This window comes from Streptomyces sp. NPDC020490, from assembly GCF_044335305.1.
Lineage (GTDB): Bacteria > Actinomycetota > Actinomycetes > Streptomycetales > Streptomycetaceae > Streptomyces.
In genome coordinates this window covers 22,073-78,367 of sequence record NZ_JBIRUY010000009.1, presented here as the reverse complement: position 1 = coordinate 78,367, position 56,295 = coordinate 22,073, and the positions used below count along the sequence as shown (strand labels likewise).

Annotated in this window: 50 protein-coding genes and 4 pseudogenes (1 of these 54 running past the window's edge); 21 read left to right on the top strand and 33 right to left on the bottom strand. The window is 72.6% G+C overall.

All coding sequences use genetic code 11. The features are described 5' to 3' along the window. The 6 genes from ACH4ZX_RS12215 to ACH4ZX_RS12190 all read left to right on the top strand — a co-directional run. Window positions 1-400: the 3' portion of a roadblock/LC7 domain-containing protein gene (locus tag ACH4ZX_RS12215; protein ID WP_360747059.1), read on the top strand. Its footprint begins 65 nt before the window's first position; only the last 400 of its 465 coding nucleotides appear in the window; its start codon lies off the left edge, out of view; its stop codon occupies window positions 398-400. 50 nt (window positions 401-450) lie between these two features. Continuing rightward, window positions 451-891, top strand: a complete 441-nt coding sequence (locus ACH4ZX_RS12210) for a DUF742 domain-containing protein (RefSeq protein WP_360746900.1) — start codon at window positions 451-453, stop codon at window positions 889-891. Further along, the gene (locus ACH4ZX_RS12205; protein WP_398271337.1) at window positions 839-1,453 is read left to right on the top strand and encodes a GTP-binding protein; all 615 of its coding nucleotides are present in this window, start codon (window positions 839-841) and stop codon (window positions 1,451-1,453) included. The genes ACH4ZX_RS12210 and ACH4ZX_RS12205 overlap by 53 nt, the downstream gene beginning before the upstream one ends. Window positions 1,454-1,876: 423 nt before the next feature. Next, complete coding sequence (locus tag ACH4ZX_RS12200) at window positions 1,877-2,293, top strand: globin domain-containing protein (RefSeq protein WP_398271335.1); 417 nt, start codon at window positions 1,877-1,879, stop codon at window positions 2,291-2,293. Between the two features lie 94 nt (window positions 2,294-2,387). Next, entirely contained in the window at window positions 2,388-3,497 is a 1,110-nt protein-coding gene (locus ACH4ZX_RS12195) for a globin domain-containing protein (protein ID WP_398271333.1), read from the top strand. A gap of 10 nt (window positions 3,498-3,507) precedes the next feature. Then, window positions 3,508-4,170: a DivIVA domain-containing protein gene (locus ACH4ZX_RS12190; protein ID WP_398271331.1), complete on the top strand. Its 663-nt coding sequence runs from the start codon at window positions 3,508-3,510 to the stop codon at window positions 4,168-4,170. Between the two features lie 43 nt (window positions 4,171-4,213). Here the strand turns inward: ACH4ZX_RS12190 and ACH4ZX_RS12185 are convergent. The 4 genes and pseudogenes from ACH4ZX_RS12185 to ACH4ZX_RS12170 form a co-directional block, all read right to left on the bottom strand. Next, window positions 4,214-4,622: pseudogene (locus ACH4ZX_RS12185) on the bottom strand (PIN domain nuclease); the annotation flags it as partial. Beyond that, window positions 4,619-4,876 (bottom strand): type II toxin-antitoxin system VapB family antitoxin, encoded by a 258-nt coding sequence (locus ACH4ZX_RS12180; RefSeq protein ID WP_398271329.1) that lies wholly within the window; start codon window positions 4,874-4,876, stop codon window positions 4,619-4,621. The gene ACH4ZX_RS12180 and the pseudogene ACH4ZX_RS12185, both read right to left, overlap by 4 nt. Before the next feature lie 141 nt (window positions 4,877-5,017). Continuing rightward, a complete protein-coding gene (locus ACH4ZX_RS12175) occupies window positions 5,018-5,449 on the bottom strand; it encodes an ester cyclase (protein WP_398271327.1) in 432 nt (143 codons plus the stop codon). Window positions 5,450-5,543: 94 nt separating this feature from the next. Further along, complete coding sequence (locus ACH4ZX_RS12170) at window positions 5,544-7,088, bottom strand: MFS transporter (RefSeq protein WP_398271325.1); 1,545 nt, start codon at window positions 7,086-7,088, stop codon at window positions 5,544-5,546. Between the two features lie 305 nt (window positions 7,089-7,393). Here ACH4ZX_RS12170 and ACH4ZX_RS12165 point away from each other — a divergent pair, with 305 nt between their 5' ends. Further along, on the top strand, window positions 7,394-7,663 hold the full coding sequence (locus ACH4ZX_RS12165; RefSeq protein ID WP_360746918.1) for a hypothetical protein: 270 nt from the start codon (window positions 7,394-7,396) through the stop codon (window positions 7,661-7,663). A gap of 274 nt (window positions 7,664-7,937) precedes the next feature. Here ACH4ZX_RS12165 and ACH4ZX_RS12160 read toward each other — a convergent pair whose 3' ends face one another. Then, on the bottom strand, window positions 7,938-8,975 hold the full coding sequence (locus ACH4ZX_RS12160; protein WP_398271323.1) for a rod shape-determining protein: 1,038 nt from the start codon (window positions 8,973-8,975) through the stop codon (window positions 7,938-7,940). A 251-nt stretch (window positions 8,976-9,226) separates the two neighbouring features. On the opposite strand from ACH4ZX_RS12160, the gene ACH4ZX_RS12155 reads away from it, so the two are divergent. Continuing rightward, window positions 9,227-13,069: a S8 family serine peptidase gene (locus tag ACH4ZX_RS12155; protein WP_398271321.1), complete on the top strand. Its 3,843-nt coding sequence runs from the start codon at window positions 9,227-9,229 to the stop codon at window positions 13,067-13,069. A gap of 39 nt (window positions 13,070-13,108) precedes the next feature. Here ACH4ZX_RS12155 and ACH4ZX_RS12150 read toward each other — a convergent pair whose 3' ends face one another. The 3 genes from ACH4ZX_RS12150 to ACH4ZX_RS12140 form a co-directional block, all read right to left on the bottom strand. After that, window positions 13,109-14,473 (bottom strand): carboxyl transferase domain-containing protein, encoded by a 1,365-nt coding sequence (locus ACH4ZX_RS12150; protein WP_398271319.1) that lies wholly within the window; start codon window positions 14,471-14,473, stop codon window positions 13,109-13,111. After that, window positions 14,466-15,920: an acyl-CoA synthetase gene (locus ACH4ZX_RS12145; protein WP_398271317.1), complete on the bottom strand. Its 1,455-nt coding sequence runs from the start codon at window positions 15,918-15,920 to the stop codon at window positions 14,466-14,468. The genes ACH4ZX_RS12150 and ACH4ZX_RS12145 overlap by 8 nt, the downstream gene beginning before the upstream one ends. 122 nt (window positions 15,921-16,042) lie before the next feature. Beyond that, complete coding sequence (locus ACH4ZX_RS12140; RefSeq protein WP_398271315.1) at window positions 16,043-17,191, bottom strand: MerR family transcriptional regulator; 1,149 nt, start codon at window positions 17,189-17,191, stop codon at window positions 16,043-16,045. A gap of 135 nt (window positions 17,192-17,326) precedes the next feature. Between ACH4ZX_RS12140 and ACH4ZX_RS12135 the strand changes: the two genes are divergently transcribed. After that, the gene (locus ACH4ZX_RS12135) at window positions 17,327-18,196 is read left to right on the top strand and encodes a RimK family alpha-L-glutamate ligase (protein ID WP_398271313.1); all 870 of its coding nucleotides are present in this window, start codon (window positions 17,327-17,329) and stop codon (window positions 18,194-18,196) included. A gap of 18 nt (window positions 18,197-18,214) precedes the next feature. Here the strand turns inward: ACH4ZX_RS12135 and ACH4ZX_RS12130 are convergent, their stop codons facing one another. Further along, the gene (locus tag ACH4ZX_RS12130) at window positions 18,215-18,823 is read right to left on the bottom strand and encodes a hypothetical protein (protein ID WP_398271601.1); all 609 of its coding nucleotides are present in this window, start codon (window positions 18,821-18,823) and stop codon (window positions 18,215-18,217) included. A 205-nt stretch (window positions 18,824-19,028) separates the two neighbouring features. Between ACH4ZX_RS12130 and ACH4ZX_RS12125 the strand changes: the two genes are divergently transcribed. Continuing rightward, entirely contained in the window at window positions 19,029-19,802 is a 774-nt protein-coding gene (locus ACH4ZX_RS12125; protein ID WP_398271311.1) for an IclR family transcriptional regulator, read from the top strand. Then, window positions 19,799-20,650, top strand: coding sequence for an SMP-30/gluconolactonase/LRE family protein (locus ACH4ZX_RS12120; RefSeq protein WP_398271309.1), 852 nt, complete (start codon window positions 19,799-19,801; stop codon window positions 20,648-20,650). The genes ACH4ZX_RS12125 and ACH4ZX_RS12120 overlap by 4 nt, the downstream gene beginning before the upstream one ends. Window positions 20,651-21,376: 726 nt before the next feature. Here ACH4ZX_RS12120 and ACH4ZX_RS12115 read toward each other — a convergent pair. From ACH4ZX_RS12115 to ACH4ZX_RS12090, 6 genes are all read right to left on the bottom strand, one after another. Beyond that, the gene (locus ACH4ZX_RS12115; protein WP_398271307.1) at window positions 21,377-22,864 is read right to left on the bottom strand and encodes a pyridine nucleotide-disulfide oxidoreductase; all 1,488 of its coding nucleotides are present in this window, start codon (window positions 22,862-22,864) and stop codon (window positions 21,377-21,379) included. Window positions 22,865-22,924: 60 nt separating this feature from the next. After that, window positions 22,925-24,112, bottom strand: coding sequence for an MAB_1171c family putative transporter (locus tag ACH4ZX_RS12110; protein WP_398271305.1), 1,188 nt, complete (start codon window positions 24,110-24,112; stop codon window positions 22,925-22,927). Continuing rightward, the gene (locus tag ACH4ZX_RS12105; protein ID WP_398271304.1) at window positions 24,109-25,278 is read right to left on the bottom strand and encodes an MAB_1171c family putative transporter; all 1,170 of its coding nucleotides are present in this window, start codon (window positions 25,276-25,278) and stop codon (window positions 24,109-24,111) included. Before ACH4ZX_RS12105 ends, ACH4ZX_RS12110 begins: the two co-directional genes overlap by 4 nt. Further along, entirely contained in the window at window positions 25,275-25,757 is a 483-nt protein-coding gene (locus ACH4ZX_RS12100) for a toxin (protein ID WP_398271302.1), read from the bottom strand. Before ACH4ZX_RS12100 ends, ACH4ZX_RS12105 begins: the two co-directional genes overlap by 4 nt. Before the next feature lie 55 nt (window positions 25,758-25,812). Further along, the gene (locus tag ACH4ZX_RS12095; protein ID WP_398271599.1) at window positions 25,813-27,051 is read right to left on the bottom strand and encodes an MAB_1171c family putative transporter; all 1,239 of its coding nucleotides are present in this window, start codon (window positions 27,049-27,051) and stop codon (window positions 25,813-25,815) included. Window positions 27,052-27,116: 65 nt separating this feature from the next. Then, complete coding sequence (locus tag ACH4ZX_RS12090) at window positions 27,117-27,764, bottom strand: toxin-antitoxin system, toxin component family protein (protein WP_398271301.1); 648 nt, start codon at window positions 27,762-27,764, stop codon at window positions 27,117-27,119. Between the two features lie 526 nt (window positions 27,765-28,290). Between ACH4ZX_RS12090 and ACH4ZX_RS12085 the strand changes: the two genes are divergently transcribed. From ACH4ZX_RS12085 to ACH4ZX_RS12075, 3 genes and pseudogenes are all read left to right on the top strand, one after another. Next, a complete protein-coding gene (locus ACH4ZX_RS12085; RefSeq protein WP_398271299.1) occupies window positions 28,291-29,811 on the top strand; it encodes an alpha-N-arabinofuranosidase in 1,521 nt (506 codons plus the stop codon). Window positions 29,812-29,897: 86 nt separating this feature from the next. Next, window positions 29,898-30,245, top strand: a pseudogene (locus tag ACH4ZX_RS12080) (RrF2 family transcriptional regulator); the annotation flags it as partial. Between the two features lie 123 nt (window positions 30,246-30,368). Then, window positions 30,369-31,280 (top strand): sulfite exporter TauE/SafE family protein, encoded by a 912-nt coding sequence (locus ACH4ZX_RS12075; protein ID WP_398271297.1) that lies wholly within the window; start codon window positions 30,369-30,371, stop codon window positions 31,278-31,280. A gap of 18 nt (window positions 31,281-31,298) precedes the next feature. On the opposite strand, the gene ACH4ZX_RS12070 is transcribed toward ACH4ZX_RS12075, so the two are convergent. From ACH4ZX_RS12070 to ACH4ZX_RS12060, 3 genes are all read right to left on the bottom strand, one after another. Beyond that, a complete protein-coding gene (locus tag ACH4ZX_RS12070; RefSeq protein ID WP_398271295.1) occupies window positions 31,299-32,063 on the bottom strand; it encodes an intradiol ring-cleavage dioxygenase in 765 nt (254 codons plus the stop codon). A gap of 189 nt (window positions 32,064-32,252) precedes the next feature. Next, the gene (locus tag ACH4ZX_RS12065) at window positions 32,253-33,425 is read right to left on the bottom strand and encodes a serine hydrolase domain-containing protein (protein ID WP_398271293.1); all 1,173 of its coding nucleotides are present in this window, start codon (window positions 33,423-33,425) and stop codon (window positions 32,253-32,255) included. A gap of 72 nt (window positions 33,426-33,497) precedes the next feature. After that, the gene (locus ACH4ZX_RS12060; protein ID WP_398271291.1) at window positions 33,498-34,841 is read right to left on the bottom strand and encodes a transcriptional regulator; all 1,344 of its coding nucleotides are present in this window, start codon (window positions 34,839-34,841) and stop codon (window positions 33,498-33,500) included. A gap of 346 nt (window positions 34,842-35,187) precedes the next feature. On the opposite strand from ACH4ZX_RS12060, the gene ACH4ZX_RS12055 reads away from it, so the two are divergent. The 4 genes from ACH4ZX_RS12055 to ACH4ZX_RS12040 all read left to right on the top strand — a co-directional run bounded on the left by ACH4ZX_RS12055 (window position 35,188) and on the right by ACH4ZX_RS12040 (window position 38,005). Further along, window positions 35,188-35,637, top strand: coding sequence for an ATP-binding protein (locus ACH4ZX_RS12055; RefSeq protein ID WP_398271286.1), 450 nt, complete (start codon window positions 35,188-35,190; stop codon window positions 35,635-35,637). 128 nt (window positions 35,638-35,765) lie between these two features. Beyond that, complete coding sequence (locus ACH4ZX_RS12050) at window positions 35,766-35,930, top strand: hypothetical protein (protein WP_398271284.1); 165 nt, start codon at window positions 35,766-35,768, stop codon at window positions 35,928-35,930. An 87-nt stretch (window positions 35,931-36,017) separates the two neighbouring features. Continuing rightward, the gene (locus ACH4ZX_RS12045) at window positions 36,018-37,214 is read left to right on the top strand and encodes a JmjC domain-containing protein (RefSeq protein ID WP_398271597.1); all 1,197 of its coding nucleotides are present in this window, start codon (window positions 36,018-36,020) and stop codon (window positions 37,212-37,214) included. After that, window positions 37,148-38,005, top strand: coding sequence for an aldo/keto reductase (locus ACH4ZX_RS12040; RefSeq protein ID WP_398271282.1), 858 nt, complete (start codon window positions 37,148-37,150; stop codon window positions 38,003-38,005). Before ACH4ZX_RS12045 ends, ACH4ZX_RS12040 begins: the two co-directional genes overlap by 67 nt. Here ACH4ZX_RS12040 and ACH4ZX_RS12035 read toward each other — a convergent pair. The 10 genes and pseudogenes from ACH4ZX_RS12035 to ACH4ZX_RS11990 all read right to left on the bottom strand — a co-directional run bounded on the left by ACH4ZX_RS12035 (window position 37,993) and on the right by ACH4ZX_RS11990 (window position 49,637). Next, a pseudogene (locus ACH4ZX_RS12035) lies at window positions 37,993-38,850 on the bottom strand (hypothetical protein). The gene ACH4ZX_RS12040 and the pseudogene ACH4ZX_RS12035 overlap by 13 nt on opposite strands. Before the next feature lie 134 nt (window positions 38,851-38,984). Next, window positions 38,985-39,092 (bottom strand): annotated as a pseudogene (locus ACH4ZX_RS12030) (PPOX class F420-dependent oxidoreductase); the annotation flags it as partial. Window positions 39,093-39,219: 127 nt separating this feature from the next. Further along, a complete protein-coding gene (locus ACH4ZX_RS12025) occupies window positions 39,220-40,947 on the bottom strand; it encodes an aminotransferase class I/II-fold pyridoxal phosphate-dependent enzyme (protein WP_398271280.1) in 1,728 nt (575 codons plus the stop codon). Window positions 40,948-41,101: 154 nt separating this feature from the next. Beyond that, on the bottom strand, window positions 41,102-42,253 hold the full coding sequence (locus ACH4ZX_RS12020; protein ID WP_398271278.1) for an aldose epimerase family protein: 1,152 nt from the start codon (window positions 42,251-42,253) through the stop codon (window positions 41,102-41,104). Window positions 42,254-42,306: 53 nt separating this feature from the next. Continuing rightward, window positions 42,307-43,554: a multiple monosaccharide ABC transporter permease gene (mmsB, locus tag ACH4ZX_RS12015; protein ID WP_398271276.1), complete on the bottom strand. Its 1,248-nt coding sequence runs from the start codon at window positions 43,552-43,554 to the stop codon at window positions 42,307-42,309. Further along, a complete protein-coding gene (gene mmsA / locus ACH4ZX_RS12010; RefSeq protein WP_398271274.1) occupies window positions 43,551-45,101 on the bottom strand; it encodes a multiple monosaccharide ABC transporter ATP-binding protein in 1,551 nt (516 codons plus the stop codon). Before mmsA ends, mmsB begins: the two co-directional genes overlap by 4 nt. Before the next feature lie 122 nt (window positions 45,102-45,223). Next, complete coding sequence (gene chvE, locus ACH4ZX_RS12005; RefSeq protein WP_398271272.1) at window positions 45,224-46,330, bottom strand: multiple monosaccharide ABC transporter substrate-binding protein; 1,107 nt, start codon at window positions 46,328-46,330, stop codon at window positions 45,224-45,226. Between the two features lie 37 nt (window positions 46,331-46,367). Continuing rightward, window positions 46,368-47,339 (bottom strand): hypothetical protein, encoded by a 972-nt coding sequence (locus ACH4ZX_RS12000; protein ID WP_398271270.1) that lies wholly within the window; start codon window positions 47,337-47,339, stop codon window positions 46,368-46,370. A 133-nt stretch (window positions 47,340-47,472) separates the two neighbouring features. Beyond that, window positions 47,473-48,477, bottom strand: coding sequence for a zinc-binding dehydrogenase (locus ACH4ZX_RS11995; protein ID WP_398271268.1), 1,005 nt, complete (start codon window positions 48,475-48,477; stop codon window positions 47,473-47,475). Beyond that, window positions 48,474-49,637, bottom strand: a complete 1,164-nt coding sequence (locus tag ACH4ZX_RS11990; protein WP_398271266.1) for a mandelate racemase/muconate lactonizing enzyme family protein — start codon at window positions 49,635-49,637, stop codon at window positions 48,474-48,476. The genes ACH4ZX_RS11995 and ACH4ZX_RS11990 overlap by 4 nt, the downstream gene beginning before the upstream one ends. Window positions 49,638-49,938: 301 nt before the next feature. On the opposite strand from ACH4ZX_RS11990, the gene ACH4ZX_RS11985 reads away from it, so the two are divergent. Then, window positions 49,939-50,910, top strand: a complete 972-nt coding sequence (locus ACH4ZX_RS11985; RefSeq protein WP_398271265.1) for a hypothetical protein — start codon at window positions 49,939-49,941, stop codon at window positions 50,908-50,910. A 52-nt stretch (window positions 50,911-50,962) separates the two neighbouring features. On the opposite strand, the gene ACH4ZX_RS11980 is transcribed toward ACH4ZX_RS11985, so the two are convergent. Next, window positions 50,963-51,406, bottom strand: coding sequence for a MarR family winged helix-turn-helix transcriptional regulator (locus ACH4ZX_RS11980; RefSeq protein ID WP_398271263.1), 444 nt, complete (start codon window positions 51,404-51,406; stop codon window positions 50,963-50,965). An 88-nt stretch (window positions 51,407-51,494) separates the two neighbouring features. Here ACH4ZX_RS11980 and ACH4ZX_RS11975 point away from each other — a divergent pair, with 88 nt between their 5' ends. Further along, complete coding sequence (locus ACH4ZX_RS11975) at window positions 51,495-52,493, top strand: NADP-dependent oxidoreductase (protein WP_398271261.1); 999 nt, start codon at window positions 51,495-51,497, stop codon at window positions 52,491-52,493. 123 nt (window positions 52,494-52,616) lie between these two features. Here the strand turns inward: ACH4ZX_RS11975 and ACH4ZX_RS11970 are convergent, their stop codons facing one another. Both ACH4ZX_RS11970 and ACH4ZX_RS11965 read right to left on the bottom strand, forming a co-directional pair. Continuing rightward, complete coding sequence (locus ACH4ZX_RS11970; RefSeq protein WP_398271259.1) at window positions 52,617-53,159, bottom strand: hypothetical protein; 543 nt, start codon at window positions 53,157-53,159, stop codon at window positions 52,617-52,619. Window positions 53,160-53,433: 274 nt separating this feature from the next. Further along, window positions 53,434-54,579, bottom strand: coding sequence for a serine hydrolase domain-containing protein (locus tag ACH4ZX_RS11965; RefSeq protein ID WP_398271257.1), 1,146 nt, complete (start codon window positions 54,577-54,579; stop codon window positions 53,434-53,436). Between the two features lie 117 nt (window positions 54,580-54,696). Here ACH4ZX_RS11965 and ACH4ZX_RS11960 point away from each other — a divergent pair, with 117 nt between their 5' ends. Then, window positions 54,697-55,494: an EI24 domain-containing protein gene (locus tag ACH4ZX_RS11960; protein WP_398271255.1), complete on the top strand. Its 798-nt coding sequence runs from the start codon at window positions 54,697-54,699 to the stop codon at window positions 55,492-55,494. A 33-nt stretch (window positions 55,495-55,527) separates the two neighbouring features. On the opposite strand, the gene ACH4ZX_RS11955 is transcribed toward ACH4ZX_RS11960, so the two are convergent. Further along, a complete protein-coding gene (locus tag ACH4ZX_RS11955; RefSeq protein ID WP_398271253.1) occupies window positions 55,528-55,800 on the bottom strand; it encodes a hypothetical protein in 273 nt (90 codons plus the stop codon). 47 nt (window positions 55,801-55,847) lie between these two features. Further along, window positions 55,848-56,162, bottom strand: coding sequence for a LysR substrate-binding domain-containing protein (locus ACH4ZX_RS11950; protein ID WP_398271595.1), 315 nt, complete (start codon window positions 56,160-56,162; stop codon window positions 55,848-55,850). Window positions 56,163-56,295: the final 133 nt, after the last annotated feature.

Here is a 56,295-nt window from a genome sequence, read left to right as displayed (position 1 = left end):
CTGGCTGCTCCAGCGGTTCGCCGCCGACACCGCCGGCGTGGTCGACGCCATCGCGGTGTCGTCCGACGGCCTGCTGATCGCCGTCTCCCGGCTGCGCGACCAGGCCGACTCCGAACGGCTGGCCGCGATCGTGGCCGGACTGACGAGTCTCGCCGCGGGCGCCTCCGGCAACTACGGTCTCGGCGCCCTCGACAAGGTCATCGTCGACCTGGAGCACGGCCACGTCCTGGTGTCGGCCATCGGCGCCGGAGCCGTGCTCGGCGTGGTGACCTCCGGGGACGCGAAGCTGGGCAACATCGCCTACGAGATGACCCTCTTCGCCAACCGGGCCGGGGCCGCGCTCACCCCCCAGCTGGTGCTGGAGCTGAAGAACAGCGTCGGCGCGGCGTCGGCCCGCTGACCGTGCCTGAGGCCAGGGCACGGGTACTGGCACATCGTGAAGGGACCGTGATGGCCGTCGTTGGACCACCGCACGAGGCAGCAGGGGAAGCCGAGGGCTCGCCGGAGCCGCCACGTCGCGCACCCGCGATCCGGCCGTTCCTGCTGACCACCGGCCGGGTGTCGGCAGACGGCAACGCGCTGCCGATGCCCGTGGAGACCCAGGTCGTGTCGACCTCGGCCGGGCTCCTGGCCCTTCACTCGCTCACTTTCGAACGCCACAACATCGTCGCGGCCTGCCGGCGGCCTCAGTCGGTGGCGGAACTGGCCGCCGAGCTGCGACTGCACCTCAACGTGGTGCGCGTGCTGGCCGAGGACCTGCGTACCGCCGGGCATCTGGCGGTCCACCGGCCGAATGCCGCCATCGCCCAGGATCTCTCCGTACTGCGAAGGGTTATCGATGGTCTCCGTGCCGTCCCCGACTCACGGGACACACTCCGTGACACCAGCTGAACATCCTCCGACGCCGGTCAAGGTGGTCATCGCCGGCGGCTTCGGCGTCGGCAAGACCACGACCGTGGCCTCGATATCAGAGATACGCCCGCTGACCACGGAGGCCGCGATCACCGAGGTCGCGGCGGGGGTGGACGACCTGACCCACACGCCGGGCAAGATCACCACCACCGTCGCCATGGACTTCGGCTGCGTCACCATCGACCCGACGCTGAAGCTGTACCTGTTCGGCACCCCGGGCCAGGACCGGTTCGGCTTCATGTGGGACGACCTGGTGGAGGGCGCCCTCGGCAGCCTGGTGATCGTGGACACCCGCCGGCTGGACGACTGCTACGCGGCGGTGGACTACTTCGAGCACCGGGACATCCCCTTCGCGGTCGGCGTCAACGCCTTCGACGGGGAGGTCGAGCACGACCTCGCGGAGGTGCGGTGGGCGCTGGACATCGCCGATCACGTACCGCTGGTCGTGTTCGACGCGAGGAAGACGGGCTCGGTCCGCGACGCGCTGCTCGCCGTGCTGGACGTCGCCGTGCGCCGCGCGGAAGCCGCCGCGGCGTCCTGACGGCACAGGGCCGGCCGGCACGGGCCGGCGCACCGGGCGCCCGCGGCCGACCGTCTCGGGCGGCTGCTTCGGGCGGCTGCTTCGGGCGGCGGCGCACCCGCGTCGTGGCCGGGCCGCCGGTGGCGCGGCCGGTCCCCGCAGCCGGCCCATGCCGATGAACGGCTACGGGCCGCCGGGCGGCAGCCGGCCCGGTCGGCGGTGACGGCCGGGACGGGAGTTTAGAGGAGGCGGACCCAACTCGGCGTATGGCGAAGGTCACAGGGCTCTGTTTTTCCCAACTCCCATACGCACCAATGCACTTGAAACGGTACTGCTCGCGCCCGAAGCCACCGGCCCGAGCCGTTCCCCCGGCGCGTCACCGCTCCGTGAGTAAATCGAACTCAGCTTGTTCGATCAGTGTGCGTCTGGCTACAGTCGGCCCGCATGACCACCCCGGACCCCTCACTCATCCGCAGTAGCTTTGCGGCAGTCCAGCCCCACGGGCCGCAGCTCACCGCGTACTTCTATGACCACCTCTTCACCCACAACCCGGACGTGCGCCCGCTGTTCGCCGCCCACCTCGACGAGCAGCGCGACCGTCTGTGGGCCGCGCTGGGCGCCCTGGTCGCCAACCTCGAGAACACCGAGACGCTGGTCGGCATGCTCCAGAACCTGGGGCGCCGGCACGCCGGCTACGGCGCGCTGGCGGAGCACTACCCCGCCGTGGGCAGCAGCCTGATCGCCGCCCTGCGTCACTACGCGGGCGACGCGTGGACGCCGGCCGTCGAGGAATCCTGGACGGCGGTCTACGGAGTGATCAGCGACACGATGGTCGCGGCCGGCGAGGCCGCCGCGCGCTGACCCCGGCGGCGACAGCCGCATCCTGACGAGCCGTCGGGCCGGCTCGCCATCGTTTTCGGAGGTCACACCTGATACCAGCCACCGGAGTGCGGACATGAGCGATTCCCAGGCACTGAGAGACTCCTTCGCCCTGGTGGGCAAGTCGGGAGACGAGGTACCGCGGTACTTCTACTCGTACTTGTTCCTCATCGCGCCGGAGGTCCGGCCGATGTTCCCCGTCGCGATGGGGGCGCAGCGCGACCGGCTCGTGGCCGCCCTGGGCCGGATCGTCGCCGAGGCGGACGACCCGGACCGGCTCCTGCCGTACTTGCGGCAACTCGGCCGTGACCACCGCAAGTTCCAGGTGGTGGCACAGCACTACGAGGCGGTGGGACAGGCGCTGCTGGCCACGCTCGCCTACTTCCTGGGCGAGGCGTGGACCCCGGAGCTGCAGCACGGCTGGACCGAGGCGTACACCCTGGTGGCCCGCACCATGGTGGAAGCCGCGGAGGACGACGCCAGGGCGAATCCGCCGTGGTGGAACGGCGAGGTGGTGCAGATCGAGCCGCGCGGCTTCGACCTCGCGGTCATCACGCTGCGCCTGGACCGTCCGATGGCGTACCGGGCCGGCCAGTCCGTCATGGTGGAGACCCCGACGCTGCCGAGCACCTGGCGGTCGTTCACCCCGGCCAACGCCACACGCGCCGACGGGATCATCGAGTTCCACGTGCGTGCCGTCGACGGAGGCCTGGTCAGCCCGGCCCTGGTCTACGGACTGCGCCGGGGGGACGTGCTGCGCCTGGGCGCCCCGGTCGGCGGCCGGCTCACCCTGCAGGCGTCCGGCGGCCGGGATCTGGTGCTGATCGCCGGGGGCACCGGCCTGGCCCCGATGCGCGCCCTGGTGGAGGAGATCGCCTGGCACGGGCCCGCGCGGGGGGTGGACCTGTTCGTCGGAGCACGGGACGCGCGGGGCCTGTACGACCAGCAGGCGCTGCGGCAGCTGTCCGAGGCCAACCCGTGGCTCCGGGTGACGCCGCTGGTCGGGGCGGACGCCGGCACCATCGACAACCGCAGCCTCGCCGGCCCGGTCCTGCGCGCCGCCCACTGGCACGGGCGCTCCTTCTACGTCTGCGGCTCGCCGTCCATGGTCTCCGCGACGGTACGCGATCTGGCGGGCGCGGGCGTCTCCCACGACTTGCTGCACTTCGAAGAAGACGCTCGGTGATCGGAGATACGTGAACAGGACACGAGGACACCATCCGGGGGACCGCCGGGTGAGCCCCGAGGCACTAAGGTCGATGACCTTCCCCCGCGCTCCCCTCACCCGCCGCGGCTACAGCGAGGAAGCGGTGCACGACGCCCTGCGCCGTTGCGCGGCCACCCTGATCGAGCTGACGCAGGAGAACGACCGCCTGCGCACGGACATGCAGCGCCACCGGGACTGGATCCGCGCGAACAACATCGGCGACGGCACCGGCCCGACCGGGGTGCCGACCGTGGACGCGGTGCTGCAGCAGGCACGCGCCCAGCAGGCCGCCGAGCAGACCGTCACGGTCGCCCGCGAGCAGGCGCGGAACATGGTGCGGGCCGCGCGGGCGCAGGCGGAGGCGATCCTGCAGCAGACCTGGGAGAAGACCACCCAGGCTGCGGCCGCGGACGGCCCGGAGGAGACCGAACGGCTCATCTCCTACCTGCGCCAGATCGCCGAGTCCCTGTCGGTCACCGCGGACGAGTACGCCGCCAAGCGCACCCAGATCGTCCCGGCGGCCGCCGCCGCGGCTCCCCGCCCGATCGCCGACCACCGCACCGCCGTACCGCCGGACCACGCGCCGGGCGCGGAGCGGGAACAGCCTCTCGGCATCGCGAACGCCGTCGGCCCGCCCGGCCGCGACCACTGAACACCCGGCACGGCCCGGCGCAGGCCCCCTCCCCGAGCTGGTGCCTGAGGTCGATCTGGCGCGTGGGCTGCCCTGTGGTGCGCGCGATGGTCTCGAAGTCCCGGTCGCAGTGCAGAAGGATGAGCCCGGCCTCCTCGGCGGTGGCTGCCACGAGGAGGTCGACGGGGCCGGCGCTGCGATGTTCACCCTTGGCCGTGAGCTGCTCCTGAACGACGCGGGAGCGGCGATAGACGCCGTCCGGCACCGGACACCAGGCACAGGTGGCATCCAGTGCCGCCTTCAGCCGCGTACGGTCGTTGATCGACCGGGCGGAGCAGAGGACTTCCAGCTCGGTGATGTCGCAGATGGCGCGAGGCCGCGGCACCGATCCTGTCGTTCCACTCGGCCGTGTTCTGACCCAGCAGGACCCGGGCGAGGGCGGAGGTGTCGATGAGGTAGTCGGCGACGGTCACTCATTCGCTTCCGTGTGACGTCCGTCGTCCGCCGGGCCCGTGGGCCGGTACCTGCTCTTGTCCAGCAGGAGATCGATGTCCAGAGCGCCCTCCGCCGCCAGCGCACGGCCTTCGTCCAGGGCGCGCAGTCGTCGGTACCGGGTCGTGACCTCACGCAGGGCGGTGTTCACAGTGTCGCGCTTGGTGGTCGTGCCCAGTTCCTTGGCGGCTGCTTCCAGTGCCTCGTCGTCGAGGTCGATGACGGTCCGACTCATGACACCCCCTCCTTGAGGTACAAGAGGGAGTGCATCAAGATACAAGATCAATTGTATCCGGCTGGCGGACCGGGCCACGAGGCCAGTGCCCCGTGGCCCGGGGTGGGGTGGGTCGTGACCTCTCGTGGGGGCTTGTTCGGGTCAGCGCTGGAACTGCTTGGTCAGGCCCAGCTGGCTCATGATGGCGCCGGTGTCCAGATAGGCGCGGCCTTCCTTGATCTTGCCGTCCTTGACCTCGTAGATGTCGCACCCGTGCACCGTGACGTGACGGCCGGTGGCGGGCAGGGTGCCGGCGTGCAGGACCAGGTCTCCGGTCTGGGTCCCGCTGCTCGTGTACTCGACCACCACCGTGTCCTCCTTGGCCGTGAGGTGGTCGACGGTGAACTTGCCGTCCGGCATCGCGTCGAACATGGCCTTCGCGAGCCGGGTGAAGCCTTCCGGGCCCCGCAGTGTCCTTCCGCTGCCCTCGTCGACGAGGGTGCAGTCCGGAGCCACGGACCCGGCGATGCGGTCGTAGTCCCGGTCGTTCCACGCCCGGAAGAGATCGCGGACGAAGGTTTCGTTGTCAGCCATGCGAACCTCCATGGGGAACGTCCCTTTCCTCCATGCTGACCCGCCGCGTCCGACCGTGCATTCCCTGCGGGCCGCGGCACGGCCGGGCGTCCGCTCATCTCCCTTGCGCGGCAACGCCGTCGGACCAGGGGCGGACGAGCAGATGGGCGGCCACGGCCAGGGCGAGCGGCAGGACGCTCACCACCAGCATGGTCAGCCGCAGGCCCTCGGTGAAGTCCAGCCCGAGAGCCAGTCCGGACTGCCGGAGCAGGTTCGGGTCGTATCCGGCGGTGCCGGGACTGTGCGCCAGCGCACTGCGTGCCGCGTCCACGGCCTGCTCGGCCTCCTCCACCGACACCCCGCGCGCCTCGGCGTCGTTGAGCCACCGCTGCTGGAAGAAGACGTCGAGCAGCAGGAGGTAGACGGCGGGTCCGAGCGCGTAGCCGGTCATTCCGAACGCCGGCTGCACGGAGGCCACGGTGCCGGACTTGCCGGGCGGTGCGTGGGACAGGATGGTCTCGGCCACCGCGGCGGAGGCCACCAGCGATCCGAGGTTGGTGAGCCAGGTGGCCAGCACCAGCACCCACAGCGCCATCGTGGGCGCGGCGGTCGCCGCCATCAGCAGTGTGCTCGCGGCCAGCACCAGCAGGCCGGTGACGAGGACCGGCCGGGGGGTGTACTTCCCGATCAGGCGCCCCGCCAGCACGACGGCGCCCGCGATCGCCGCCGTGCCGGGCAGGTACAGCAGGCCGATCGTGCGCGGGGACAGCGACAGGATCACGCTGCCGAACTGCCCCAGCGCGAAGCTGAACCCGGCGGCGAGGAAGTTCAGCGCCAGCGCGGCCAGCGCGGCCACGGTGAACGGGCCGCTGCGGAACAGCGACAGGTCCAGGACCGGTTCCGGAGTCCGGCGCTCCCGGAGCACGAACAGTACGAGGGCGGCCGCGCTGACCGACAGCGGCAGCCAGGCCCGGAGCTGGGAGAACCCGTTCTCCGCCCCGGCGATGCCGTAGACGAGGGTGAGCAGGGCGATGCCGGCCAGGCCGACGCCGACGACGTCGAGCCGGTGCCGCCGCAGGACGGGCGGCTCGGCGACGTACCGGGCCGTCAGCCCGAGGGAGATCAGTGACAGCAGCGGGCCGAGCAGGAACAGCCACCGCCAGCCGACGGCCTCCACCACCCAGCCCCCGGCCGCGGGGGTCACCCCGCACAGCGCCATCTCGATGGCCATGAAGACGCCGATGGCCGTCGGCCGCTTCTCCGCCGGCACCGACGCCTTGAGCAGGGCCAGCGACACGCCCAGCATCGCGGCCAGCGCCAGACCGTCGAGGAAGCGCATCACCAGCAGGAACTCGTAGCCGGGGGAGACCGCGGAGAGCAGGTTGACCACCATGACGCCGGCCAGCCCCAGCATCAGCAGCCGCTTGAGCCCGAACGCGTCCCCGAGACTGCCCACGGCGAGCACGGCGGCGGCCACGACCAGCGTCGACGCGCCCCCCAGGAATCCGACGGCGTCGGGCGGCACGTGGAGCGCCCGGCTGATCTGCGGCATGTTCAGGCTGAGGACCAGCGGGTCGACGGCCGTGATCGTGAAAGCGAGGGAGAGTCCCGTGATGACCGGGAGGAGCGTGACGGTGGAGGGCGGCTTTGCAGTCGACACAGCAGCACCTCCCGCACGTCGGCCGGCGCCGGCCGCCGACCGCACGCCGACCGTCCGACCGTAACCCGGTCGTGCTTCCGGCCCGCCCCTCACCGGCCGACGCACGTGACCCGACACCTGTTCGGACCATGTGGGGCGCCGGCGCCGGGCCGTGCACAGGGAGTCGGGGCTCGGGGCAGGCGTCGGTTCGGGCGGGGCGAGCGCGGCGGGCCGCCCGGCTCCGGGGCACTGCGCCTTCGGTGGCGGGCCGTCCGGCCGGAGGGGACGCTGTACGCAGGGGGCAGCGCGTGATTGAGAGGCATCCCATGGCTCAGACCGCCGGCACGCACCACAAGGCGCACACGCCGTTCTTCTCCCGCCCCGTCGTCCGCCGCGTCACACCGTTCGTGCTGACCACCGTGATCGCGATGATCTTCATCTTCGAGAACCGCGCGAGCACCGAGATCCGCCTTCTCGTCCCGGTGGTGACCATGCCGCTGTGGGGCGCCCTCCTGATCGCCTGGGGCCTCGGCGTCCTCGCCTGCACCTTCACCGTGCGCCGGCGCTCCCACCGGCATGCGAGGGGACCTGCGTGAACCTGGGCGTGGGCGCGCCGTGGGCGTTCAGGACAGGCAGTGGGCGGCCGCCGTGTGCGCGCCTGCCCGGCGACCGGCGCGCTACACCCGGCCGGGAGCGTGGTGCACGGCGGCGGTTCGGGCGCGCTGCGGGTGTGGGCCGTGGACGGGTACGTGCGTGCTGTGTGCGAGGGCGAGGTGCGGGACGAGCCGCTGGTCCGCCCGCTGACCCGCGGCTGCCCGGCCGGGAGGACGACCGGGGGACGGCCTCGCGTCCGGGGGAGGAGGAGAGGTCTCAGTCGGACATCGGGTCGAGCACCAGCGGTTCGATCTTGCCCTCCAGCATGTAGCCCAGCCCCTGCACGGCGCACACGTCCGGCCGCTCGGCGATGTGCACCGGGATCCCGGTGAACTGCCGCAGCATGTGGTCCAGCCCCGGCAGCAACGCGCTCCCTCCGACCATCATGATCCCGCGGTCGGCCAGGTCGGCGACCAGGTCGGGCGGGCAGTCGCGGAGCACCTTGCCGATGCCGTCGAGCACGGCCGTCAGCGGGGTCTGGATGGCGTCGCGGACGGCGGCGGTGTCGACCCGCACGGAGCGGGCCAGGCCGGTGGCGACGTCCCGCCCGTGGATCTCGGTGGAGGTCGGGCCGTGCGGGGTGAGCCCGTTGCCGGACAGGGCCAGTTGCAGCGGCCGTACGGACTGGCTGGGCAGCATCAGTTCGTGCTGGTGGCGCAGGTGCTGCACGATCGCGTGGTCGACGGCCTCGCCGCCGACGGGGATGCGCTCGGCCGTCACGATGGAGCCGAGGGAGAGCACGGCCACCTGGGTGGCCGCCGCCCCGCACACCATGACCATGGTGGCCTCCGGCTGCTCCACGGGCAGCCCGCAGCCCACGGCGGCGGCGATGAGGGTGTCGACGAGTTCCACGCGCCGGGCGCCGAGCCCGACGAGCGTCTCGATCGCCGCGCGCTGGGCGAGCGGGTCGGCGTCGTACGGGGTGCAGGCCGCCGCCCGCAGCCGTGGTTTGCGGCGCAGTGCGCGGCGGATCTTGTCGCCCAGCAGGTGCCGCAGCATGCGCTGCGCCATCTCGATGTCGACGACGGTGCCGCCGGAGACGGGGCGCACGACACGGATGTAGTGCGGGGTGCGGCCGGTCATCTTCTCGGCGAACTCGCCGACCGCGATCAGCGCGCCGGTGCGGGTGTTCACGGCGGCGACGGACGGCTGGTCGACGACGAGGCCGGCGCCCTTGACGTAGACGCGGGTCCGGGCCGCCCCCAGATCGACGGCGAAGTGGCAGCGGCGCAACCGCTCCAGACTGGCGGTCATGGCAGGGTCCTCCCGAGAGCGCAGGCCGTGTCCCGCCGGGTGGCGGGGCTCCTCCCTGGCATCGTGCGGCGGGCGGGGGAGCGGGCGCCTTTTGTAGGGGGCCGGGCGGGTCGCCGCTGAATGGGGGGTTGTCGCGGCGCGGGTGCTTGCGGGGCGGGTGTCTTTGGCGGGAACATGCCAGACGTTTTCCGTCGTCGCCGGTCAACTCCTCGGCGGCGCAAGCCACATGACGCGCGACGGAAGAGGCCTGGATGAGCAGAGGACCGGTCAGACGCGGGGCGACCCTCCTGTCCGCCGGGCTGGTGCTGGCCCTGTTGCCGACGGCACGGGCGGCCGGGGAGACCGGCACACCGCCCCCCGCGCACCCCGTCCACCACGCGGCCACCCGCACGGGCTCCCACCCGGTCACCCGCACGGGCTCCCGCCCGGTGACCCGCACGGGCTCCCGCCCGGTGACCCGCACGGGCTCCCGCCCGGTGACCCGCACGGGCTCCCGCCCGGTGACCCGTGCAGTGGCCCGGACCGTGACCCTGGTGACCGGCGACAAGGTGACCGTCACCGACCTCGGGAACGGCCGTCGGACGGTCGCCGTCGCGCGGCCCCGGGGCGCCGTCGGCGCCGTGCGGACGCGGGTCTCCGACGGGCGGATCACCGTCGTACCGGACGAGGCGCTGCCGTATCTGCGGGCCGGCACCCTCGACCCGCGGCTGTTCGACGTCGACGGGCTGTTGCGGCAGGGGCTCGCCGACGGCCGCACCGGCGAGCTGCCGCTGATCGTGACCTGGGACAAGGGCGCGCGGGCCGTGGTCCCGCACGGCGCCGAGCGGACGCGGACCCTGCGCAGCGTGCGCGGCATGGCCGTCGCGGCGGAGAAGGGGCGGACGTTCTGGCGGGCCGTCACCCGGCGGGACGGCGGCAAGGGCGTCAGCGGCCTCAAGGGAGCCGAAGGCGTCAGCGGCATCAAGGGAGCCGAAGAGGGCATCAAGCGCGTCTGGCTCGACGGGCGCGTGCGGGCCGACATGGCCGAGAGCAACGCGCAGATCGGGTCGCAGGCCGCCTGGGACGTCGGGCTGACCGGCAAGGGCGTCACCGTCGCCGTGCTGGACAGCGGGGTCGACGCCGGGCATCCCGACCTCGCCGGGCGGATCTCCGTCAGCAGGAGCTTCGTCGGCGGGGAGGACGTCGCCGACCGCTACGGGCACGGCACGCACGTCACGTCGGCCGTCGGCGGCAGCGGGGCGGCCTCCGACGGCAGGGAGCGGGGCGTCGCGCCCGGGGCCCGTCTCGCCGTCGGCAAGGTGCTCGGCGACCAGGGCTCGGGGAGCGAGTCGCAGATCATCGCCGGGATGGAGTGGGCCGCCCGTGACGTGCGCGCCCGGATCGTGTCGATGAGCCTGGGCTCGACCGAGCCGAGCGACGGCACCGACCCGATGTCCCAGGCCCTCGACACCCTGTCCCGGGAGACCGGGGCCCTCTTCGTCGTCGCCGCGGGCAACACCGGCGCGCCCTCCTCCATCGGCTCGCCCGGCGCCGCCGACGCCGCCCTCACCGTCGGGGCGGTCGACGCGGCCGACCGGCCGGCCTGGTTCACCAGTGCCGGACCGCGCGCCGGCGACAACGCCCTCAAACCCGACCTGTCCGCCCCCGGCGTCGGCATCCTCGCCGCCCGCTCCTCCCTCACCGGCGGCAGCGGCTGGTACACCTCCATGAGCGGTACGTCGATGGCGGTGCCGCACGTCGCCGGCGCGGCCGCGCTGCTCGCCGAGGAGCACCCCGGCTGGACCGGAGCCCAGCTCAAGGACGCGCTGATGTCGACCTCCCGGCGGCTCGACGCCGACGCCGACGCCGACACCGACGCCGACGCCTACCGGTCGGGCGCGGGCCGGGTGAGCGTGCCGGACGCGGTCACCGCGGACGTCACCGCCACCGCGAACGCCGACCTCGGCTTCCGGCGCTGGCCCTACGACGCCGGCCCGCCGGTCACCCGGACCCTCACCTACACCAACTCCTCCGACCACGACGTCGAGTTGAGCCTCGCCGCGCAGGGCGCCCCGGACGGCGTCGCCCGGCTCGCCGACACCGCCCTGACCGTGCCCGCCCACGGCACCGCCGCCACGACCGTGACCGGGGACGTCTCCAGGGCGCCGGTCGGCGAGACCAGCGGGCAGATCGTCGCCTCCGCCGGCGGGACCCCCGTCGCGCACACCGTGTTCGGGATGGTCAAGGAGGACGAGCGGTACACGCTCACCGTCCACGTGACGGACCGGGACGGCGCCGGTACCGCCGCCGACGTCACCGTGCAGCCGCTCGCGCCGGGCGCCGACGCCCAGCAGGCGCACGCCGACGGCACCGGCACCCTGCGCCTGCGGCTGAAGCCGGGCACGTACAGCCTGACGTCGTTCCTCGACGTGCGCGGCGCCCACGGCGCCGACTCGCTCGGGCTCGGCTTCCTCGCCGCGCCGGAGGTCGTCGTCGACCGGGACCGCGAGGTCACCCTCGACGGACGCCGGCTGCGCGAGATCAGGGCCGAGGTGCACCGGCGCACCGAGACCCGGCAGCTGCTCATGGAGTACGACCGCGCCGCCGACGGCGTCGACCTGTCCGGCGCCGTGCTGGTCCCCGTCACCTACGACAGCGTCTTCGCCGCGCCCACCGGGAAGGTCACCTGGGGCACCTTCGAGTACCGGACGGTGTGGCGGCTCGGCAAGCCGCTGCTCGAGGTGGCGGGCGTCGACGACGCCGTCGTCCAGGCCGGCGGCACCCTCATCGAGGGGCGCACCACGCTCCCGCTGGCCGACGTCGGCGACGGCCCCTTCACCGGCGTGCGCGGCAAGGCGGTGCTGGCGCACCTGGCCGACGGCGCCGACCCGGCCGCCCTCGCGCAGGCCGCGCAGGACGCGGGCGTCAGGGCGCTGTTCGTGACGGACGACGCGCCCGGCCGGCTCCAGACGTGGTGGGGCGCCGACGACAACACCGACCGGCCGCTGCAGATCGCCACCGTCGGTCTCGCCGACGCGGCCCGGCTGCGCGCGGCGGGCCGCGTCGAGATGACGGGCACCCGCGACACGCCGTACGTGTACGACCTCTCGCAGGGGCACGCACAGCAGATCCCGGACGGCGACCTCACCTACCGGCCGGGCCCGCGCGAACTCGCCGTGCTGAGAACGAGGTTCCACGCGGCGAGGCCCATGAGCGGCAGCGAGTTCCGGTACTCGGTCACCGGCACGTTCCCGGTCGGGCTCGGCTTCCAGGAGCGGATCGACCTCCCCGCCGAGCGGACCGACTACGTGTCGACCGGGCCGGGCCAGCGGTGGCAGGAGTCCGCCACGGCCGGCGACGGGGCGCTGGAGGAACGCGGCGCAGTCGTCGCCCACCGCGGCGGGTCGCACCGCACGCTCGACTGGTTCGCGCCCGTGTGGCACCCGTGGCTGGGCGGCGCGACCGGCCAGGGGCAGCAGCGCACCGGCGGCCGGCTGACGTTCGACCTCCCCGGCTGGGGCGACTCCGGGCCCGACCACACCGGCCTCGGCAACGTGTGGAGCGACGACTCCGGGATGTCCCAGTGGACGGAGGCCGGCCTGGACGGCGTACCGGCCGACCGGCGCAGGGGCTCGGGCGCGTACGTGACGGACGCGCCCGCCGAAGAACACACCTACCGGGTCGTCACCGGCACCGCCCTCGACGCCGCCCGCTGGGGACGGGCCACCGAGGGCCGCTCCGAGTGGACCTTCAGGTCCGCGGCCCCGCCCGGCGGCGGCCCGGTCACCCTCCCCCTGATCAACCTCGGCTTCGACGTCCCCACGGACCTCGCGGGCGACGTGCCGGGCGGCGGGCGGGTGCCGGTCGGGATCTTCGCCCGGTACGTGGAGGGCGCGCAGGACACCGGGACCATCGGCGGCGGACGGCTCGAGGTGTCGTACGACGACGGGCGGACGTGGCGGACGGTGGCCCTGAAGCGGTCCGGGGCCTCGTGGCGGGGCGCGCTGACCGTGCCGCGCGGTGCCGCCCACGTGTCGCTGCGGGCCTCGGCGCGCGACGACCGGGGCGGCTCGGTGACGCAGCAGGTCATCCGGGCGGCCGGGGTGAAGCGGTGACCGGGGCGAAGCGGGCCGCCGGACGCGGGCGCCGCCGACTCACCCGGCTCCCTCGGCTCTCTCCGCTCCCTCGTCCGGACGGGAGACGCCCCGGATCACTCCCAGCTCCACCAGGTCCTGGGGCCGGATGCGGAGCTGGTCCGCCGTCGGCTCCGCCTGCGCCGGAGGCCGCTTCAGGATCGCGGCGGCCGACTCCGGCGCGATGACGGAGAAGTAACTGTCCGGCGTGGCATACGTGTTGCCCGGCGCGGCCAGCGCCAGCGCCCCGCCGGAGCCGCCCTCGCCGATCACCAGCGTGGTCACCGGCGTGCGGGCGGCCGCCACCGCGCCGAACAGGTCCGCGATCGCCGCGCCCGCGCCCTCCCGCTCCGCCCGGGCGTCGTTGGCCGCGCCCGGCGTGTCCACCAGGGTCAGCACCGGTATCCCGAGCCGGTCCGCGAGACGGATCAGCCGGGCGGCGGTGCGGTAGCCGGCGGGCCGGGTCGCGGTGCCGGTCTGGGCGGCGTAGGCGACCGTACGGCCCTCGTGCTCGCCGAAGCCGCACAGCATGCCCGGGTCGGTGCCGCCGCAGCGGTCGCCGCTGATCGCCGCCCGCCGCGTGAAGCAGGCGTCCAGGTAGGCCTCGGCGCGCGGGCGTCCGGGGGAGCGGGCGCGCCGCACGGCCTCCCAGCCGGTGGCGGGCAGGTCACCCGCGCCGAGGGCGGGCGGCACGGGGGCCCGCGGCGCCGGTGACGTCAGCAGCCGCAGCCACAGCCCCAGCGTCTCCCGCAGTTCCCCGGGCCGCACCAGCGCGTCGGCCGCGCCCGCCGCGACCTGCGCCTCGGCCGTGTACGCGGCCGGGTCGGCGTCCGCCGGGCGCACCCGGGAGCCCGCGAAGCCGACCTGGGCGCCGGGCAGCGCGAGGACGACGTCGGCGCCCGCGCCGAGCGTGGCCCAGCCGCCGCCCGTCGTCGGGTCGCGCACCACCGCGATCTGCGGCAGCCCGGCCCGCCCGGTCAGCACCGACTGCCGCGCCACCCGCTGGAGCTGGCCGAGCGCGAGCATGCCCTCCTGCATCCGGCTGCCGCCGGTGGCGACCAACGGCACGACCGGAAGCCGGTGTTCGCGCGCGTAGGTGTACGCCGCCGTCAGCCGGTCGCCGGTGCGCTCGCCGAGCGAGCCGCCGAGGTAGCCGAACTCGAACGCGATCAGCACGGCCCGCGTGCCCGCGACGCTCGCCGTGCCGCACACGACGGACTCCTGCTCGCCGGTGCGCTCGGCGGCGTGGGCCCGGGAGGCGTCGTAGCCCTGCCAGCCGAGCGGGCCGTCGGGCTCCGACCGCCTTGCCGGGTACGGGAGTTCGGCGAAGGTGGAGTCGTCGGTGACGAGGGCCAGGATCTCGCGCGCGGAGTGCCGCTCAGTCACGGGACAGCGACCGCTTCATGATCTTCCCCATGTCGTTGCGGGGCAGCGCGGCGAGATGGTGCACCACCCGAGGCCGCTTGTGCGGGGCGAGCCGCCGGGCCACGTGATCGGCCAGCTCCTCCGCCCCCGGCGGCGCCTGCGGGTCCGCCGGGACGACCCACGCCACGATCCGCTCGCCCAGATCGGGGTCCGGCTCGCCGGTCACCGCGGCCTCCCGCACCCCCGGATGCTCCAGCAGCGCGTTCTCGATCTCACCCGCCCCGATCTTGTAACCCCCGCTCTTGATCAGGTCGGTGGCCTTGCGGCCGACGATGCGCACGTACCCGTCGGGGTCCCGCACCGCCATGTCGCCGGTGCGGAACCAGCCGTCCGCGGTGAACGCGGCCGCGGTGGCGTCCGGCCGGTTGAGGTACCCGGTGAACAGGTTCGGCCCGCGCACCTGGATCTCGCCCACGGTCTCCCCGTCCAGCGACGCGATGACCGACCCGTCCTCCTCCACCAGCCGCAGCTCAACGCCCGGCAGCGGCACGCCCACCGTGCCGGCCCGCGGCTCGCCGTCGGCACGGACGCTGGTGTTCATCAGCGTCTCCGTCATGCCGTACCGCTCGATGACCCGGCGTCCGGTCGCGGCGGCGATCCGCTCGTGGTCGTGCACCGGCAGCGCGGCGGAGCCGGAGACCAGCAGCCGCGCCCCGCCGAGCGCCTTGACCAGCTCCGGGTCGTCGGGCAGCGCCTGCGCGATGCGGTGGTACATCGTCGGCACCCCGAACAGCATGGTCGCGCCGTCGTTCAGCTCCCGCGCCACGCCCTCCGGGCTGAACCGGCCCAGGTGCCGCACGCTGCCGCCGCGCCTGAGCGGCCCCAGGACGCCCAGCACCAGCCCGTGCACGTGGAACAGCGGCAGCCCGTGCACCAGCACGTCGTCGCCGGTCCACTGCCAGGCGCCGGCCAGCGCGTCCAGGGTGGTGGCGAGCGCGCGGCGGGGGATGACGGCGCCCTTGGGCGGGCCGGTGGTGCCGGAGGTGTAGACGATCAGCGCCGGGTCCTCGGCGTCGGCGTCGGCGTCGGTGGCGGGGGCGGCGGGCCCGGTGTCCCGCACGTCGACGTCGACGCGGGTCACGCCCCGCAGCGGTGGCGGGAGTTCGTCGCCCGGCGCGGCCAGCACCAGCTCCGGCGCGCTGTCGGCCAGGATGTGCCCGAGTTCCTTCTCGCCCGACTTCGGGTTCAGCGGCACGGCGGCCGCCCCGGCCTCCAGCACCGCCACGACGGCCACCGCGGTCTCCAGCACCGGCGTCGCCCAGACGGCGACCCGCCCGCCGCGCGGGAGCCGCGCCGCCAGGGCACCGGCCGCGCCGGCGAGCCCGGCGTACGTCAGGGACCGCTCACCGAAGCACAGGGCGGGGCGCTCGGCCGGTCCGCCCGTCAGGGCGGGAAAAAGAGAGGACACGCGGCGCACTCCTTGTCGTCGGTGATGTCGGTGACGTCGGTGGCGGGGGCGCCGGGGACCGCGTGGGACCGGAACGCCACCCCTGTTCCTACACCAGGCGCCCTACCCGCCCGCAGCGCCCCTCAGGCTGCCGTCTCCACCACATCCGCCACCACACAGCTCACGTTGTCCGGGCCGCCCGCGCTGTTCGCCGCGTCGACCAGGGCGCGTACGGCAGTGTCGGGGGCCGGGCAGGAGCCGAGCAGGTCGCGTATGCGGGCGTCGGGGACGACGGCCGTGAGGCCGTCGGAGCAGAGCAGGTACCGGTCGCCGGGTGCGGCGTCCCGCAGTTTCAGGTCCGGGACGCCGGTCGTCAGGGCCTTCAGCAGCAGCGCCCGCTGGGGGTGGGCCGCGGCCTCCTCCGGCGTCAGCCGGCCCTCGTCGATCATCGACTGGACCACCGTGTGGTCGTGCGTGACACGGAAGAGGGCGCCGTCGCGCAGCAGGTAGGCGCGGGAGTCGCCGATGTGCACCAGGGCGAGGCGGGAGCCGGTCAGGAGCAGGGCGGTGAGGGTGGTGCCGGTGTCGCCGGCGCCGTCCGCGGCGTCCCGCACCGCCTCGGTCGCCTCCCGGACGGCGTCGTCCAGCACGCCGAGGACGTTGCCCGCAGGCAGTTCCCGCGCGTCCAGGAAGCGCAGCGCCTCGACCGCCGCGCCGCTGGCGGGCGCGCCCGCCGGGCCGTACCCGTCGGCGACCGCGAGCAGCCGCGCGCCGGCGTACGCGGTGTCCTGGTTGGCGGGGCGGACCCGGCCGGTGTCCGAGTGGGCGGAGTAGCGGAGTTCCAGCATGGTGGTGTCCTTCCCGGGCTGTCCGGACTTCCCGGACAGCCCTGGCTGTGGTAGCTGTGGTGGCTGTCCTGGCTGTGGTGACCGCTCGGAGGACCCGGCGCGTCCTGCCAGGTGGTCGACGAGGAACGCGGCCAGGTCCCGCCGCACCGCCGTCTCCCTCTCGACCCCCGCCCAGTAGGCGCGGATCTCGCGGCCCGCGGCCGCCGGATCGCGGGAGCACAGGTCGCACACCTCGCGGATCCGGGCCAGCGGCATGCCGAGCCGCCGCAGCCACGCCACCAGCCGCGCCCGCTCCAACTGCCCGGCCGCGTAGTACCGGTAGCCGGTGTACGGGTCGACGCGCGCCGGACGCAGCAGGTCCAGTTCGTCGTAGAGCCGCAGTGCCTTGGGGGACAGCCGGCACGCCTTGGCGAACGCGCCGATCGTCAGCATCTCCCTGTGCATCCCTGTGCGTCCCTCCCGTCTTCCGCCACCGATGCTGGGGCTTCCCCGAAGGGGAGGGTCAAGCGCGCTGGCCCGGTCGCCGGTGCGCTGGTTAGCCTCGGGCGGTTCGCGTCCGCAGCAGAACGGAGTCCCGCCGTGCCCCGAGTCGCCCTCGTCACCTACGACCCCGGGCCGGAGACCAGCCGGGACCGGGACCTGCCCGTGCTGGTGGGCGCGCTGCGCGCGGCCGGCGCCGCCGCGGACGCCGTCTTCTGGGACGACGCGTCCGTCGACTGGGCCGCCTACGACCTCGCCGTCATACGCTCCACCTGGGACTACAGCTGGCGGGCCGCCGAGTTCACGGCGTGGGCGGACCGGTGCGCGAAGGCCACGCGGCTCGCCAACCCGGCCGAGGTCGTGCGCTGGAACACCGACAAGCGGTACCTGGGCGACCTCGCGGCGGCCGGTGTGCCCGTCGTGCCCACCCGCTACCTCGCCCCGGGCGACGCCCCCGCCCTCCCGGACGGCCACGAGTACGTCGTCAAGCCCACCTCCGGCGCGGGCGCCCGCTACGCCGCCCGCTACACGCCCGGCGACCACGACACGGCCGTACGGCACCTCGCGCACCTGCACGAGGAGGGGTTCACGGCGATGGTCCAGCCGTACATGCGCGGCATCGACGCCGGCGGTGAGCGGGCCCTGCAGTTCTTCGGCGGCCGTCTCCTGCACGCCAGCCGCAAGCGCGCCGTGCTAGCCCCCGGCACCGCCTACGACGCCGAGAAGGTGCCGCATCCCGGCCTGGAGCCGTGGACACCGACGCCGGCCGAGCTCGCCGTCGCCGAGCGCGCCCTGGCCGCCGTGCCGCACACGGCCGAGGTGCTGTACGCGCGCGTGGACCTCGTCGACGGGGAGGACGGGGAGCCCAGGGTGATGGAGCTGGAGCTGGTCGAGCCGAACCTGTTCCTCTTCCTGCACCCCGGCTCGACGGCGGCCGTCCGGGACGCGATCCTGGCGGCCGCGCGGTAACCCCCGGGGGCCGCCGGTTCAGCCGGTGACGGCCGTCCGCTGGAGCAGGCCCCAGGTGAACTTGGCGACCACCTCCCGCCGCGCTCCTCGCGCGTCCGGGGCCGTGAAGGCCAGGCCCCAGCGGGTCGGGGCGGTGCCCTGGAGGGGGCGGGCGGGGGCGAAGGCGCGGGCCGCCTCGTCGACCGTGCAGGACCAGGGGGTGAGGTCGTCGAGGGTCCGCAGGTCCGGGCCCGCGGCTCCCGGGGCGCGGATCAGCCACTCGTTCCAGACCGTGCCGTCCGGGGCGAGGAGGACCTCGAAGCGCAGGTCGGGCCAGAGCGGGACGGGCCACAGGCGGGCCTCGCAGTCCAGGTCGCCGACCGTGCGGGTCAGCGTCGCCTCGGGCTCGCCCAGGACGGCGCGGTACCGGGCGGCGGCGCCGCGCGCGTGTGGCGAGTGCAGCATGGCCTGCCAACGCCTGTTGGCCTCCCGCATGTCGGCGACCGACGCGCCCAGCGCACGGCGGGCGTCCTCGACCGGACCGGGGTTGTGGTCGGCCATGCGGCGCAGCAGGACCAGCTGGAAGTCCAGCGGGGTGAACGGAGTGAACGGGCTGGCGGGGCGCTTTCCGGACGGCATGCGCCCCATGGTGGCCCACGGCGGGCCCGCCGGGACGGCGGCCGTCCGTGACACGGCGCACTGGGCAGACGGTATGGCCCACCGGGCGGGGGAGGTGGTGTGTGCAGCACCATTGCCCGGTCAAACCGACTTTGACTAGCCTGTGTTCGTCATGCCGATCGTCTGTTGAAATTTCGAACACAGACGCCCAGATAATCAAGGGAGGGGGCCGGTCGTGGGACGCCTAGTACCTGCCGTGACCCGGGCTCTCGACATACTCGAGCTCTTCCTCGACGGGGACGGGACGCTCTCCGCCCCCGACATCGTGCGCAGGCTGCAGCTGCCGCGCACCACTGTGCACGAGCTGGTGACCACGCTCGCCGCCCGGTCGTACATCGTGCCGGTGCCGGGTCAGCCCGGACGGTACCGGCTCGGGGTACGGCCGTACCAGCTCGGCAGCCGGTACGCCGAGCAGCTGGACCTCGCCGCCGAGGGCCAGCAGGTGGCCCGGTCCGTCGCCGAGACCTGCGACGAGACCGTGCACGTGGCCATCCTCGAGGGCACCGACGTCATCTACATCGCCAAGGTGGACTCCACCCACGCGGTGCGCATGGTGTCGGCGGCCGGCCGCCGACTGCCCGCCCACTGCACGTCCGTCGGGAAGATGCTGCTGGCCTCCCTTCCGGAGCAGGACCTCGCCGCCCGCATCCCGGACGGCGCCGACCTCGTGGCGATGACGCCGAACAGCATCACCGACCCGGTCGCCCTGCGCGAGACCCTCGCGCGGATCCGGGAGCGGGGCATCGCCGTCGAGAACCGCGAGTCCAACCCGGACGTGAGCTGCGTCGCCGCCCCGGTGCGCGACCGTGCCGGACGGGTCGTGGCCGCCCTGTCCATCTCCGTGCCCATGATCCGCTGGAGCGACGAGCGCCGCGCCGAGCTGGAGCAACTCGCCGCCAAGGGCGCGGCCGAACTGTCGGAGCGCCTCGGACACCGGAGTGTGGCATGACGTACACGTACGAGGTCGCCGTACTCGCCGAGGCCGCCCTCGGCGAGGGGCCCACCTGGGACGCCGACGGCGAGCGGCTGATCTGGGTCGACATCCTCGGCTCCCGGGTGCACACCTACGCCCCCGCGACCGGCCACCGCGGCGTGCGGGTCGTCGAGCAGCACGTCGGCGCCGCCAAGCCGCGCGCCGGCGGCGGGCTCGTGCTGAACCTGCGGGACGGGGTGGGGCTGGTCGATCCGGACGGCGCCTTCCGCTGGCTGCACCGCGAGGCCGTCCCAGGCCGCCGCGGCAACGACGCCGCCGTCGCCCCCGACGGCTCCCTGTGGGCCGGCACCATGCGCTACGACGAGGCCCCCGGCGGCGGCACGCTGTCCCGCGTCACCGGGGACGGCACCGTGCGGGCGGTGCTCGACGACGTGGCCGTCAGCAACGGCATCGGATGGAGCCCCGACGGGCGGCTGATGTACTACATCGACTCGCCGACCCGCCGTATCGACGTCTTCGACCACGACGGCGACGGCAACGTCACCGGCCGCCGGACGCTGGCCCGGATCGAGGACGCCGCCGGGTTCCCGGACGGGCTCACCGTCGACGCCGACGGATGCGTGTGGGTCGCCCTGTGGGACGGCGCGGCGGTACGCCGGTACACGCCCTCCGGCGAGCTGGACCGCGTCGTCGAACTGCCGGTCCCGCGCCCCACCGCGTGCGCCTTCGGCGGCCCCGGCCTGACCGACCTGTACATCACCACCGCCCGCACGGGCCTGACCGCGCCCCTGGCACTGTCCGGCTCCCTGCTGGTGGTGCCGGACGCGGGCAAGGGCCTACCGCAGCCGCCCTTCGCGGGGTGACCCGAACGCGAGAGGGATGAACGGGCCGTGCGTGTCCGCCCGCCGGGCCGTGCGTGTCCGCCCGCCGGGCCGTGCGTGTCCGCCCGCCCTCCGCGCCTCCGGGTAGCCGGCCCGCGCGGGTCGGCACCTGCGGGTCTGCCTTCGCGGGCCGGCCGTCGGGCCCCGGCGGTCTCCCCGCGGCACCGGGGTCCGGTCCTCGGGGTCCGGTCCTCGGGAGTCGGTGTCCGGGTCCGGGCGGGCGTCCTCGCGGCACCGGGATTTCCGGCCCTCGGGCTCGGCCTTCGCGTCCCGCCGGCACCGTGCGGCCCGCTCTCACGGGCATGCCTGCCGACGCCGCTGTGCGGCCTGCTCTGGCGGGCGTGCTTGGTCGTCGGCACCATCGGCGTCGGCAAGTCCGAGCTGCTGCAGACGATCGGTCCCGTGTGCGGGCGTACCGGCGACACTGCGCGGCCTGCCCTCGCGGGCCTGCTCGGCCGCGGGCGTCCCCGCAGCACCGCGCGGCAGGCTCCGGCGCGGCAGGCTCCCGTGGGGGCCGGCTCTCGCGGGCCGGGGAGGAACGGCCCCGCCACATGGAGCGGCCCGCGTCCCCGTGTGTCCCCACGCGGCCCGCGTCCCCACGCGGCCCGCGTCCCCACGCGGCCCGCGTCCCCGCGTGGCTCCGCGTCCCCGCGCGGCCCGCGTCTCCGCTGCCGCCGGCCCGCGTCTCCGCTGCCGCCGGCCCGCGGGTCACTCCGTCGTGTGGTCCAGGACTCGGAGGATCTTCTGCTCGGCCTCCGTCAGTGGGGGTCTGGGTGCTGGTGGGAGGAGGGGGCCGTTGAGGGTGGCGAGGAGGGTGCCGGGGCGCAGCAGGCGTGCCGGGCCCGCGGTCAGGCTCGTGACGTCCCACAGGGCGGCCGCCGCCGGGTAGGAGCCGGTGGCCGCCTTCGTCAGGCGGCGCGAGTACGCGGTGACCAGACGCTCGGCCGGTCCTCGTCGCCCGCCCCGCGAGCCCGGGTACCAGATGTCCTGGCCGACCGCGACGGCCCACGCGGCCTCCACCGGTCCGGCGACCCCCCGCTGCACCCGGCGGGCGAGCCCCGGCGCGGTCGGCCCCGCCTGCCGCAGCTCCTCCCGCAGCACCCGCGCGCCCAGCGCGGCCACCGACATGCCCTGACCGTAGGCCGGGTTGAAGGTGGCCAGCGCGTCGCCGAGCACGACCAGGCCCTCGGGCCAGTCCCGCGCCTTCTCGAGGTAGCGCCGCACATTGCTGGTGCTGCGGCTGAGGTGGATGCCGGTGAGGGGTTCCGCGCCGGATATCAGCCGGCCCACGATCGGGTCGGGCAGGTCCAGCGTGTAGCGCAGGAAGCCCTCCGGGTCCGCCGGGGGCTCGCCGCCGCGCGTGCCGCCCAGGCTGACCATCCAGCGGTCGCCCTCGATGGGCATGACCATCCCGCTGCGCCCCGGCCGCCCGACGTACGGATCGGACTGCACCATCGTCAGCGGGAACCGCTCCGCGCCCGCGGGCGTGCGGTAGATCCGGGTGGCGTTGACCAGACCGGCGTCCACGGTCCGCTCGCGGATGCCCGAAACGCCGAGCGCGTCCAGCCACCTGACGACGCGCGAGCCACGCCCGCTCGCGTCCACCACCAAGTCGGCCACCAGGTCGGCCGCCAGCTCCGCCCCGGCCCCGGCCCCGGTCCCGGCCGCCAGCTCCGCCCCGGTCCCGGCCCCGGCCCCGGTCCCGGCCCCGGTCCCGGCTTCGTTCCCGTCCGCCGCGACGCGGACGCCGTGGACGCGCCGTGCGCCGCCCAGCAGTCCCACCGCGTGGGCCTTGAGGATGTCGGCGCCGGTGCGCTCCCGCACCACCTCGCGCACCACCCAGTCCAGCAGCGCCCGGCTGCAGCTGATCATGCGGGGCCCCGGATGGCGCCAGCGCCGGAACCAGCCCTCGGGCGTGCGCACCACCATGTCCTGGCCGAGCGAGATCTCCCGGGCGCCGCGGTCGAGCAGGCGCCGCCGCAGGTCCGCGCCCGGCAGCAGCTGCTCCATCGCCGCCAGGCCCCCGGCCATCAGGAGGTGGGCGTGGCGCCCCTGCGGAAGGCCCTTGCGGTGCTCCGGCCCCTCGGGCAGGTCGTCGCGGTCGAGGACGATCACCTCGTCCACGGCGGGGGACACCGCCGCCGCGGCCAGCATGCCGGCCAGGCCGGCACCGATGACGACAGCTCTACGCGACATGGGGCTCCTCGCACTCGGCGACGGGGACACACGGTCCACGGGTTTTCGGCCACCGGGCAATCAGCCGGGGGCGGCCTTCACGGTACCTTCACCCGCCGTGCGGACGGCGGGAGTTGTGGCCAGGGCCGGCGCCAGGGCCTGCGCCAGCTCCACCAGCCCGCCCGGGCCGGGGACCTCCGTGGCGTGCAGGCGGTACGCGCTCGGCGTGCCGGGCGGCTCCTCGCGCGCGGCGGCCCGGCGCGCCGCGTCGGCCACCATGGCCGCCTCCGCCGCCACCCGCGCCTCGTGCGGCGGCCGGCCCGCGCGCACGGCCGCGGCGCGGGCCCGCTCGCGCACCCGGTCGTCGAAGTAGGGGGCCAGCGCCAGCAGGGCGTCGTGGATGGACACCTCCCGCCACTGCAGCCGGGCCAGCGGCGGCTGCCACCAGGGGGCGGGCGGTTCGGGCGCGGTGGACACGGACCGCACCAGGGACCACAGCGGGCCCAGCCGCCGGTGGTCGCCCAGGCTGTGCCAGTGGGCGGCGAGGCCGGGCAGCACCCTGGGCAGCACGAAGCCGGCCGCGGTGACCAGTCCGGCGAGCGATGCCAGCGGCGGGGCGAGGTCCGTGGAGAGGAAGTCCAGGTCGTGGCCCGTCCAACGTGCGGTCACGGCCGTGTACTTGGCGAGCTGGAAGCCCGCCCCGTCCAGCAGCGCGCCGATGAGGATCAGCCGCAGCCCGGTCCTGAGCATGCCGGTCACCTCACGGGCCCACCGCACGCACACCACGCACAGCGCGACGACGGCCGCGGTGTGCCCGAGCAGGTACAGCAGGATCATCTCCCGCATGTACGGCGTGTTGGCGTAGTAGGTGTCCAGGTCCCGCAGCCGCTCGGCGGGCGCGTCGGCCCGGGCGAACAGCACCACGATGGCGGCGATCAGCAGCCCGTAGGCGGCGACGCAGCCCAGCGCCGTGCGGCGGACCCGGACGCGCGGGCCGCCCCGCCAGTTGACCAGCAGGATGAACAGGGAACAGCTGTAGGCGGAGAGCATGCCGTACGTCAGCGGGGCGCCGAAGTTGGCGACGCCGGTGAGGTCGTTGACGGCGGCCAGGGTCAGCGGCGCCGAGCAGACGAAGACCAGCGCGCCGAGCACCACGGCCGCGCAGGTGGACAGGGTCAGGCCGTCGAACGCGGCACTGCGCGGGCGGCGGCACAGCAGCCCGGAGGAGACGGCCAGGGCGCAGGCGGCCAGGTACACCACGAGGCTCATGCGGTGCCCGTCGGCGTGGCGCCGCGGCACAACCGGGCCGCGGAGACGAGGGGCGAGCCGGCCAGCGCGTCGGCGATGCGGACCAGGGCGGCCGGCTCGGGCGCCGCGCCCGGCAGCCACGCGGCGGCGTCCGGCAGCACCCGGTCGGACTCGTCGCGGACGGCGGCGGCGATGACCGCCGCCCACGCGGTGGCCTCGGCCCGCGCCGGGTCGCCGGTGGCCCGCAGCACGGCCTCGTGCGTACGGTCGTACAGGGACCGGTCGAAGTAGGGGTCCAGGTGGCTCAGGCCGTTGTGGATGCTGGTCTGCCGCCACACCAGCAGGGTGATGGGGGAGGCCCGGCGCGGGCGCGGCAGCCGCAGCGCGCGGCGGGTGAGGACGCCGTCCAGCTCCCGTTCGAGCGGTTCGAGACGCACGTAGGCCTGCCAGGACCGCTGCCACTCCGTCAGCCGCGGCCCGGCCAGCGGGATCAGCACGCCGACCACCGTCAGCAGGGCGCCGAGCCCGGCGGCGGCCGGGGAGACCCGGGTGCCGATCACCGACCAGTCCCGCCCGCTCCAGCGGGCCGCCACGGCCGCCAGCTTGGACACGCTGTACCCGGCGTTGCACAGCGTCCCCACGCCCAGTGTCAGCAGGCTGGCGCGCAGCCAGCCGTCCACCTCGCGGGCCCAGCGCAGCGACGACACCAGGGTGACGCCGGCGGCGGCGAGATGGCCGGCCAGGTACAGGACGATCATCTCGGCGATGTAGGGGGTCGTCGCGTAGTAGGTGTCCAGGTCGGTGCGGCGCTCCACGGGGGCGTCGCCGAGGGCGAACGTCACGGCGATGCCGAGCAGGACGAAGGTGTAGCAGACGACCCAGCGCCGCGCGGTGCGGTGCACGTGCGGCCCGCCGCGCCAGTAGACGATCAGGACCTGCGCGGCGGCGCCGTAGGCGGTGATGGAGGCGTACGTCAGCGGCGCGGCGAGGTTGGGCACGTGGCTGACGCCGTTGACGTACGCGACCGTGGGCGGCGCGCCGAGGAAGAAGCACAGGCCGGCCAGGCCCAGCACCCCGCAGATCGCCCGCAGGTACGGGTCGTGCCGGTGGCGCAGCAGGTCCGGGGCCTTGACCACCAGGCCGAGCCAGAGCGCGCCGCAGCTGACGTAGTTGATCGTGCCGTTCACCGGCGCCTCCCCCGGTGGTTGAGCGCGGCCCCGATGCGGCCGGCGAGGTCCGGGGGGTCGTCGCCGCGGGCGGCGAACACGGAGTCCTCCGACGCCTCCAGCCAGGTGCGCAGCCGGCGGCCCATCAGCATGCCGAACCGGTCGGCCTCCTGCTCCTCGGCGAGGCTGAAGTCGGTGCGGGCCGCGCTCGCGGCGCCGCGGTTCATGTGCCACACCTCGTGGCAGAAGATCACGAGCTGGTGCCAGGGCGCGGCCCGCCGGTCGACGACCACGTCGTCGTGCGTCTCGCGCTCCAGCCACAGCCCGCTGGCGGTGTGCGGCGGGAAGACGGCCCGGTGGACGACGACCTCACGGCCGCGCCAGGCGCTGACGGAGGCGACGAGTGCGGCGAGCAGGACCTCGGGGTCGGCGGGGACCGGAACGCGTATGGGGTCGACGAGGGCGTCGGCGAGGCGACGCATCTCCCTGTTGGTCCGCACCACGACAGACTCTCAGATGTCCCCGTGATCCGTGCAGTCCTTCGCGCCTTCCGCCTCATCGGGGAGGGGTCCGGCCGCCGGCCACGCGCACGCCGCCGTCCCGGGTGCGGGCGCGCACCGCCAGCAGGTCGTCGGTGCGGCGCAGGGCCCGGGAGACGGCGCAGATCTCGCGCAGCAGGTCCGTGGTGTCGGGGTCGTAGCCGGGTTCGCAGCCGCCCTCGTCGCCGTCCGGCCGGCGTCGGGCCTCGACGGCGTCCTGGATGGCCAGCGCGGACGCGAGCGCCTTGGCCCGGCCCGGCTCGTGACCGAGGGCGAGCGCGGCCTCGTACGACCGCTGCCGCCGGTCGTCGTCGAGGTGGCGGGCGAGCGGGAGCAGCACGTCGCGGATGAACGTCTCCCGGCGGATCAGCCGCAGCTCCGGAGTGGAGCGCAGCACGAACGGGACGCCGCTGCCGTTGGCGGTCCGCATCAGCAGGTACAGGGGCCGCAGTTCGTGGTGGGCGAGCCGCACCCGCCAGCGGTCGTGCAGGTACTGGCCGGCGTGCGGGAGGATGAACCCGACCGCGATGAGGATGGCGGACAGGCAGGCGATGGGCGGTGCGACGCCGGTGCTGAGCCAGTCGAGCTCGCGCCCGGCCCAACGGGCCGCCACGGCGGTCAGCTTGGCCGCGTCGAACAGCAACTGGATGGCGTAGCCGACGCCGAGGAACTTCAGCCCCCAGCGCAGCCAGGCGTCGAGCCCGTCGGTGCGCACCCAGTTCCAGATCAGGCCCGAGGTGATCACGGTGGCCACGGTGTGCGCGAGGAGATAGAGCAGGATCATCTCGCGCATGTACGGGGTGTCGGCGTAGTACGTGTCCAGGTCGCGCAGCCGCTCCACGGGCGCGTCGGCGAGGGCGAACAGCACCCACAGCGCGGCGATCACGCCCGAGTAGACGGCGAGGACCCAGCGCGTGGCGCGCACCGTCTGCGCGGAGCGGTCGGACAGTCCGTTGCGCCAGGCGATGATGAGCAGCAGACACGATCCGCCGAACGCGGTCAGCAGCGAGTACACCCAGGGCGCCGAGATGTTCGGCACGCCCGTGACCCGGTTGACCAGGGCGATGGTCGAGGGCGCCACGAACACGAACACCGAGCAGGCCAGCACCAGCAGGCCGCCGACGGCGCGCAGCATCGGGTCGGCCCACAGCCGGATGATGGTGGGCAGCTTGATCGCCAGGGCGGCGGTCAGCACCCCGGCCGGGATCCACCAGAAGGACGGGTAGAACTCGCTCACGAACCCCGTCGGCGTCAGCGCCAGTTGGGCCTTGACGGGGGCGAACGTGGCGGTGGCGAGGGCCACGGGGGCGAGGGCGGCGGTCACCGTGCCGTTCCTGCCGACCCGCGGGGGTCGCGGTAGCCGAGGGACCGCTGGAGCGGGCCGGGGGGAGGGCCGGCGGGGCGCGGGGACAGCAGCGGCCGCAGCACGGCGGCGAGCCGGTGGCCGAAGTCGTCGGCGGCGGCCTCGTCGGCCGCGCGGGAGCCGTCGCGCGCGGCGACCGACAGCGCGACGTCGTGCCAGTCGGCCCGCTCGGTCAGCGCGCCGTCCTGCCAGTCGCTCCGCTCGGCCAGCGCGCCGGCCGCCGCGGCGCCGGCCGGGTGATGGTGGTCGTGCCCGGCGTGCATGTGCCACAACTCATGCCCCAGGATGACGAGTTGCTGCACCGCCTCGGCCCGCTCCTCGACGATGACCAGGTCGAAGTCCGGCAGCTCCACCCACAGCCCGGTCACCTCGATCTCGTCGGGGAACCGCTCGAAGCGCAGTTCGATGGGGCGCCCGCCCCGGCGCGCGCTCATCTCCGCGCACAGCGCCCGGCACAGCTCGCGCGCGTCGGCGGGCGGGCGGGGTCCGGCCCACAGCGCGGATGCGAGGCCGTCGGTCAGCTCGCGCATCCTGGAGAACTCCCGCGAGCGGTGCCGCCAGGCGGAGATCCGGGCCGCCTTCCTCCGTGCGCCCGCGATGTCCATGACTCCCCCTCTCGCCGCCGCACAGCAGGCCGTTCGAGATTACGCGGCCGGTCGGGCCCCCGTCATGTGAACGTGTGCCGTCAGCCACCCGGCGGACGCCGCCGTGGCTGGAAAGTCCCGTCCGGACCATTGACTGGCGAGCGCTTACTCCTTACGGTCCCGTTCGAAGTTACGGGCATGTTTCGACATATCGAACAGTGAGGGTGGAGGACATGGGACGATCCGACCCGAACCGCGGGCCCTCCACGGGCGGACGCGGAGGGCCGCTCGTCGCGGCCGGCTCCGGCGCCGCCGCACCGGGCACCGGCCCCGGCGCTCCCGCCGCGGGCGCCACGGGAGGCCGGTCCCGCGCCGCGGAAGCGCGCTCGGCCGGCGCCGGCCCCGACTACGGCGCGATTCCGCTCCCGCCCGCCGCCGCCGGGCAGGCCGCCCGCGCGGAGTCCCTCCCCTTCCCCTGCCGCACCGCCACCAGCACGTCCTCAGGCAACTCCCGTTCCGAAGGCAACTCCCGTTCCGAAAGGCACCCATGACCGAGAGCACCGCCCGCTTCACCCTCGACCCCGCCTTCACCGTCGGCGAGGTAGACCCCCGACTCTTCGGATCCTTCGTCGAACACCTCGGCCGCTGCGTCTACACCGGAATCTTCGAACCGGGTCACCCCACCGCCGACGAGGCGGGGCTGCGCGGGGACGTGCTCGGCCTGGTCCGCGAACTCGGCGTCACCGCCGTGCGCTACCCCGGCGGCAACTTCGTCTCCGGCCACAAGTGGGAGGACTCCGTGGGCCCGGCCGACAGCCGCCCCCGCCGCCTCGACCTCGCCTGGCACTCGACGGAGACCAACCGCTTCGGCCTGTCCGAGTACATCGGCTTCCTGCGCAAGATCGGCCCGCAGGCCGAGCCGATGATGGCCGTCAACCTGGGCACCCGCGGTGTCGCCGAGGCGCTCGAACTCCAGGAGTACGCCAACCACCCCGGCGGCACCGCCCTGTCCGACCTGCGGGTCGCGCACGGCGACGAGGACCCCTTCGGCATCCGGCTGTGGTGCCTGGGCAACGAGATGGACGGCCCCTGGCAGACCGGCCACAAGACCGCCGAGGAGTACGGCCGGGCCGCCGCCGAGACCGCCCGCGCCATGCGCCAGCAGGACCCCGGCGTCGAACTGGTCGCCTGCGGCTCCTCCAGCCAGTCCATGCCCACCTTCGCCGCCTGGGAGGCGACGGTGCTGCAGGAGACGTACGACCTCGTCGACTACATCTCCCTGCACGCCTACTACGAGCCCGTCGACGGGGACGTGGACTCCTTCCTCGCCTCCGCCGTCGACATGGAGTCCTTCATCGAGAACGTGATCGCGACCTGCGACCACGTCGGCGCCCGCCTGAAGTCGAAGAAGCGGATCAACCTCTCCTTCGACGAGTGGAACGTCTGGTACCTCTCCCGCTGGCAGGAGCAGGAGGGCACGTTCGAGCAGGACGACTGGCCCGAGGCGCCGCGCCTGCTGGAGGACAACTACAGCGTCACCGACGCCGTCGTCTTCGGCTCGCTGCTGATCGCGCTGCTCCGGCACGCCGACCGGGTCACGGTCGCCTGCCTCGCCCAGCTGGTCAACGTCATCGCCCCGATCATGACCGAGCCCGGCGGCCCCGCCTGGCGCCAGACGACCTTCTTCCCCTTCGCCCAGGCCTCCCGGTACGGCCGCGGGCAGGTCCTCGACGTCCGCGTGGACTCGCCGACGTACGAGACGCAGAAGTACGGCGAGACCGCGCTGCTGCACGCCACCGCGGTGCGCGCGGAGGACGGCACGGTCACCGTCTTCGCCGTCAACCGCGGCCGCGCCGAACCGCTCCCGCTCGAAGTCGCCCTCGGCGGACTCGGCCTGACGTCCGTCGTCGAACACAGCGCCCTCGCGGACGACGACCCGGACGCGCGCAACACCCTCGACGACCCCGAGCGCGTCACCCCGCACCCGGTCGAGGGCACCACCCTGCGGGACGGCACGCTCACCGCCGTACTGGAGCCGCTGTCCTGGAACGTGATCCGCCTGGCCTGACCGCTCACACCCGACCGCTCACCCCCGGCCGCTCGCCCCCGGCCGCTCACCCCCGACCGCTCACCCCCGGCCGCTCACACCCGAGCCCGCACAAGTTCCTGGAGGGCATCCTCGGAGACCTCCGCCGCGCCGGCGTCGTCGACAGCCGGCGCGGCGGAGGCGGGGGTTACCGGCCGGCCCGGGAGGCCTCGGCGATCACGGTCGCGGACGTGATCCGGGCGGTCGACGGCCCCATCGTGTCCGTGCGCGGGGTCCGTCCGACCGGCCTGTCCTACGCCGGTTCCGCCGAGCCGCTGCTGCCGCTGTGGATCGCGCTGCGCACCAACGTCCGCCGCATCCTGGAGGGCGTCACCATCGCCGACCTCGCGGCGAACGCGCTGCCGGAGCCGGTGAAGGAACTCGCGGCGGAACCGGCGGCCTGGGAGAACCCGTAGGGGCCCGTAGGGACCACGGCATTTCACAGCGACTCTCAGGGTCCCCTCAGCCTGATGCCCTAGCGTCCCGCCCTGTTCATCCCTACCCACCCGGTAGGAAATACAGGGAAGGCGGGACCGCCCGTGCGGACGCTGCTACTGCTCGCCCTCGCGGGCCTGGGCGCCCAGCTCGTGGACGGCAGCCTCGGCATGGCGCACGGCGTCATCTCGACGGTCCTGCTGCTGGCCCTGGGCACCAGCCCGGCCGCCGCCTCGGCCGTCGTCCACTTCGCGCAGATCGGCACCGGCCTGGTCTCCGGCGCCTCGCACGCCCGCTTCGGCAACGTCGACTGGAAGGTCGTGGCCCGGATCGGCGTCCCGGGGGCGGTGGGGGCGTTCGTGGGGGCGATGGTGCTGTCGGGCATGTCGACGGCGCTCGCGGCGCCGGTGATGGCGGTGATCCTGCTCGTCCTCGGCTGCTGCGTCACCTGGCACTTCACCGTGCGCGGGGTCTCCCGTGACCGGCTCGGCCGCCCCCTCGGCAAGCGGTTCCTGGTGCCGGTCGGCCTGGCCGCCGGGTTCCTCGGCGCCACCGGAGGGGGCGGCTGGGGGCTGATCGGCACGCCCGCGCTGCTGGCCAGCGGCCGGCTGGAGCCGCGCAAGGTGGTCGGCTCGGTCGACGCGAGCAAGGCGCTGGTCGCCGTGGCCGCGAGCCTGGGCTTCCTGTTCTCCCTCGGCTCGCACGGCGTCGACTGGTCCTGGGTGCTCGCCTTCCTGGCCGGCGGCATGGTCATCGCCCCGCTGGCGGCCTGGCTGACCCGCTTCGTCGCCCCGCGCGTCCTGGGCTCCACGGTGGGCGGTCTGATCGTCCTGCTCAACGCCCGCACGCTGCTCGCCGACGGCCGGCTCGGCCTGCCCGGCACGGCCGTCGCGTCCGTCTACGCCGTCCTGTGCGCGCTGTGGGCCGCCGCCCTGGCGTACTCGGTCCGCGCCCACCTCAAGGAGCGGGGAGCGCGGACCGAGCCGGCCGCGGAACGGCAGCCCGTCACGGCGTGACGATCCGTCCGGCCGGGGTCAGCCCTGCTCGACGCCGAGGGTCAGCGTTCCGGTGTAGCCCGAGGAGGTCGAACTGCCCAGCGCGGTCATGGTCAGGAGGCCGGAGGAGGCGCCCCCGTCGTCGTAGATCCCGTCCTGGGCGAGGGTGGTGCGGGTGACGGTGTTGGTCGAGTACGGCGAGACCGCGGCGACCTTGGCCGTGATCGACTCGTCGATGAACAGCTGCCCGGTGTGGATCTCCTGGCCGCCGGTGAACGAGCCGTCGGAGGTGAGCGTGACGTTCGTGTGCACCTTGACGTGGATGTGCACGCAGCGGCCGCGGTACCAGCCGGGGTAGATCGTGGTGATGTTCGCGACGCCACTGGAGTCGGTCAGCACGCCGCCGCGCAGGAAGGTGCCGTCGTCGGGCTCGTTGTGCCCGTTGTTGCCGACGTAGCCGGAGTACTCGCCGAGCGCGTCGCAGTGCCAGATCTCCACGAGCGCGCCGGAGAGCGGTGCGCAGGTGTCGTCGTCGACGACGGTGAGCTTCAGCTTGAGCGGGATGCCCGCCTTGCCTTCGGTGACGTCCGAGCGGACGAGCTGTCCGTCGAGGTAGTAGGGGCCTTCGGTCATCTCCTTCGTGAGGGTGCAGACGGCCGCGGCGGCGACGGGCACGGCGTCGTCGCCCTCCGCGGCGGCGGGAGCGCCCGGCACGGCGGCGGCGACGGCCAGCGTGGCCGCCGTGGCCCCGGTGGCGATCAGTACGGTGCGGCGCCCGATCACGGGCTCAGATGTGTCTGTCATGAACACGGCACCGTAGAGAGCGATGCTGTCGGCGAGCTGTCAGTCAGGTAAAGTGACGGACAGTCAAGTGACTTGCAGGACAGTCGGGTTGGGTGCACGCGACGTGCGTGTCCGGGGTTGCCGGGGATCTCCTCGCATCTGTCTCGGCGGGCTCATGAAGTCCCGGATGGTGAGCCTGCGAACACGTCCTCACCTCAGCGACTTTCGAACTGCGTCGACCAGTGAAGCCGCCCGCACATCGTCGGTTCCCCCGATGATGTTGTTCATCACGTAGCCGAAGGCGACGCCGTGCTCCGGATCTGCGAAGCCGAGTGACCCACCTCGCCCCGTGTGGCCGAAGGAGGCCGGACCTGACATGGGATGGGGCTCGGTCGGCAGCATGTATCCGGAGCTGAATCGGCTCGGGATCAGCATTACTCGGTCCTTCCCCCCGGCCTGCTCCTTCGTCGCCGATGCCAGGCTTTCCGGAGTGAGCAGGCGCACGCCGTCCACCTCGTCGATCAATGCGGCGTACAAGCGTGCCAGTGCGTGTGCGGTGCCGATGCCGTTGGAGGCGGGGAGTTCCGCCGCCTGTACCTCGGGCGCGTCGAAGTCGATCTCCGCGGGGTGGGTGACCGCGTACGCCTTGTTGGTCAACGAGGCCGGGTCGCGCCAGGCGGCGACCAGTTCGCGGAGTTCCTCGGGAACCGACTCGGCGGGCACAGTGGTCAGGTCGATGTCGGGCCGCTGGTACACCATACGGCTCACCCGGTCACGCTCGTGTGCCGGCAGTCCGATGAAGAAGTCCAACCCGAGCGGGGCGGCGATCTCGTCGGCGAAGAAGCGGCCGGGCGTCCGGCCGGACACCCGGCGGATGACCTCGCCCACGAGCCAGCCCCAGGTCCGGCCGTGGTATCCGTGCGCCTTACCTGGAGTCCACAGGGGACGCTGAGCGGCCAGCGCGGCAGCCATGGGGTGCCAGGCCAATGCCTCGTTCAGCGGGACCGGTCGGTCCAGAGCGACCAAGCCGGCCTGGTGGGACAGCAGCCAGCGCACGGGGATGTCGGCCTTGCCGTTCGCCGCGAACTCCGGCCAGTACTTCGTCACCGGTGCGTCCAAGTCCAGCGCGCCGCGTTCGGCCAGCATGTGCGCCGCGGTCGCAGTCGCGCCCTTGGTGGCCGAGTAGACGAGTTGCAGCGTTTCCCGCGTCCACGGACGACCCGTCTCGGGATCGGCGACGCCGCCCCACAGGTCCACGACGGGCCGGCCGTACCGGTACACGCACACCGCCGCGCCTATGTCCCCATGCTCGGAGAAATTCGCCGCGAACGCCTCACGAACCGGTTCAAAACCGGCCGCAACCTCGCCTTCGATCGTCGTCATGCCGTCCATCCTGGCACCGGGACCGCCGGCTCCGGCGGGACGGGCCGCTCGCCGAGCGCCAGACAGTGGCTGTCAGGCCGTGGCGGGCAGCGCCTGAAGGCGTTCGCGGAACTCACGCACAGCGGGGACGGACTTGCGCGGTTCAAGCCGTGCGGAGAACTCCTTCAAGCGGTCCAGAGCCCGTACGGAGCTGACGCTGTTCTCCAGGAGTTCAGCGCCGTAGTTCGCGGCGTCGAGCGCCCCTTCCAGGTCGCCACCGGCGAGCCGCGCCTCCGCCAGGCGACTGGACCGTACGGCCTTGTCCCGAGGAGCCGCGCTCGTCACAGAAGCCTCCAGAGAACCTGTCGCGCGCTCCACCTGCCCGGAACGCAACAAGACCTTGCCCTCTGTCGAATTCAGTTGGGCGTCGCCGAACCAGCCGAGCCAGTCGGGGTTCTCCTCCGGCGTGTGGCGCTCCCAGAGAGACACCGCCCGGTTGAGAGCCGCTCCGGCTTTCCGGTGGTCGCCGTCGCGCGACAGTGCCTCGGCCTTGTGCAGATACAGGAAGGACCGGGTGTACGGCGACAGCGTTCGCGGGGCGTTGTCGATGGCGGTCGAGATGAGGTCGACACGCTCGGCGGTTCGTCCGGCCTCGGAGACGTGGACGCCCATCTCCGCGAGGACGAAGGCTCCGAACGCGTCGTCTCCTGCGGTACGAGCGCTGCGTAGGGCCCCGATGTAGTAACGCTGGCCGGCGGACCGTAGCCCTGCGTCGTAGGCCATCCACCCGGTCAGGTGTGCCACCCGGGCCGCCAGGCCATAGAGGCGGACGCGCACTTTGTCGGTGTACCGGCCGGTGCTCAGGAGACCGGTCACCAGGGCGAGATCACCTCGTGCTTGCTCCAGGAGCGTGACGCCTCCGAGTTGATCGTCGCGAGTGCGGAGCGTGCTGATGCGCTTCTCGAGCGTCGACACCATCGTGTCTGTGACCTGATCCCCGTTGAAGGCCGCTGCGAACGCCGAGGGCTCGTCCACCCAGCTCGCCGCGAGGCCCGTCAGAGCGGCGCCGGTGATGGTGAGAAAGCCCCGGCGATCCATGCGGCCACTTCCCACGAGTTCGGACAACGCTTCGACGGTACCTGCCTCGGTCCACGGAGCGGTGAGCCCCGTCACCTCCCAGACAGGGAGCCACCGGGGCCATCGCTGCTTCCGGGTCTGCTCGTACGGGACGCGCAGCAGGTCGGCGAGTACGCGTTGGGCGTCCGCATCCGGTTCCTGTCCCTGCTCCCATTTCCATACGGTCGTCCGGTTGGTCGCGAGCGGGACTCCCAGCAACCGCCCGTGTGCCTGCATGAGTCGGGCGAACTCGGCCTTCCCCCATCCGTGCGTCTGGCGGAGGAAGCTCAGCGGATGAACTGCCAACGGCTCACCAAGCACGTCACCACTCCCGTCATCCCTTCAGAGCGCAGTCGGGACGCTACTGCACGTTGCGGCTCGGCGGGAGGGCGTCCCGCATGAGAAACCCCCTGGAAACGTGCCGCCCTGCGCACTGGAGCCGTTGACTGAGTATCAACCGTCCACGGAGCACGCTCGGGGTGTCCGCTCCCGGAACGGTTCCCAGAACGGCGGTTCCGTCCCCGTTCCCCGTCGGGGACGGAGCCGCTCTCCAGTTCTTCGGAGGCCTCCGCCATGCCCACGCTCGTCCATCGGTTCGTCCTCCCGAGTGAGGAAAGGGAAGTGTCCCTCGCCCGGCGCAACGTCGTAGACAAGGTGCGCGTGGGGCGTGCCGTTGGACGACGAGACGGCTGACGCCATCAGCCTTGTCGCCTCCGAGCTCATCACCAACGCCGTGGTCCATGGGGAGGGACCCGTCACGGTCGCGCTGTACCACCGGCCCGGTCGTCTGCTGATCGATGTCCTCGACCACAATCCTTCAACTCCTCAACCGAGTTGGGCCCAGGCCGATGAGGAGAGCGGGCGCGGCCTGGCACTGGTCGGACTTCTTGCTTCGCGGTGTGCCTGGGAGTCCACCGGTCACGGGAAGCGCGTCTGGGCGGAGATCGTGCTTCCCATGAGGGCACCCGCTGCCCCAGCCGCCGTTCTGCGCCAGTCGGTCGTGCTACGGCCGAAGCACGGGGCCGGATCCGAGCTTGGGTTGCTTGCCGAAGGGCGAGGAGAGCCAGGCCGCGGGCGTCCGGCCGATGAGTCGCGGACCTGCCGCCTGTCGGTGTAGGACCACGGCTCATCGCCGACTCCCTATGACCGCCGCTCCACGGCAGCCCTCTCCCACAGCCGTGAGGCGGCCATCGACCTCCCGCCAGAGCCCTGGCGGGAGAACCGAAGAGGAAGGTGTACGAGGTGATGGAGCGCAAGGCACCACCTCCGGCCCGAAGTGGCCTCTTGGTGGCCGTGGAGGAACTGACCGCTGTTCACGACCGGTACGACAGCCTCCGGTCCGACAACGCCGGGAGTTCCGGCGACGCGCCGTGGCCGGGCGGCGACGGCAACCTGCACGACAGCGAGTAGGCACCGAGCGGTGGGGGCAGGCGCAGTTGGTCGTGTCGGCCCCCACCGCGTCCGCATCACATGGCCGAACCCATGGAGGACGCAGCGATGGAACATCGGTTGATCAGCGCCATTGAGGCAGCACTCGGATGGAGCGGAGCGGAGGCGTTGGGCAAGGGCTTCGTCCACGGGAGCATGGACGATCCCGCACTCGCCTCCCGCATCATGACTCCGAACCGCCTGCTCGACATCGTGATGCGCAGGAGCCTGAACCGTCCGCAGTTCCGGTGCTTCCGGGATGGCGAGGAGGTCCATCCGGCCATCTACTACACCGACAGCGTCAGCCCCCGGGGCCAGAGCATCCCTGCGGTCAACATGCGCGGCCTGGGCAGGCTCCTGCGGGAGGGCGCGACGATGATCCTGGACCAGGCCAACGTCTTCGATCCGACGATGGAGGTCGCGTGCCGGGCCATGCAGTGGTGGTCCCGAGAGCGGGTGCAGGTCAACGCATATCTGACGACGAACGACGCCGCCGGCTTCCCCCTGCACTGGGACGATCACGATGTCTTGATCGTTCAGCTTGCCGGAGAGAAGGAGTGGGAGGTGCGCGCGGCCTCTCGCAACGTCCCGATGTACCGGGACTCCGACCCCAACAACATCCCCAGTGAAGAGACCATCTGGTCCGGTGTCATGCGGACCGGTGACGTCATGCACATTCCCCGAGGCCACTGGCACCAGGCGACACGGACCGGCAGCGGCGTCGGCAAGAGTCTTCACGTCACGTTCGGCATCACCAAGCGCACGGGAGCGAGCTGGCTGGCATGGCTGGCCGACTGGTGCCGCGAGCGCGAGGTCTTCCGTCATGACCTGGACCGCCGGCACGGAAGCGGTGGCGAAGCCCTGACAAGGGCTGCCGCCCAACTGGTTGGCGACCGTCCCCCGGCCGACTTCCTGGCCGCGTACGAGCAGGAGACGACGCTGCCCCGGCACGTGCCGTTCCTCGACATACTGGGGGCGTTGGACGCAGTGGTGTGCACCACCCACTTCCCTCCTCGCATACAGGAAAGCGAGGCGACCGTCGACGTCGTGGCCTCCGGGAAGAGGCTCACCCTCGCGGCCGAGGCGCTGCCCGCACTGCGTCTGCTGCTGAGCGGCAGGCCGGTTCATCTGGAGCGCGCCGAGGCCGTCGTCGGGGCCGAAGTGACGGAGGTCGCCGAGATCCTGGTGAAGGAGGAGCTGTGTGCGGTGCTGACCCCCGAGTTGTCCTCGGGTTACACCGGTCTCGTCACGAGCGCCGCCTCCTGATCGGGGCGTTGGACCTCGGCGTCACCATGCTCGACACCAGCACCAACTACCTCGGCTTCCGCTCGCATCAGATTTTGGCGCGGACAGCCGGTGACCTGCTGCCGAAGTTCACGGTCTCCACCAAAGTCGGCTACTTCCCGGGGCCGGACGGGGCGGAGCACTCCCTGGATCCCGTACGGCTGCAGCGGGCTGTCGAACGGGCGGCCATGGATCTCGGACGTGAGCCGGACCTCGTGTTCCTGCACAACCCGGAGCATTCGCTACGCGAAGCCGCTCTTCACAACCGGGATGCGTTGGCGCAGGCGTGCACTGCCCTGGATACCGCTGCGGCGAACGGACTGTGCGCCGCCTGGGGCGTCGCGTCCTGGGACCCGTCACCGCTGTTGAGCCTGATCGATCAGACCGCACCGAGGCCATCGGTCCTCATGGTCCGCGCCGGCTTGCTTGTCGGAGCCGGAGCCCTGGATGCCGCGGATGCCCTCACCAAGGCGTGGGACCTGGGCGGCGGCGAGGTATGGGGGATGAGCCCTTTCGGAGGCAGCGCCACCGCCCCGGTGTGGGACAGGATCGACCCGCGCGCTTTCGTCCGGGACAGCACCCCACTCTCCCGTGTGCAGGCGGCGTTCAGAACGGCCTATCACCTCCCAGAGGTCGACTCCGTTGCAGTGGGCACCGATGACCCCGCCCATTTGAGTGACCTCGTCGGTGCCCTGGCCGGCGAGGTCGAGGAGCGGACCATCCAGGAGTACCGCAGCCTCCTTCGGGACCGCTCCAGCAATCAGCCCGCCTGAAGCTCCTTGATGATCTGCTCGGACATGCGCCGCGCGGGTTCCAGTCGAGGGTCCTCCGAGTGCGCGTACGGCCCGAGGATCTTCGAGCAGACGAACAACGTCATCAACTTGCCGTCCCGGCTCTCGAAGTCGGACCGGCGCTCGTGCCGTACGCGATCGGCCAGAGCCGGGACGGCGAGGGAACTCGCCCACAGCGAAGCGGAGTCCAGGCCGAGGGGTGCGTTCCCCCAGTCCTCCCAGTCGAAGAGACTGAACACCGGAGCGGTCACATTCGCCCAATTCAGATCCGCGTGGGCCGGCACCCACCGCTCGACGGACGTATCGAAGTCGTCGGCGAAGACGTCGCGGATGGACTCGGTGACAAGGGCCTGGGTGATGGTGACGGTGTCCGGCGTGGCGACCCGCCCGGTGTTCTGTGCCGCCAGAGCGTCCAACGAGGCGTTCAACGCCTCTCACCAGTCGTCCGGCAACTCCGGGGCTTCACTGAGAACGGCGCTTCCGACGGGAGTCCCTGGCAGGAGTTCGGTTTCGTCGGCCCGCCACATCACGGGCTCGTCCGTATCTCGCCAGACCACGCATCCGTGCCATTCGGGCCGGGCGATGCCTGCCAGGCGCGCGGCGCTTTCAGCGCCGTTCCACCCCTGATCGGGGATCTTGTCAATCAAGCGCCGCTCGATCCGCACCCACGTGTCGAGGTCAGTTCTGGCCCCCACGGACCGGCGCTTGCGGACCATCGTGTCCGGGAGCAGGCGCACTTGCAGAGACCGCTTGACGCGATCAAGAACCTCGTCGACCGGCTGTACCCGTAGATCAACAACCTGACTCGTGGAGACCGAGAGCGTCATGGACGCGACCGTAGCAGCGGCGCGGAGGCAGGCGCCCCGCTGAGTGCAGGCGGGGATTCGCCCCCGGCGCCGCACGCATACCCGGTCCGCTCGACGGCGGCGGTTGCGGGCGCTCGCTGCCGCGCGGATCGATCCGGATGGCCGCTGCGCTTGACGGTGGCGAGCGTGCCGAACTGCTGCCCCGCGAGCAGGCTGGAGAGGGCTTCGTCGGACAGCGGACGAGGTGCTGGTCCTTGGCTCATGACGGGATCAACGACGCTGGCGGCACGGCGTTTCGTGGCCCTGAGCCTCATTCGTCGGAGACACCGCCGGCCGACCGGGTGACCCTGCGACCGGGTGACCCCGCGGTCGGATCACCCCGCGGTCGGATTACCCCGCCTGTCCCATCCCCGCCGCGTTCGGCCAGTTCTGGGCGCTGGGCCAGCCGGACGCCGGGGCCGGGGCGAGGCCCGGGCCGGTGGTGCCGCGGACCTGGGCGGCGGTGAGGCCGCCGCGGGCCGGGACGCCGGGCGGGGTCGGGCCCGTCATCGGGGCCGGGGCGGGTACCGGGGCCGGGCCGGTCATCGGGGTCGGGGCGGGTACCGGGGCCGGGCCGGTCATCGGGGTCGGGAGCGGGCCGCCCATCGGGGCCGGCGCAGGCATCGGGGCGGGTGCCGGAACCGGTGCCGGGGCCGGGGGCTGGGGTGGGGCGGCGAGCGGCTGGGGGCCCAGCTGGGCGGCCGCCGGCATCGGCATCCCGGCTCCGTTCGACGGCCCCGCCTGGGCCGCGCCGTTCGACGGCCCCGCCTGGGCAACGGCCGGCATCGGCATGCCGGCGCCGACGGCCGGGGCGGCCGCGAGCCCCGGCATCCCGGCGCCGACGGCCTGAGCGGCGAGGCCCTGCATGCCGGCCCCGTTGGTGGCGCTGACCAGCCGGTCCACGGCCGCCGTGCCCGAGCTGTAGCCGGTCCCTGTGCCCAGCTCAGGCACGGCGGCTCCCCTCCTGGTCCCGTAGAGCACCTGTTCCAGGCCGGACACCAGGCGACGCACGTCCACCTGGGGACGCACCACGAGTCTCAGGAAGCGACTGGACGAGCCGATCTTGTTGCCGCACTCGCGGACCAGGATCCGGTGCTCGGTGAGCATCCGGTCCCGGACCACGGTGCCCTCGGCGCCCACGGGGAGGCGCACGAAGAGGAAGTTTCCCTGCGAGGGGTAGACCGTCAGGCCGGGCAGCGTGGCGAGCTGGGTCGCCATGTCGAGGCGGTCGCGGCGGACCTGCTGCAGGCTCTGCGCGTACTCGGCGCCGTGCTCCTTCAGCATGAACACCACGTGCTCGGCGAAGGAGTTGAGGTTCCACTTGGGCAGCATGGAGCGGACGCGGCCCGCCAGCGCCGGGTTGGCGACGAGGTAGCCGAAGCGGATGCCGTGCAGGCCGAAGTTCTTGCCCAGGCTGCGCAGCACGACCACGTTCGGGCGGAGCATCGCCTCCTGGACGACGGACGGGTCGGCCTCGGCGTCCGCGAACTCCAGGAACGACTCGTCGATCACCACCAGGTCCAGGTCCGCCATCGCGTCCATGAACTGCACGACCGTGTGCTTGGGCAGGAAGCCGCCGTCGGGGTTGTTGGGGTTGCAGACGACCGCGACGCGGGTGCCGCGGGACCGGATGAACTCGGCGTACTGCGCGAGGTCCAGGGCGAAGCCGCCGGCCTCCTGCAGTGGGAACATGTCGACCCGCTTGCCGGTCTCCATCGGCTGGTCGGTCCAGCGGCCGAAGGTGGGGACGGGGATGGCGAGGGACTCGCGGACCAGCAGGTGGTCGATCCAGGTGATCAGCTCGGTCGAGCCGTTGCCCATCGCCACGCACTGCGGCGGGAGCTGGAGCAGGTCGCACAGCTCGGCCGTGATCGTGTCGGCGCTGCTCGGGTAGTACCTGATGATGTCGCGCAGCCGCGATGCCATCTCCTCGAACATGGCCGGGGTGGGGAAGTAGGGGTTGCAGGGGATACAGAAGTCGACCGGCCCGGCCCCGTCGCCGCCCTCCCGCGTCAGCGCCGCCATCGACGGGCTGTGGGCCGCGGTGCTGCGGAACAACGAGGTGACGTTGTCGGCCATGGAACCTCCGTATGGGGCGAGCCCTGGCGGGGACTTCAGGGCCCGTCGTCATTGGGTGGCCCGCGCGGGGGAGCGCGGGCCACCCATACATACGCGGCCTCAGCGGGTGTTGTTCAACCCGTGTGAAGAGATTGTGCGCGACCGTCCGGACCGGTCAGCGGCCGAACGAGTGGACAGTGGTCGTCCGGTACGTCTGTCCCGGCCGCAGCACCGTCGACGGGAAGTTCGCGTGGTTCGGCGCGTCCGGGAAGTGCTGCGTCTCCAGGCACAGCGCGTCGCCCTGCCGGTAGGTGCGGCCGGAGGTGCCGACCAGGGTGCCGTCGAGGAAGTTGCCCGAGTAGAACTGCAGGCCCGGCTGGTCGGTGGCGATCCGCAGGGTGCGGCCGGAGCGCGGGTCGCGCAGCGTCGCCACGTGCTCGGGCCGCTGCGTGATCCCCTTGTCGAGGACCCAGTTGTGGTCGAAGCCCTTCGCCATGACCTGCTGCTCGTGGCCCGCGCGGATGTCCCGGCCGATCGGCTTGCCCTTGCGGAAGTCGAAGGGGGTGCCGGAGACCTTCGCCAGCTCGCCCGTGGGGATCAGCCCCGAGTCGGTGGGCGTGTAGCGGGAGGCGGCGATCGTGAGCTCGTGGTCCTCGATCGTGCCGCTGCCCTCGCCGGCGAGGTTCCAGTACACGTGGCTGGTGAGGTTGACGACCGTGGCCTTGTCGGTGGTGGCCTCGTAGTCGATGCGCCAGTCGCCGTGCCGGGTGAGGGTGTACGTCACCGTCGCCCGCAGCGTGCCCGGGTAGCCCATCTCGCCGTCGACGCTGGTGTAGTGCAGGCGCAGGCCGACGTCGGAGCCCTCGGCGAACGGCTCCACGTCCCACACACGCTTGTCGAAGCCCTTGGCGCCGCCGTGCAGGCTGTTGTCGCCGTCGTTCACCGACAGCTGGTAGGCGGTGCCGTCCAGGGTGAACCGCCCCTTGGCGATGCGGTTGCCGTACCGCCCGATGAGGGCGCCGAAGTACGGGCTGGAGGCGACGTAGTCGTCGATGTTGTCGAAGCCGAGGGAGACATTGGCGTAGCGGCCGCGGTGGTCGGGGATCTCCAGGGAGTGGACGATGCCGCCGTAGGAGAGGACACCCAGGCGGGTGCCGCCGTTCTCCAGCGACCAGAGGTGGACCTTGGTGCCGTCGGCGAGTGTGCCGAAGAGCGTCTTCACGGGCTTCCTGCCTGCCGGGGCGGCCTGTGCCGTGCCGCCAAGCGTCGTCGCGGCGATGCCCGCCGCCGCCGCGCCTGCGATGACCGTGCGTCTGTTCAGTTCCATGTGCGGCTCCCGTAATGGGTGGGGCCCCGCCTTCCGGCGGGGCCCGAGCTGACTTACGAACCGGACTTGCGCTTGTTCCACACGTCGAAGCCGACGGCCGCGAGCAGGGCCAGGCCCTTGATGACCTGCTGCCAGTCGGTGCCGACGCTCAGGAGGTTCATGCCGTTGTTCAGCACGCCGAGGACGAGACCGCCGATGATCGCGCCGAGTACGGTGCCCACACCGCCGCTCATGGACGCGCCACCGATGAACGACGAGGCGATCGCCTCGAGTTCGAAGTTCAGGCCCGCCTTCGGAGACGCCGCGTTCAGGCGGGCGGCGACCACCAGACCCGCCAGGGCCGCGAGCACGCCCATGTTCAGGAAGACGTAGAAGGTGACCTTCTTGTCCTTCACGCCGGACAGCTTGGCCGCCGGCAGGTTGCCGCCGATGGCGTAGATGTGGCGGCCGAAGACGGCGTTGCGCATGACGTAGCCGTAGCCGACCACCAGCACGCCCAGGACGATCAGGATGATCGGCGCGCCCTGGTAGCTGGCGAGCAGCATCGTGACCGCGAGGATCGCCGCGGCGATGGCGGCCAGCTTCAGCAGGAAGGCGTTGCGCGGCAGCACGTCCAGCGAGAACTCCTGCTCCCGCCTGCGGTCCCGGACCTCCTGGTAGATCGCGAAGGCCAGCAGCACGATGCCCAGCAGCAGGGTCAGGTTGTGGTAGTTGGTTTTCGGGCCGACCTCCGGCAGGAAGCCGTTGCCGAGCTTCTGCAGGCCATCCGGGAACGGGCCGAGGGTCTGGCCCTCCAGGAAGATCTCCGTCAGACCGCGGAAGAGCAGCATGCCCGCCAGCGTCACGATGAACGACGGTATGCCCAGATACGCGATCAGGAAGCCCTGCACCGAGCCCGCGGCCGCGCCCACCAGCAGGCACAGCACCAGCGCGACGGGCCAGGCCACGTCGTGCTGGACGGTCAGCACCGCCGCGAACGCGCCCACGAACGCGGTCAGCGAGCCGACCGACAGGTCGATGTGCCCCGCGATGATCACCAGCATCATGCCGATCGCGAGGATCAGGATGTAGCTGTTCTGCAGCACCAGGTTGGAGACGTTGCGCGGCAGCAGCAGGTCGCCGCCGGTCCACACCTGGAACAGCACCACGATCAGGCCGAGCGCGATCAGCATGCCGTACTGGCGCATGTTGCGGCGCAGGCCGTTCAGCATCAGGTGCAGCAGGCCCTCGCCGGAGGCCGCGCCCCCGTTCTTCCCGGGCGGCGCCGGGGCCGGGACCTTGTCCGTCACATCCGTGCTCATCGGGTTACCTCTTTGTCCTTCGTCATCTGACGCATCAGCACTTCCTGCGTGGCCTCCGCCCGCGGAACCTCACCCGTGAGCCGTCCGGCGGCCATGGTGTAGATGCGGTCGCACATGCCGAGCAGCTCCGGCAGCTCGGAGGAGATGAAGACGACCGCCTTGCCCTCGGCCGCCAGCTGGTCGATGACCGTGTAGATCTCGTACTTGGCGCCCACGTCGATGCCGCGGGTGGGCTCGTCCAGGATCAGCACGTCCGGACCCGCGAAGATCCACTTGCTGAGGACGACCTTCTGCTGGTTGCCGCCGGACAGCTTGCCCACCGGCTCGAACACGGTCGGCGCCTTGATGTTCATCGACTTGCGGAAGCGCTCGGCGACCTGCCGCTCCTCGTGCTCGTCGACCACCCCGCGCCGGGCCACCTTGCCCAGGGCGGTCAGCGAGATGTTCCGGTTGATGGTGTCGATGAGGTTCAGGCCGTAGTGCTTGCGGTCCTCGGTGACGTACGCGATGCCGTGCCCGACCGCCTCCGAGACGGTCTTCGTACGGATCTCACGGCCGTCCTTGAGGACCGTGCCGCCCGCGTACCGGCCGTAGGCGCGCCCGAAGACGCTCATCGCCAGTTCGGTGCGGCCGGCGCCCATCAGGCCCGCGATGCCGACGATCTCCCCGCGCCGCACGGTGATCGACACGTCGTCGACGACCCTGCGGTGCTGGTCGATGGGGTGCAGCACGGTCCAGTTGCGGATCTCCAGCGCCGGGGCGGCACCCACCTCGGCCTGGTGCGGCGTGCGCTCGGGGAAGCGGTGGTCGAGGTCGCGGCCGACCATGCCGGAGATGATGCGGTCCTCGGTGGTCTCCGGCGCGTTGACGTCGAGGGTCTCGATGGACCGGCCGTCGCGCAGGATCGTCACCGAGTCGGCGACCCGCCGGATCTCGTTCAGCTTGTGGGAGATGATGATCGAGGTGATGCCCTGCTTCTTCAACTCCAGGATGAGATCGAGGAGTTTGCCGCTGTCCTCGTCGTTCAGAGCCGCGGTCGGCTCGTCGAGGATGAGCAGCTTCACCTTCTTCGACAGCGCCTTGGCGATCTCCACCAACTGCTGCTTGCCCACGCCGATGTCGGCGATCCGGGTCTCCGGGTGGTCGGTCAGGCCGACCCGGCGCAGCACCTCGGTGGCGTGCCTGAGCGTCTCGTTCCAGTTGATGAACCCCGCGGAGGCGTGTTCGTTGCCGAGGAAGATGTTCTCCGCGATCGACAGGAACGGCACCAGCGCCAGCTCCTGGTGGATGATCACGATGCCCCGGTGCTCGCTCGCCCGGATGTCCTTGAACTCGCAGATCTCTCCCTCGAAGAGGATCTCGCCCTCGTAACTGCCGTGCGGATGGACGCCGGAGAGCACCTTCATCAAGGTGGACTTCCCGGCGCCGTTCTCACCGCAGATGGCATGGACCTCGCCCTGACGGACCGTCAGAGTGACGTCCGACAGCGCCTTCACACCGGGAAAGGTCTTGACGATCGAGCGCATTTCCAGGACGGGTCCCGCCATGGTCGTGCCCTTTCGGTCCGTAGGAATGGCCGTAGGAATGGCCGGAGGAGCGGCCGGAGGAGCGGCCGGAGGAGGGGCCGTGGGAATGGCCTCAGGAAGGGCCGGCCTCCGACGACGAGGGGCTACTTGAGCTCGTCCGCCGTGTAGTAGCCGGTGTCGACGAGCTCCTTGGTGTAGTTGCTCTTGTCGACGCTCACCGGCTGCAGCAGGTAGGCGGGGACGGTCTTGACGCCGTTGCTGTACGTCTTGGTGTCGTTGACCTCGGGCTTCTTGCCGTTGAGCACGTCGTCGACCATGGTCGCGGCGACCTCGGCGAGCTTGCGGAGGTCCTTGTAGACGGTCTGCGTCTGCTCCCCGGCGATGATCGACTTCACCGAGGCCAGCTCCGCGTCCTGGCCGGTGATGACCGGCAGCGGCTTGCTCTTGGAGCCGTAGCCGTCCGACTTCAGCGCGGACAGGATGCCGATGGAGATGCCGTCGTAGGGCGAGAGCACCGCGTCGACCCGGCCGGACTTGTACGAGGACGTGAGGATGTCCTCCATGCGCTTCTGGGCGGTGGTGCCGTCCCAGCGCAGGGTGGTGACCTGGGTGAGCTGGGTCTGGCCGGACTTGACGACCAGCTTCTTCTTGTCGATGTACGGCTGGAGCACGCTCATCGCGCCGTTGAAGAAGTACTTGGTGTTGTTGTCGTCGTTGGAGCCGGCGAACAGCTCGATGTTGAACGGGCCCTTGCCGTCCTTCAGGCCGAGCTTGTCGACGATGAAGTTGGCCTGCAGCTCGCCGACCTTGGTGTTGTCGAAGGAGGCGTAGTAGTCGACGTTCTTCGTGCCGAGGATCAGCCGGTCGTAGGAGATCACCGGGATCTTGGCGTCCGCGGCCTGCTGCAGCACGTTGTTCAGCGACTTGTTGTCGATGGCCGCGATGATCAGGCCCTTCACGCCCTGCGTGATCAGGTTCTCGATCTGCGACACCTGCTGGTCGGGGTCGTCCTCGCCGTAGACCAGCTTGGTCTTGTAGCCCTTGGCCTCGAGGTCCTTGACGACGTTCTTGCCGTCCGAGATCCAGCGCTCGGAGGACTTGGTGGGCATCGCGATGCCGATGGTGCCGCCCTTGGCGCTGCCCTTGTCCTCCTTGCTGCCGCCCTCGCTGTTCTGCCCGCAGGCGGTCAGGGTGAGGGCGAGCGAGGCGGCTCCGGCTATGGCGGCGAGTGCGGCTCTGCGAGTACGCATGGCGATCAGTCCTTGTTCTTCTCGTCGTTGAGAGGGGTCAGGCTTCGGTGGGGAAGCGGTTCAGCGGGCCGGGCAGCCGGGAGCCGAGCGGCGCCATGTCGCCGTCCGCGCCGTGCCGGGCGAGCAGGTCGAGAGCGAGCCGGCCGCGCCGCACCCGCTCCCGGGCGGTGTCCAGCGTCAGATCCCTCAGGTGGGTGCCGTAGGGGTAGATGCCGGGCGATCTGGACAGGCCGAACTTCAGGTAGAGCGGTGCGCCGCGCCGGATCAGCTCGGCGACCTCGTACATCCGGATGTAGCCGCCGAGGTCGTCGGGGGCCTCGATGTACATGTCCATCGGGGCGGCGGAGGCCCGCCGGATCTCGGTGAGGTGATCGAGCGTCAGGTCGCTGGGCACGTTCAGGGAGTCGGCGCCCAGCCGCTCGTAGACCGCGTAACTGGCCGGGTTGACCGGCCCGATGAGCGCGGAGACCTTCAGGGTGGTGTCCGCCGGGATGACCCCGGCGGCGCGCGCCCGGTGCAGCGTCCACAGCACGCCCTCGTCGGCGACGAGCAGGCACTTGACGCCCAGCTCCGTCGCCCGTACGGCGTCCTCGACGCAGCCGGCGACGGCGTCGTGTCCCCGTGCGCGCAGTCCGGCCCCCCGCGAGTCGGAGCGCACGGAGCCGCCGATGTCCCAGGTGCCGCGCGGGCCGGTGAACAGGCACAGCTCGATGTCCCGTTCGCCGGTGGCCTCGACCATCTCGGTGATCTCGGCGTCGGTCAGCATCCACACGCCGCTGCCCTGGCTGATCCGGTGGATCGGCACGTCGAGGCGCGAGGCCTCCTTCAGTACGACGGCCAGCGCCTCCGGGCCCTCGCAGGAGGGGATCTCGGTGCGCCAGCGGCCGCCGCCGGGGAAGGTGTGCGGTGAGGCGTCGGCGGGGTCGAGGGCGGGCGCGCCCAGGCCGAGGGCGGTGAGCGCCGGCTCACCCGGCCTGCGGGCTGCCGTGGCGGAAGCGTCGGTGGTCACAAGCTGTCCTTAGTGTTCGGTATTTCGGACGAAGTTCGCGGCTCTGGGTACGCAGGGGTCACGACCGGGTACGGAAAGGGCCAGGTGTACGCCGGTACGGGGGCCGTCAGGTCGCCCCCGTACCGGCGTACGGCTAGGGGCGGAGCAGTACCTTGCCGACCTTCGGATCGCCGGACCCGACCAGCTCGATGGCCTCCGGGAACCGCTCCAGCGGCAGCTCGTGGGTGACCAGCGGCAGCGGATCGAGCAGCCCGGCCCCGAACACCCGCACCGCGTGCGCCCAGGCGTCCGGCGGCGCGCCGAAGACGGTCGACACCTCCAGCTGCCGTACCACCAGGTCCGTCGGGTCCAGCCCGTCGGCGCCCGGCGCCGGGATGCCCGTCAGCACCAGACGGCCGCCGCGCCGGAGCAGACCGGCGGCGGTGCGTGCCGCGGACGCCGACCCGGCGGTCTCCACGACGACGTCGAAGTCGTCGGGCAGGTCCTGGTCGCGGGTGCGGAAGCCGGTGGCCCCGAACCGCCGCGACAGCTCGGCCCGGTCGGGCCGGGTGCCGACCACCAGCAGCTCGGCCGGCGAGTTCGCCTTCAGGAACTGCACGGCGAACATCCCGAGGGTGCCGGTGCCGACCACCGCGACCCGCTCGCCCGGCAGCGCGTTCGCCTTGATCGCGGCGGCCGCGATGCAGGCGGCGGGCTCCAGCAGGGCGGCCGCCGTCAGGTCGGCGTCGTCCGGCAGGAGGTGCAGCAGGCGGGCGGGCAGGGTGAGCGTGGTGGCCATGGCCCCCGGCTGGGTGAACCCGGTCTCCTCGTACCCGGCCGTGCACAGGGTGGTCTCGCCCGCGTGGCAGCGGTCGCACACCTGGCAGTTGCGGAAGCCCTCGCCGACGACCTTCCGGCCGACCAGCGCCTCGGGGACGCCGGCGCCGACCGCCCGCACGGTCCCGGACCACTCGTGGCCGGGCGTGAGCGGGTAACGGACGTACCCTTCCGGCCGGTTGCCCTGGTACACCTCGCGGTCACTGCCGCAGATGCCGACCGCGTGGACGCGCACCAGCGCCTCGCCGGGCTCCGGCTGCCGCGGCTCCTGCGCGGTCAGCCGGTGCTCGCCCGGCGCCTCGACGACGACCGCGGTGCTCACTTGGAGCCCTTGGGCTTGCGCTGCTCCCAGCCCTCGGCCCACAGGTCGAAGCGGGCCTGCTGCTGCGGGAACTCGGCCGCCGCGTCGACGTCCAGCTCGACGCCGAGGCCGGGCGCGTCGGAGAGGTGGAAGCAGCCGTCCTCCGGGTCCACCTGCGGGGCGCCCTTGACCACCTTCTTGATCTCCGCGTCCGCGAAGTCGTTGAAGTGCTCCAGGATCTTGAAGTTGGGGGAGGTGAAGCCGACCTGCAGGGAGGCGGCGGTCAGCACGGATCCGCCCACGTTGTGCGGGGCGACCAGCATGTAGTGCGTCTCGGCGGTCGCCGCGAGCTTCCGGGTCTCCCAGATGCCGCCGATGTGGCCGACGTCGGGCTGGATGATGTCGACGGCCTGGCTGTCGAACAGCTCGCGGAACTCGATGCGGTCGTGGATGCGCTCACCCGTGGCGACGGGGATGTCGACCTTCGCGGCGACCTTCTCCAGCGCCTTGAGGTTCTCCGGCGGGCACGGCTCCTCCAGCCAGGCGGGGTTGAAGGGCGCCAATTCCTTGGCCAGGCGCACGGCGGTGGCGGGGGAGAAGCGGCCGTGCATCTCCAGCATCAGCTCCGCCTCGGGCCCGATGGCGTCGCGGACGGCCTCGATGAGGGAGACGGCGTACAGGGTCTGCTGGTGGTCGAGCTCGAAGTGCCCGGTGCCGAAGGGGTCGATCTTGAGTGCCCGGTACCCGCGCTCCATCACGCCCTGGGCCGCCTTGTGGTACGCCTCCGGGGTCCGCTCGGTCGTGTACCAGCCGTTGGCGTACGCCTTGACCTTGTCCGTCACCTTCCCGCCCAGCAACTGCCAGACGGGCACCCCGAGCGCCTTGCCCTTGATGTCCCAGCAGGCCATCTCGACGACCGCGATGCCCGACATCACGATCTCACCGGCCCGGCCGTAGTCGCCGTACTTCATGCGGCGCACGAGGTCTTCCACCGCGAACGGGTCGGAGCCCAGAATGTGATTGGCCTCCGCCTCCCGCAGATAGCCGATCAGTGCGTCGGTGTGGCCCAGCATCCGGGTCTCGCCGACTCCCGTGATCCCTTCGTCGGTGTGCACCTGGACGTAGGTCAGGTTGCGCCACGGCGTCCCGACCACGTGGGTGCTGATTCCGGTGATACGCACGGCAGTTGCCCCTTGCTGCGTCGTTTGTCTCATTGACTGGATGCGGTGTGTTCGAAATTTCGTCACACGTTCGAAATGCTGGCGTGACAGTAAGGACGGGGTGCGGGGAGTGTCAATGGGTCGAACGCATAACGGTTTCGACGCCGCATTCGACACGGATTCCGGAGCCGGTTTCGGCGGGATCGCGGGACTTGCCCGGCATACGCTCCCGGCCCGGCGTAACGGAACGGCCGGTTCGGCACACAATTTTCACAGCGGCGACTGGGAAAGCTACCCGGGAGGAACTTAGTCTTCCCGCGTCATGGACTACTGCCACCCGTGCCGACGGCACCTCAACGGCGCGCTCGCCTGCCCGGGGTGCGGCGCTCCCGTCGAAGAACTCCGCGCGCACGCGGAGCGGGGCGGCGTGTCCGGGCCCGGGTACGGGTTCGGGTCCGGGCATGGGTCCGGGTCCGGGCATGGGTCCGGGTCCGGCGTCTCCGGGTACGACGGCGGGCCGACGGCCGCCTACGACGGCTACGGGGACGAGGGCGACGGCACGGACGAGGGGGCGTACGCCGGCACGTACGTGGGCGCCTACGGCGACCGGGGCGACCGGGGTGTCGGTGTCGGCGTCGGTGACGGCGTTCCGGCCGGCCGGGCGGCGCGGCGTGCGCGGCAGCACGGCCGTGGCGGGCGCGGGCGCGGCGGCCGGACCACCGAGGCGGGCGAGGCCGGGGCGGGCGAGGCCGGGGCGGGCGCCGGGAGCCGCCGCGACCGCAAAGCCGCGGCGCACCGCCGGCGCCGGCGCCGGACCGCGCTGATCGCGGCGGGCTTCGTCCTGGCGGCCGGCGGGCTGAGCCTCGCCGAGCTGGGCATGGACGCGCCCTTCTCCACCCCGGATCCGGCCGCGAAGGACGCGTCCGCCGAGGGCGGCACTTCCGCGGCGGCCGGTGGGACGGCCCGGCCCCTGGACGGCACCGCGCCGGGCACGGCGGCCGGCTCCGCCGCGCCGGGCGCCTCCGCCTCCCCGTCGGCCTCGAAGTCCGCCGAGGACGCCAAGGGCGACAAGGGCGGCAAGGGGCAGGACGGCGAGGCGACACCGGGCGCGGACACGTCCTCCGCCGCCACGGGGGCGACCCCGGACCCCTCCGCGCCGGACCCCACGGCGACCGCCCCGGCCTCCACCCGGGCCCCCTCCGCCGATCCGACGCCGTCGTCGCCGGACCCCGGCCCGGACCCGCAGCCGTCGCCGACGAAGACGTGCGACCGGTTCCTGTGGTGGTGCACCTAGGTCCTGCCGGGACCCACGGCGCCGGGGTGATCCCAACGGCAGGGGGCAGGGCCTAGCGGCCGGAGTCCAGCATCCGCCGCAGCAAACCCCGCAAAGCCAGCCGCTCCTCGTCCGACAGGCCCGACAGCGGTTCGCGTGCGAACCGCAGGCCCTCGCGCAGCTCGCGGGCGACCCGGAGACCCTCGTCCGTGGCCGCCGCCAGCTTCACCCGGCGGTCCGCCGGGTCGGGGCGGCGCTCCACCAGGCCGCGGGCCTCCAGCCGGTCCACGATCCCCGTGACGTTCGACGGCTCGCACTTCAGTCTGCGCGCCAGCTTCCGCATCGCCAGCGGTTCCAGGGACAGCAGGCTCAGCAGCCGCGCCTGGGCGCCGGTCAGCGCGTGCTCGCCCGCCGCCTCCTCGTAGTCCGCGTAGAAGCGGGCCACCACGTCCCCGATCAGCTCGACGACCTCCAGGGTCACCGGGTCGGGACGGCGGGTCTCGGGTGAGGTGGGCATGCTTCAGGGTACCCCTTTGCTTGACAACGTGAAATATTCAGGAGCATCTTTGTTTCAGCTACTGAAATAAATCGGAAGGGCTTCCCTCATGATCAACCGCGAATGGCACCTGCTCAGCCGGCCCGTCGGCTGGCCGAAGCCCGAGGACTTCGCCCTGGTCGAGGCGGAGGTCCGGCAGCCGCGCGAGGGGCAGGTGCTCGTCCGCAACAAGTACCTCTCGGTCGACCCCTACATGCGCGGCCGGATGAGCGCCGCCAAGTCCTACGTCGCCCCCTTCGAGCTCGGCAAGGCCATGCAGGGCGGAGCGGTGGGCGAGGTCGTCGCCTCCGAGGCCGAGGGCATCGCCGTCGGCGATCACGTCCTGCACTTCCTCGGCTGGCGCGAGTACGCCACGCTGGACGCCAAGAACGCCGTCAAGGTCGACGCGGACGCCGCGCCCCTCTCGGCCTACCTCGGCGTCCTCGGCATGACCGGCCTCACCGCCTACGCCGGCCTGCTGCGCACCGCCGCCTTCAAGGAGGGCGACTCCGTCTTCGTGTCGGGCGCCGCGGGTGCCGTCGGCAGCCAGGTCGGCCAGATCGCCAGGCTCAAGGGCGCCTCGCGGGTCATCGGGTCCGCCGGCTCCGACGAGAAGGTCAAGCTGCTCGTCGAGGAGTACGGCTTCGACGCCGCGTTCAACTACAAGAACGGCCCGGTCGGCGAGCAGCTGCGGGCCGCCGCCCCCGACGGCGTCGACGTCTACTTCGACAACGTCGGCGGCGACCACCTCGAGGCCGCCATCGGGTCGCTCAACCACGGGGGCCGGATCGCCGTCTGCGGCATGATCTCCGTCTACAACAACACCGAGCCCGCGCCCGGCCCGAAGAACCTCGCCCGCCTGATCCAGACCCGCGGCCGCATCGAGGGCTTCCTCGTCGGCGACCACTACGACCTCCAGCCGCAGTTCGTCCAGGAGGTCGGCCCCTGGGTCGCCTCCGGCGCGCTCAAGTACCGCGAGACCGTGGTCGAGGGCATCGAGAACAACCTGGAGGCGTTCCTCGGGGTCCTGCGCGGCGACAACACCGGAAAGATGATCGTCAAGCTGTAGCGACGGCTCGCAGGCGCGGCCTCCCCGAACGGATCGCGCCGGAAGCCGGCGCGCGAGCCCCCAGGTCCGGGACCTGGGGGCTCGCGGCCGTTACCGAAAACCGTCGGTTTCCTCGTCCTGGCGTCACAGCTCCGGGAAGACCGCCGCGAAGAAGAACCACAGCAGCCCGGCCCAGAACAGCGCGGCCGCGAGGGAGACCAGCAGAGAGCTGCGCAACTTCAGCACCAGGAACGGGAACATGGTCAGGACCGCGAAGAGGCCGCCGAGACGCATGTACAGCCGGGCGGCCTCGCTCAGCGTGCCGGCCCGGCCCTCCGCGAGGGCGCGGAGGAGGCGCTGCGAGACGAAGCCGTACAGGCCGAAGACGATGGGGAAGAACCACAGCGGCGTAAATCCCACGAGCTGGTCTTCCGACAGATCGTTGAACTTGACCACGTAGATGACCGCCGCCGCGCCGAGGCCGACGAGCAGGGAGACGATGTACAGCGCGGTCAGGGCCACCGTGCTCCCCGAGCGTGCCGCCGGCGGCCTGCCGGGCACGAACGGCATGGGTGCGCGCGTCACCTGGTGACAGGACTGGCATTGGACATCGGTGCCGCTCAGGGAAGCCGGGACGGACATGAGGTGCCCGCAGACCCCGAGGAACTCGACCTGCTGTGCGTTCATGGAACTCTTTCTCGTGAGGCGTCTCGGGACTGGAACCGACCGCGGCCAGGCCCAAGCCATCACCGATCGTTGCCGTTCGCTCTGCAGAACCGCTTGCAATCGACTGGAAAGAGCACCGCGTGATCGTGGCCCCGATGGCGGCGACGCCTCTGCCGTCCGGACTCCTCGCTCTGTGCCACAGGCCGCCTCCGTCCCGGCCCTACGGCAGAAGGTGCCGTCGCGGAGGACCGCGAACAGCACCTTGATCCGTCGTCGGGCGGTTCCCGCGGGGCCGTCAGCGGGCCAGGGCCGCGGTGTGCACCGCCCGGGCCAGCCGGTCGTTCTCCGGGGCCGCTCCGCCCGGGAAGGCGTAACGGCGGCGGGTGTAACCGTAGGCCAGGCCGCTGCGGGGGTCCGCGAACGCCTGGCAGCCGCCCGCGCCGCTGTGGCCGATCGTCCCGGCGCCCAGGAACGGGTGCCAGACGTCCGCCGTCGTCTGGAAGCCCAGGCCGAACGACCTGTGCGAGCGGGCCACCAGGTCGTGGCCCACGGAGTGGAACTGGCCGAGCTCTGCCACCGTGTCCGGCTTCAGCAGCGGTGCCTTCTCGTCCACCTCGCTGATCGCCGCCGCGTACAGCGCGGCGAGCCCGCGCGCGGAGGCCACCCCGCCCACCGAGGCCGGTCCCCTGGCGCGCACGCCCGGGTCGTTGGGCAGGGTCGCCAGGTCGGTGGGTTCGGGGGCGTGCTGGTTGAAGGCGATGGCGGCGAGCGTGTGCGGGCCGGAGGGCAGCGAGTCGAGCAGCGCCCGCTGTTCGGGGGTGGGGGCCATCGGCTGCGCGGTACGGAAGCGGGGCTCGTGCGCGGCGGGCAGGCCGAGGAAGAAGTCCAGCCCGTAGGGGGCGCGGATCCGCTCCTCGTAGACCTCCTGGAGGGTACGGCCGGTCGCGCGGCGCACGACCTCGCCGGTGAGCGCTCCGATGACCAGCGCGTGGTAGCCGAAGGCGGTGCCCGGCCGCCAGAACGGCCGCTGGTCGGCGAGCCGTTCGGCCAGCTGGCGGTCGTCGGCCAGCTCGGCGAGGGTGAACCCGGTGTCGGTGCCGACCACGCCCGCCCGGTGCGCGATCAGCTCGCGCAGCGTCACGCCCGCCTTGCCCTCGGCCGCGAACTCCGGCCAGTAGTAGGTCACCTTGCGGTCCAGTTCCAGCGTCCCCTCCTGCACGAGCAGCGCCACCACGAGATGCGCGGCGCCCTTCGTGGACGAGTACACGCCGTACAGGGAGCCGGCGTCGCCGCCCGCCCACAGGTCGACGACCTTGCGGCCGTGCACGTACGCGCACAACTGGCCCTCGTAGTCCGGCCGTTCCTCCGCGACGAACGCGGCGAACTCCTCGCGCACGGCCTCGAAGCCGTCGGCGACGGTGCCGTGGATCTCCTGAGTCATCCCGCTCTCCTCACCTCAACCGCTGCGGCCTGCTGAGATCGGTACGGGGAGACGTACCCGTTCGACTCAACCACGTCACCGGACGGTGCCGCTCACGGGGCCGGTAATGTTCCCCCCATGCGTGATCTCGGGGTGGGGTTCGGGTACCTGCTGAAGGGCCAGCGGTGGGTGGCCCAAAACGGCAGGCAGTACGGGTTCGGGCTGCTGCCCGGCCTGATCACCCTCGTCCTGTACGCGGCGGCGCTCGTCGCGCTCGCGATGTGGGGCGACGACCTGGTGGCGTGGGCGACGCCGTTCGCCGACGACTGGGACAGCCCCTGGGCCGGCCTGTTCCGCGGCTTCCTCACCGCCGTGCTGTTCGCCCTCGCCCTGCTGCTCGCCGTCGTCACCTTCACCGCGGTCACGCTCCTGGTCGGCCAGCCCTTCTACGAGAGCCTCTCCGAGAGGGTAGACCGCGACGTCTCCCCGGACGGCAGCGCGCCGGAGTCGGGCCTGCCGTTGTGGCGGGAGCTGTGGATCTCCGCCCGCGACAGCCTGCGGATCGTGGTCCGGGCCGCGCTGTGGGGGATCCTGCTGTTCGGGCTCGGCTTCATCCCGTTCGTCGGTCAGACGGTCGTCCCGGTGCTCGGTTTCATGGTCACCGGCTTCTTCCTCACCGAGGAACTGACCGCCGTGGCCCTCCAGCGCCGCGGCGTCGAACTCCGCGAGCGCCTCACCCTCCTCCGCGCCCGCAAAACCCTGGTCTGGGGCTTCGGCACGCCCCTCGGCCTGTCCTTCCTGGTCCCCTTCGTCGCGGTCTTCCTGATGCCGGGCGCGGTCGCCGGCGCGACCCTGCTGGCCCGCGACCTCCTCGGCGAGGAGACCGACGAGGAACGCGAGGACGACACCCCCGAACCCAAGCGGCTCACCTCCTGAGGCCGGCGCGCCGCACGCCGCGGTGCCGCCGCGTCACCGGGGCAGCACGAGTGTGACGAGCGCGAGCAGCGGGATCGCCTGGAACGCGGCGGCGCCGCGCAGGCCGGTCCACCACAGCAGCGCTCCGGCGGCCGCCACCACGGCGCACGCGCCGCCCAGTTCGGCCGGCGGGGGACGGTAGGGCCGCCCGTCCTGGCCCGCCGCCCAGGCGGTCATCCCGGCCGCCAGCCAGCCGTAGCCCACGGCGAGGGCGTCGAGGGGCAGCAGCGCGAGGATCGCGATCGTGTTCCTCCAACTCCGCCTCATGACGACAGGGTGACCGGCGCGGCGGGAGGACGCATGAGCACGCGTACCTAGGCGGGGACGCGGGTCGCCGCATCCCGCAGTGCCGTGCGGAAGGCGACGACGGCCGGGGACGGTGGCCGGCCGCGGACCGTGGCGGCGTAGACCGCGCGGGCGGGGGCGTCCTCGTCGAGCACCCGCAGCAGCGTGACGTCCGGGCGTACGGACGCGGCGGCCAGGGCGGGGACCAGGGCGACGCCCAGGTCGGCGGCGACGTAGCCCTGCTTGGCGGTCCACTCGGCGACGACGTGGGCGACGCGGGGACGGAAGCCCTGGCGCAACGCCGTGTCCAGCAGCGTGCCCTCGGGGCGGGAGCTGCCGGATATCCAGTCGGCGTCGGCCAGTTCACCGAGCCGGACCGGGCCGGGGGGGGGGGGGGGGGGGGGGGGGGGGGGGGGGGGGGGGGGCGCGCCGCGGCGGGCGGCGGGGGGGGGGGGGGGGGAGTGGATGACGCGCCGG

Bases quoted from the DNA above. Each gene is read 5' to 3' on its own strand.
- ACH4ZX_RS11970 (WP_398271259.1), bottom strand. From the start codon at position 53,159: ATGAACGCACAGCAGGTCGAGTTCCTCGGGGTCTGCGGGCACCTCATG.
- ACH4ZX_RS12120 (WP_398271309.1), top strand. From the start codon at position 19,799: ATGACGTACACGTACGAGGTCGCCGTACTCGCCGAGGCCGCCCTCGGC.
- ACH4ZX_RS12205 (WP_398271337.1), top strand. From the start codon at position 839: ATGGTCTCCGTGCCGTCCCCGACTCACGGGACACACTCCGTGACACCA.
- ACH4ZX_RS12070 (WP_398271295.1), bottom strand. From the start codon at position 32,063: ATGACAGACACATCTGAGCCCGTGATCGGGCGCCGCACCGTACTGATC.
- ACH4ZX_RS12020 (WP_398271278.1), bottom strand. From the start codon at position 42,253: ATGGAACTGAACAGACGCACGGTCATCGCAGGCGCGGCGGCGGCGGGC.
- ACH4ZX_RS11965 (WP_398271257.1), bottom strand. From the start codon at position 54,579: ATGACTCAGGAGATCCACGGCACCGTCGCCGACGGCTTCGAGGCCGTG.
- ACH4ZX_RS12195 (WP_398271333.1), top strand. From the start codon at position 2,388: ATGAGCGATTCCCAGGCACTGAGAGACTCCTTCGCCCTGGTGGGCAAG.
- ACH4ZX_RS12065 (WP_398271293.1), bottom strand. From the start codon at position 33,425: ATGACGACGATCGAAGGCGAGGTTGCGGCCGGTTTTGAACCGGTTCGT.
- ACH4ZX_RS12130 (WP_398271601.1), bottom strand. From the start codon at position 18,823: ATGGGGCGCATGCCGTCCGGAAAGCGCCCCGCCAGCCCGTTCACTCCG.
- chvE (WP_398271272.1), bottom strand. From the start codon at position 46,330: ATGCGTACTCGCAGAGCCGCACTCGCCGCCATAGCCGGAGCCGCCTCG.
- ACH4ZX_RS12140 (WP_398271315.1), bottom strand. From the start codon at position 17,191: ATGCACAGGGAGATGCTGACGATCGGCGCGTTCGCCAAGGCGTGCCGG.
- ACH4ZX_RS12210 (WP_360746900.1), top strand. From the start codon at position 451: ATGGCCGTCGTTGGACCACCGCACGAGGCAGCAGGGGAAGCCGAGGGC.
- ACH4ZX_RS11960 (WP_398271255.1), top strand. From the start codon at position 54,697: ATGCGTGATCTCGGGGTGGGGTTCGGGTACCTGCTGAAGGGCCAGCGG.
- ACH4ZX_RS12165 (WP_360746918.1), top strand. From the start codon at position 7,394: ATGGCTCAGACCGCCGGCACGCACCACAAGGCGCACACGCCGTTCTTC.
- ACH4ZX_RS11980 (WP_398271263.1), bottom strand. From the start codon at position 51,406: ATGCCCACCTCACCCGAGACCCGCCGTCCCGACCCGGTGACCCTGGAG.
- ACH4ZX_RS12200 (WP_398271335.1), top strand. From the start codon at position 1,877: ATGACCACCCCGGACCCCTCACTCATCCGCAGTAGCTTTGCGGCAGTC.
- ACH4ZX_RS12050 (WP_398271284.1), top strand. From the start codon at position 35,766: ATGGAGCGCAAGGCACCACCTCCGGCCCGAAGTGGCCTCTTGGTGGCC.
- ACH4ZX_RS12155 (WP_398271321.1), top strand. From the start codon at position 9,227: ATGAGCAGAGGACCGGTCAGACGCGGGGCGACCCTCCTGTCCGCCGGG.
- ACH4ZX_RS12115 (WP_398271307.1), bottom strand. From the start codon at position 22,864: ATGTCGCGTAGAGCTGTCGTCATCGGTGCCGGCCTGGCCGGCATGCTG.
- ACH4ZX_RS12160 (WP_398271323.1), bottom strand. From the start codon at position 8,975: ATGACCGCCAGTCTGGAGCGGTTGCGCCGCTGCCACTTCGCCGTCGAT.
- ACH4ZX_RS12110 (WP_398271305.1), bottom strand. From the start codon at position 24,112: ATGAGCCTCGTGGTGTACCTGGCCGCCTGCGCCCTGGCCGTCTCCTCC.
- mmsA (WP_398271274.1), bottom strand. From the start codon at position 45,101: ATGGCGGGACCCGTCCTGGAAATGCGCTCGATCGTCAAGACCTTTCCC.
- ACH4ZX_RS12175 (WP_398271327.1), bottom strand. From the start codon at position 5,449: ATGGCTGACAACGAAACCTTCGTCCGCGATCTCTTCCGGGCGTGGAAC.
- ACH4ZX_RS12045 (WP_398271597.1), top strand. From the start codon at position 36,018: ATGGAACATCGGTTGATCAGCGCCATTGAGGCAGCACTCGGATGGAGC.
- ACH4ZX_RS12090 (WP_398271301.1), bottom strand. From the start codon at position 27,764: ATGGACATCGCGGGCGCACGGAGGAAGGCGGCCCGGATCTCCGCCTGG.
- ACH4ZX_RS11975 (WP_398271261.1), top strand. From the start codon at position 51,495: ATGATCAACCGCGAATGGCACCTGCTCAGCCGGCCCGTCGGCTGGCCG.
- mmsB (WP_398271276.1), bottom strand. From the start codon at position 43,554: ATGAGCACGGATGTGACGGACAAGGTCCCGGCCCCGGCGCCGCCCGGG.
- ACH4ZX_RS12085 (WP_398271299.1), top strand. From the start codon at position 28,291: ATGACCGAGAGCACCGCCCGCTTCACCCTCGACCCCGCCTTCACCGTC.
- ACH4ZX_RS12180 (WP_398271329.1), bottom strand. From the start codon at position 4,876: ATGAGTCGGACCGTCATCGACCTCGACGACGAGGCACTGGAAGCAGCC.
- ACH4ZX_RS11985 (WP_398271265.1), top strand. From the start codon at position 49,939: ATGGACTACTGCCACCCGTGCCGACGGCACCTCAACGGCGCGCTCGCC.
- ACH4ZX_RS12025 (WP_398271280.1), bottom strand. From the start codon at position 40,947: ATGGCCGACAACGTCACCTCGTTGTTCCGCAGCACCGCGGCCCACAGC.
- ACH4ZX_RS11955 (WP_398271253.1), bottom strand. From the start codon at position 55,800: ATGAGGCGGAGTTGGAGGAACACGATCGCGATCCTCGCGCTGCTGCCC.